The 56,133-nt window shown below is 61.6% G+C and carries 57 protein-coding genes and 1 other RNA gene (2 of these 58 cut by a window edge); 31 read left to right on the top strand and 27 right to left on the bottom strand.

Annotated elements, in window-relative coordinates; all coding sequences use genetic code 11:
* The 7 genes from JTJ32_RS03805 to rarD form a co-directional block, all read left to right on the top strand.
* Nucleotides 1-561, top strand: partial view of a fatty acid desaturase family protein gene (locus tag JTJ32_RS03805; RefSeq protein WP_210040952.1) — the 3' portion only. It extends 555 nt beyond the left edge of the window; the window shows 561 of its 1,116 coding nt (coding positions 556-1,116); its start codon lies beyond the left edge, outside the window; its stop codon occupies nt 559-561.
* Complete coding sequence (gene mtnP / locus JTJ32_RS03800; RefSeq protein WP_210040950.1) at nt 558-1,466, top strand: S-methyl-5'-thioadenosine phosphorylase; 909 nt, start codon at nt 558-560, stop codon at nt 1,464-1,466. The genes JTJ32_RS03805 and mtnP overlap by 4 nt, the downstream gene beginning before the upstream one ends.
* The gene (nudK, locus tag JTJ32_RS03795) at nt 1,463-2,059 is read left to right on the top strand and encodes a GDP-mannose pyrophosphatase NudK (protein WP_099228360.1); all 597 of its coding nucleotides are present in this window, start codon (nt 1,463-1,465) and stop codon (nt 2,057-2,059) included. Before mtnP ends, nudK begins: the two co-directional genes overlap by 4 nt.
* Entirely contained in the window at nt 2,056-2,982 is a 927-nt protein-coding gene (locus JTJ32_RS03790) for an ABC transporter substrate-binding protein (RefSeq protein WP_328823952.1), read from the top strand. Before nudK ends, JTJ32_RS03790 begins: the two co-directional genes overlap by 4 nt.
* Nucleotides 2,983-3,059: 77 nt before the next feature.
* Nucleotides 3,060-4,208 (top strand): MFS transporter, encoded by a 1,149-nt coding sequence (locus JTJ32_RS03785; protein ID WP_210040948.1) that lies wholly within the window; start codon nt 3,060-3,062, stop codon nt 4,206-4,208.
* A gap of 6 nt (nt 4,209-4,214) precedes the next feature.
* Nucleotides 4,215-4,871 (top strand): HAD family hydrolase, encoded by a 657-nt coding sequence (locus tag JTJ32_RS03780; RefSeq protein WP_210040946.1) that lies wholly within the window; start codon nt 4,215-4,217, stop codon nt 4,869-4,871.
* Between the two features lie 103 nt (nt 4,872-4,974).
* Nucleotides 4,975-5,859: an EamA family transporter RarD gene (gene rarD / locus JTJ32_RS03775; RefSeq protein ID WP_210040944.1), complete on the top strand. Its 885-nt coding sequence runs from the start codon at nt 4,975-4,977 to the stop codon at nt 5,857-5,859.
* A gap of 3 nt (nt 5,860-5,862) precedes the next feature.
* On the opposite strand, the gene zapE is transcribed toward rarD, so the two are convergent.
* The 5 genes from zapE to JTJ32_RS03750 form a co-directional block, all read right to left on the bottom strand.
* On the bottom strand, nt 5,863-6,978 hold the full coding sequence (gene zapE / locus JTJ32_RS03770; RefSeq protein ID WP_210040942.1) for a cell division protein ZapE: 1,116 nt from the start codon (nt 6,976-6,978) through the stop codon (nt 5,863-5,865).
* A 47-nt stretch (nt 6,979-7,025) separates the two neighbouring features.
* On the bottom strand, nt 7,026-8,471 hold the full coding sequence (locus JTJ32_RS03765; protein ID WP_210040940.1) for a SulP family inorganic anion transporter: 1,446 nt from the start codon (nt 8,469-8,471) through the stop codon (nt 7,026-7,028).
* A 124-nt stretch (nt 8,472-8,595) separates the two neighbouring features.
* On the bottom strand, nt 8,596-8,919 hold the full coding sequence (locus JTJ32_RS03760; RefSeq protein WP_210040938.1) for an AtuA-related protein: 324 nt from the start codon (nt 8,917-8,919) through the stop codon (nt 8,596-8,598).
* Nucleotides 8,916-10,277 (bottom strand): acyclic terpene utilization AtuA family protein, encoded by a 1,362-nt coding sequence (locus tag JTJ32_RS03755; RefSeq protein WP_210040936.1) that lies wholly within the window; start codon nt 10,275-10,277, stop codon nt 8,916-8,918. Before JTJ32_RS03755 ends, JTJ32_RS03760 begins: the two co-directional genes overlap by 4 nt.
* The gene (locus JTJ32_RS03750; protein WP_184319761.1) at nt 10,278-11,570 is read right to left on the bottom strand and encodes a CitMHS family transporter; all 1,293 of its coding nucleotides are present in this window, start codon (nt 11,568-11,570) and stop codon (nt 10,278-10,280) included.
* Between the two features lie 153 nt (nt 11,571-11,723).
* Between JTJ32_RS03750 and JTJ32_RS03745 the strand changes: the two genes are divergently transcribed.
* Complete coding sequence (locus JTJ32_RS03745) at nt 11,724-12,617, top strand: LysR family transcriptional regulator (protein ID WP_099228528.1); 894 nt, start codon at nt 11,724-11,726, stop codon at nt 12,615-12,617.
* A gap of 93 nt (nt 12,618-12,710) precedes the next feature.
* Nucleotides 12,711-13,889: a class C beta-lactamase gene (ampC, locus tag JTJ32_RS03740; protein WP_210040934.1), complete on the top strand. Its 1,179-nt coding sequence runs from the start codon at nt 12,711-12,713 to the stop codon at nt 13,887-13,889.
* Here the strand turns inward: ampC and JTJ32_RS03735 are convergent.
* Nucleotides 13,886-14,551, bottom strand: a complete 666-nt coding sequence (locus JTJ32_RS03735) for a DNA-3-methyladenine glycosylase family protein (protein ID WP_210040932.1) — start codon at nt 14,549-14,551, stop codon at nt 13,886-13,888. The genes ampC and JTJ32_RS03735 overlap by 4 nt on opposite strands.
* Before the next feature lie 270 nt (nt 14,552-14,821).
* On the opposite strand from JTJ32_RS03735, the gene efeU reads away from it, so the two are divergent.
* Genes efeU through efeO (JTJ32_RS03715) form a run of 4 tightly spaced genes read left to right on the top strand, consistent with a single transcriptional unit; the run spans nt 14,822 to nt 19,098 of the window.
* Nucleotides 14,822-15,676: an iron uptake transporter permease EfeU gene (gene efeU / locus JTJ32_RS03730; protein ID WP_210040930.1), complete on the top strand. Its 855-nt coding sequence runs from the start codon at nt 14,822-14,824 to the stop codon at nt 15,674-15,676.
* A gap of 8 nt (nt 15,677-15,684) precedes the next feature.
* Entirely contained in the window at nt 15,685-16,893 is a 1,209-nt protein-coding gene (efeO, locus tag JTJ32_RS03725) for an iron uptake system protein EfeO (RefSeq protein WP_210040928.1), read from the top strand.
* 40 nt (nt 16,894-16,933) lie between these two features.
* Complete coding sequence (efeB, locus tag JTJ32_RS03720) at nt 16,934-18,244, top strand: iron uptake transporter deferrochelatase/peroxidase subunit (RefSeq protein WP_184319745.1); 1,311 nt, start codon at nt 16,934-16,936, stop codon at nt 18,242-18,244.
* A gap of 29 nt (nt 18,245-18,273) precedes the next feature.
* Nucleotides 18,274-19,098: an iron uptake system protein EfeO gene (gene efeO, locus JTJ32_RS03715; protein ID WP_099228345.1), complete on the top strand. Its 825-nt coding sequence runs from the start codon at nt 18,274-18,276 to the stop codon at nt 19,096-19,098.
* Nucleotides 19,099-19,402: 304 nt separating this feature from the next.
* Here the strand turns inward: efeO (JTJ32_RS03715) and JTJ32_RS03710 are convergent, their stop codons facing one another.
* From JTJ32_RS03710 to JTJ32_RS03700, 3 genes are all read right to left on the bottom strand, one after another.
* Nucleotides 19,403-20,173 carry a molybdopterin-dependent oxidoreductase gene (locus JTJ32_RS03710; RefSeq protein ID WP_029241422.1) on the bottom strand — a complete coding sequence of 257 codons (771 nt, stop codon included), beginning with the start codon at nt 20,171-20,173 and terminating at the stop codon, nt 19,403-19,405.
* On the bottom strand, nt 20,170-20,790 hold the full coding sequence (locus tag JTJ32_RS03705) for a cytochrome b/b6 domain-containing protein (RefSeq protein WP_210040926.1): 621 nt from the start codon (nt 20,788-20,790) through the stop codon (nt 20,170-20,172). The genes JTJ32_RS03710 and JTJ32_RS03705 overlap by 4 nt, the downstream gene beginning before the upstream one ends.
* An 86-nt stretch (nt 20,791-20,876) precedes the next feature.
* A complete protein-coding gene (locus JTJ32_RS03700; RefSeq protein ID WP_088235590.1) occupies nt 20,877-21,482 on the bottom strand; it encodes a hypothetical protein in 606 nt (201 codons plus the stop codon).
* 167 nt (nt 21,483-21,649) lie between these two features.
* Here JTJ32_RS03700 and JTJ32_RS03695 point away from each other — a divergent pair, with 167 nt between their 5' ends.
* Together JTJ32_RS03695 and JTJ32_RS03690 are read left to right on the top strand one after the other, a co-directional pair.
* Nucleotides 21,650-22,345 carry a heavy metal response regulator transcription factor gene (locus JTJ32_RS03695; RefSeq protein ID WP_004883845.1) on the top strand — a complete coding sequence of 232 codons (696 nt, stop codon included), beginning with the start codon at nt 21,650-21,652 and terminating at the stop codon, nt 22,343-22,345.
* On the top strand, nt 22,318-23,712 hold the full coding sequence (locus JTJ32_RS03690; protein ID WP_210040924.1) for a heavy metal sensor histidine kinase: 1,395 nt from the start codon (nt 22,318-22,320) through the stop codon (nt 23,710-23,712). The genes JTJ32_RS03695 and JTJ32_RS03690 overlap by 28 nt, the downstream gene beginning before the upstream one ends.
* Before the next feature lie 18 nt (nt 23,713-23,730).
* Here JTJ32_RS03690 and JTJ32_RS03685 read toward each other — a convergent pair whose 3' ends face one another.
* Complete coding sequence (locus JTJ32_RS03685; RefSeq protein WP_099228527.1) at nt 23,731-24,396, bottom strand: polysaccharide lyase family 7 protein; 666 nt, start codon at nt 24,394-24,396, stop codon at nt 23,731-23,733.
* Nucleotides 24,397-24,939: 543 nt separating this feature from the next.
* Here JTJ32_RS03685 and JTJ32_RS03680 point away from each other — a divergent pair.
* From JTJ32_RS03680 to JTJ32_RS03650, 7 genes are all read left to right on the top strand, one after another.
* A complete protein-coding gene (locus tag JTJ32_RS03680; protein ID WP_099228341.1) occupies nt 24,940-25,392 on the top strand; it encodes a MarR family winged helix-turn-helix transcriptional regulator in 453 nt (150 codons plus the stop codon).
* Entirely contained in the window at nt 25,389-27,476 is a 2,088-nt protein-coding gene (locus JTJ32_RS03675; protein ID WP_210040922.1) for an FUSC family protein, read from the top strand. Before JTJ32_RS03680 ends, JTJ32_RS03675 begins: the two co-directional genes overlap by 4 nt.
* Nucleotides 27,473-27,682 (top strand): DUF1656 domain-containing protein, encoded by a 210-nt coding sequence (locus tag JTJ32_RS03670; protein ID WP_099228339.1) that lies wholly within the window; start codon nt 27,473-27,475, stop codon nt 27,680-27,682. Before JTJ32_RS03675 ends, JTJ32_RS03670 begins: the two co-directional genes overlap by 4 nt.
* Entirely contained in the window at nt 27,679-28,563 is an 885-nt protein-coding gene (locus JTJ32_RS03665; RefSeq protein ID WP_184319734.1) for an efflux RND transporter periplasmic adaptor subunit, read from the top strand. Before JTJ32_RS03670 ends, JTJ32_RS03665 begins: the two co-directional genes overlap by 4 nt.
* Entirely contained in the window at nt 28,560-29,993 is a 1,434-nt protein-coding gene (locus JTJ32_RS03660) for an efflux transporter outer membrane subunit (RefSeq protein WP_210040920.1), read from the top strand. The genes JTJ32_RS03665 and JTJ32_RS03660 overlap by 4 nt, the downstream gene beginning before the upstream one ends.
* Nucleotides 29,994-30,112: 119 nt before the next feature.
* The gene (locus tag JTJ32_RS03655; RefSeq protein WP_210040918.1) at nt 30,113-30,946 is read left to right on the top strand and encodes an ion transporter; all 834 of its coding nucleotides are present in this window, start codon (nt 30,113-30,115) and stop codon (nt 30,944-30,946) included.
* Between the two features lie 100 nt (nt 30,947-31,046).
* Nucleotides 31,047-32,045 carry a sulfate ABC transporter substrate-binding protein gene (locus JTJ32_RS03650; protein WP_099228335.1) on the top strand — a complete coding sequence of 333 codons (999 nt, stop codon included), beginning with the start codon at nt 31,047-31,049 and terminating at the stop codon, nt 32,043-32,045.
* 58 nt (nt 32,046-32,103) lie between these two features.
* Here the strand turns inward: JTJ32_RS03650 and JTJ32_RS03645 are convergent, their stop codons facing one another.
* The 10 genes from JTJ32_RS03645 to ccmA are packed head-to-tail and all read right to left on the bottom strand — an operon-like array spanning nt 32,104 to nt 39,506.
* Nucleotides 32,104-32,511 carry a hypothetical protein gene (locus tag JTJ32_RS03645; RefSeq protein ID WP_099228334.1) on the bottom strand — a complete coding sequence of 136 codons (408 nt, stop codon included), beginning with the start codon at nt 32,509-32,511 and terminating at the stop codon, nt 32,104-32,106.
* A gap of 25 nt (nt 32,512-32,536) precedes the next feature.
* Complete coding sequence (ccmI, locus tag JTJ32_RS03640; protein ID WP_210040916.1) at nt 32,537-33,730, bottom strand: c-type cytochrome biogenesis protein CcmI; 1,194 nt, start codon at nt 33,728-33,730, stop codon at nt 32,537-32,539.
* Nucleotides 33,727-34,203, bottom strand: coding sequence for a cytochrome c-type biogenesis protein (locus JTJ32_RS03635; protein ID WP_236059156.1), 477 nt, complete (start codon nt 34,201-34,203; stop codon nt 33,727-33,729). Before JTJ32_RS03635 ends, ccmI begins: the two co-directional genes overlap by 4 nt.
* The gene (locus JTJ32_RS03630) at nt 34,200-34,736 is read right to left on the bottom strand and encodes a DsbE family thiol:disulfide interchange protein (RefSeq protein ID WP_210040914.1); all 537 of its coding nucleotides are present in this window, start codon (nt 34,734-34,736) and stop codon (nt 34,200-34,202) included. The genes JTJ32_RS03635 and JTJ32_RS03630 overlap by 4 nt, the downstream gene beginning before the upstream one ends.
* On the bottom strand, nt 34,733-36,706 hold the full coding sequence (locus tag JTJ32_RS03625) for a heme lyase CcmF/NrfE family subunit (RefSeq protein ID WP_210040912.1): 1,974 nt from the start codon (nt 36,704-36,706) through the stop codon (nt 34,733-34,735). The genes JTJ32_RS03630 and JTJ32_RS03625 overlap by 4 nt, the downstream gene beginning before the upstream one ends.
* A gap of 3 nt (nt 36,707-36,709) precedes the next feature.
* Nucleotides 36,710-37,177 carry a cytochrome c maturation protein CcmE gene (ccmE, locus tag JTJ32_RS03620; protein ID WP_210040910.1) on the bottom strand — a complete coding sequence of 156 codons (468 nt, stop codon included), beginning with the start codon at nt 37,175-37,177 and terminating at the stop codon, nt 36,710-36,712.
* The gene (gene ccmD, locus JTJ32_RS03615) at nt 37,174-37,350 is read right to left on the bottom strand and encodes a heme exporter protein CcmD (protein ID WP_210040908.1); all 177 of its coding nucleotides are present in this window, start codon (nt 37,348-37,350) and stop codon (nt 37,174-37,176) included. The genes ccmE and ccmD overlap by 4 nt, the downstream gene beginning before the upstream one ends.
* Nucleotides 37,347-38,141, bottom strand: a complete 795-nt coding sequence (locus JTJ32_RS03610; protein WP_210040906.1) for a heme ABC transporter permease — start codon at nt 38,139-38,141, stop codon at nt 37,347-37,349. The genes ccmD and JTJ32_RS03610 overlap by 4 nt, the downstream gene beginning before the upstream one ends.
* Nucleotides 38,142-38,196: 55 nt before the next feature.
* Nucleotides 38,197-38,868 (bottom strand): heme exporter protein CcmB, encoded by a 672-nt coding sequence (gene ccmB, locus JTJ32_RS03605; RefSeq protein ID WP_184319714.1) that lies wholly within the window; start codon nt 38,866-38,868, stop codon nt 38,197-38,199.
* Nucleotides 38,865-39,506: a cytochrome c biogenesis heme-transporting ATPase CcmA gene (ccmA, locus tag JTJ32_RS03600; protein ID WP_210040904.1), complete on the bottom strand. Its 642-nt coding sequence runs from the start codon at nt 39,504-39,506 to the stop codon at nt 38,865-38,867. The genes ccmB and ccmA overlap by 4 nt, the downstream gene beginning before the upstream one ends.
* Nucleotides 39,507-39,695: 189 nt before the next feature.
* Here ccmA and fliK point away from each other — a divergent pair, with 189 nt between their 5' ends.
* From fliK to JTJ32_RS03585, 3 genes are all read left to right on the top strand, one after another.
* A complete protein-coding gene (gene fliK, locus JTJ32_RS03595) occupies nt 39,696-41,315 on the top strand; it encodes a flagellar hook-length control protein FliK (RefSeq protein WP_210040903.1) in 1,620 nt (539 codons plus the stop codon).
* On the top strand, nt 41,315-41,638 hold the full coding sequence (locus JTJ32_RS03590; RefSeq protein WP_210040901.1) for an EscU/YscU/HrcU family type III secretion system export apparatus switch protein: 324 nt from the start codon (nt 41,315-41,317) through the stop codon (nt 41,636-41,638). The genes fliK and JTJ32_RS03590 overlap by 1 nt, the downstream gene beginning before the upstream one ends.
* Nucleotides 41,639-41,711: 73 nt before the next feature.
* A complete protein-coding gene (locus tag JTJ32_RS03585; RefSeq protein WP_236059155.1) occupies nt 41,712-42,671 on the top strand; it encodes a metal-dependent hydrolase in 960 nt (319 codons plus the stop codon).
* 21 nt (nt 42,672-42,692) lie between these two features.
* On the opposite strand, the gene recR is transcribed toward JTJ32_RS03585, so the two are convergent.
* Together recR and JTJ32_RS03575 are read right to left on the bottom strand one after the other, a co-directional pair.
* Nucleotides 42,693-43,295 carry a recombination mediator RecR gene (recR, locus tag JTJ32_RS03580; RefSeq protein WP_210040899.1) on the bottom strand — a complete coding sequence of 201 codons (603 nt, stop codon included), beginning with the start codon at nt 43,293-43,295 and terminating at the stop codon, nt 42,693-42,695.
* 197 nt (nt 43,296-43,492) lie between these two features.
* A complete protein-coding gene (locus tag JTJ32_RS03575) occupies nt 43,493-44,377 on the bottom strand; it encodes a LysR family transcriptional regulator (protein WP_210040897.1) in 885 nt (294 codons plus the stop codon).
* A 110-nt stretch (nt 44,378-44,487) separates the two neighbouring features.
* Between JTJ32_RS03575 and JTJ32_RS03570 the strand changes: the two genes are divergently transcribed.
* From JTJ32_RS03570 to JTJ32_RS03560, 3 genes are all read left to right on the top strand, one after another.
* A complete protein-coding gene (locus tag JTJ32_RS03570) occupies nt 44,488-45,624 on the top strand; it encodes a DSD1 family PLP-dependent enzyme (protein WP_210041122.1) in 1,137 nt (378 codons plus the stop codon).
* Nucleotides 45,614-46,006, top strand: coding sequence for a RidA family protein (locus JTJ32_RS03565; RefSeq protein ID WP_210040895.1), 393 nt, complete (start codon nt 45,614-45,616; stop codon nt 46,004-46,006). The genes JTJ32_RS03570 and JTJ32_RS03565 overlap by 11 nt, the downstream gene beginning before the upstream one ends.
* Nucleotides 46,007-46,267: 261 nt before the next feature.
* Nucleotides 46,268-47,734 (top strand): aldehyde dehydrogenase family protein, encoded by a 1,467-nt coding sequence (locus tag JTJ32_RS03560; RefSeq protein ID WP_184319695.1) that lies wholly within the window; start codon nt 46,268-46,270, stop codon nt 47,732-47,734.
* 240 nt (nt 47,735-47,974) lie between these two features.
* On the opposite strand, the gene JTJ32_RS03555 is transcribed toward JTJ32_RS03560, so the two are convergent.
* Complete coding sequence (locus JTJ32_RS03555) at nt 47,975-48,301, bottom strand: YbaB/EbfC family nucleoid-associated protein (RefSeq protein WP_004886053.1); 327 nt, start codon at nt 48,299-48,301, stop codon at nt 47,975-47,977.
* Nucleotides 48,302-48,362: 61 nt separating this feature from the next.
* Nucleotides 48,363-50,555 (bottom strand): DNA polymerase III subunit gamma/tau, encoded by a 2,193-nt coding sequence (gene dnaX / locus JTJ32_RS03550; protein WP_210040893.1) that lies wholly within the window; start codon nt 50,553-50,555, stop codon nt 48,363-48,365.
* Between the two features lie 222 nt (nt 50,556-50,777).
* Here dnaX and acpA point away from each other — a divergent pair, with 222 nt between their 5' ends.
* Nucleotides 50,778-52,466: an acid phosphatase gene (gene acpA, locus JTJ32_RS03545; protein WP_210040891.1), complete on the top strand. Its 1,689-nt coding sequence runs from the start codon at nt 50,778-50,780 to the stop codon at nt 52,464-52,466.
* 8 nt (nt 52,467-52,474) lie between these two features.
* On the opposite strand, the gene JTJ32_RS03540 is transcribed toward acpA, so the two are convergent.
* Complete coding sequence (locus tag JTJ32_RS03540) at nt 52,475-53,599, bottom strand: mechanosensitive ion channel family protein (protein WP_210040889.1); 1,125 nt, start codon at nt 53,597-53,599, stop codon at nt 52,475-52,477.
* A 461-nt stretch (nt 53,600-54,060) separates the two neighbouring features.
* Between JTJ32_RS03540 and JTJ32_RS03535 the strand changes: the two genes are divergently transcribed.
* A complete protein-coding gene (locus JTJ32_RS03535) occupies nt 54,061-54,891 on the top strand; it encodes a lipopolysaccharide kinase InaA family protein (protein WP_210040887.1) in 831 nt (276 codons plus the stop codon).
* Nucleotides 54,892-55,049: 158 nt separating this feature from the next.
* Here JTJ32_RS03535 and ffs read toward each other — a convergent pair.
* Nucleotides 55,050-55,146, bottom strand: an RNA gene (gene ffs, locus JTJ32_RS03530) — signal recognition particle sRNA small type.
* Nucleotides 55,147-55,350: 204 nt separating this feature from the next.
* Here ffs and JTJ32_RS03525 point away from each other — a divergent pair.
* On the top strand, nt 55,351-55,839 hold the full coding sequence (locus tag JTJ32_RS03525) for a GNAT family N-acetyltransferase (RefSeq protein WP_210040885.1): 489 nt from the start codon (nt 55,351-55,353) through the stop codon (nt 55,837-55,839).
* Nucleotides 55,840-55,881: 42 nt separating this feature from the next.
* Here JTJ32_RS03525 and JTJ32_RS03520 read toward each other — a convergent pair whose 3' ends face one another.
* On the bottom strand, nt 55,882-56,133 hold the end of the coding sequence (locus JTJ32_RS03520; protein ID WP_210040883.1) for a zinc-binding metallopeptidase family protein. Its footprint extends 915 nt past the window's final position; only the last 252 of its 1,167 coding nucleotides appear in the window; the start codon falls outside the window, past its right edge — the gene reads right to left on this strand; it ends in the stop codon at nt 55,882-55,884.

Raw genomic sequence — 56,133 nt, 5'->3', positions numbered from 1 at the left:
CCGCGTGGCGCCTGGGTCAACCTGACGACCATGGCCCGCAGCAGCCTGTTGAATCACTCGCACCTGACCACCGTGGTACGCGTGGTGTGCCTGCTGACCGTCGCAGCGCTGCTTTACTGGGCAGGTGGCTGGAAAGGCGTGCTGTTTGGCTGGCTGGTTCCGCTGCTGACCTCCTACCCGGTGTTCGCCTGGGTGTCGCTGCTCACGGAACATCGCTGGTTCGTCGAAGGGACCTCTCGCGACCGGCGCGATCTGGAGTACCTCGCAGGTCGTCCGACTGATTATTTCGGCCTGACCGGCTGGCTGATCCGCGTCTTCATTGCCCCCACGTCCGATGCCTATCATCTGGCGCACTCGCTGTACCCGGGCGTTCGCTGGAACTACCTGCCTGCGATAGACCGTCACCTGAAAATCCATGAGCCACGCTACAGCAACAACGCCAGTGAAGGCCTGTTGCTGCGACGCGGCAGCGCACCGACGGCGCTTTCCGAACTGTACGAGCGTCTGGTCGCCAGCACCGGACAACCTGAAACCACCCTGAAGACGAGAGGCAGCGTGTGACCAACTCATCGGCATCCCGGCAGATTCAACGGATCGGCATCATTGGCGGCAGTGGACTTCAACAATTGCCCGGCCTGAAGGACATCCGGCAGGTCGAATGCGAAACGGCATTCGGCAAACCCTCTTCTCCCGTCACACTGGGCACACTCAACGACGTGCCGGTGGCCTTCGTACAGCGCCATGGCATCGGACACACCATCCCGCCGTCGTTCATCAATGTACGGGCCAATATTGCCGCGCTGCGCAGCGTCGGATGCACCCAGCTGTTATCGGTCAGCGCGGTGGGCAGCCTGACCCACGATGCGCCGCCGGGCAGTTTCGTGCTGATCGATCAGTTCATCGACCGTACGATCCAGCGCGACAAGACTTTCTTCGGTCCGGGTCTGGTCGGCCATGTACCGTTTGGTGATCCCGTCTGCTCCCGCATGCGTGCCGTGCTGGCGGCCAGCGCGCAGACCGCCGATGTGCAGGCGCTCAATGGCGGTATCTATGTGGTCATGGAAGGGCCGCAGTTTTCGACCCGGGCCGAATCCAGTCTGTACCGCCAATGGGGCGGCACGGTGATCGGCATGACCGCCATGCCGGAGGCCAAGCTCGCACGCGAAGCCGAGCTTTGCTACGCGATGATCGCCATCCCCACCGACTTCGACTGCTGGCACGACGCCCACGAAGACGTGAACGCGACCTTGGTGGCCGAGCGAATGGCCGACACTTTCACGCTGACACGGCGACTGGTCACCGAAGCCGTTACACGCCTGGGCGAGCACCACAGCACCTGTGAATACGGCTGCGACCATGCGCTGGACACCGCCGTGATGACCGCCCCGCAGCATCGTGATCCGGAAATGATCGCGCGCCTGCTCACCGTGGCTCCGAACGCCACTCACCTGGGAGCCAAGCCATGACCGGACCTGTCGCCACTAAAGATCGAGTGCGCATCAGGCAGGTCGATGTGCTGTCGGACAACTGGTACGTGCTGCGCAAAACCACCTACGACTTTCTCGGCCGCGACGGTACGTGGAGCACCCTGAGCCGAGAGACGTATGACCGGGGCAATGGCGCGACCATCCTGCTGTACAGCAAACTGAAACAGACCATCGTGCTGACCCGGCAATTCAGGTTTCCTGCGTTCGTCAACGAACACGACGGCATGCTCATCGAAACCTGCGCCGGCCTGCTGGACCGCGATGATCCGCACACCTGCATCCGCAAGGAAACCGAGGAAGAGACCGGCTATCGCATTCAGGAAGTGCGCAAAGTGTTCGAAGCCTTCATGAGCCCCGGATCAGTCACCGAGCGGCTGTATTTCTTCGTCGGCGAATACTTTGACGAAGACAGGCTGAGCGCAGGAGGTGGCCTTGAAGGCGAAGGCGAAGAGATCGAGGTGCTGGAACTGTCTCTGGATGAGGCGCTGGGCATGATCGACACCGGGGAAATATGCGACGGCAAAACTATCATGCTGCTGCAATATGCCAAACTGCATCGACTGCTGGAGTGACCCTGCGCATGGATGAACTGATCGCCATCAGCTCGATGGAACATGCCGAGCTTGCAGAATTCATCGCGGGCATGGAGGCGCATGCCGGGATACCCATTCGTCTGTCGCGCTGGTCCACGTCCGAACTGATCGAGCGGGTGATCGACGGCACGGCGGGCGACTGGGACCTGCTGCTGGGCACCGCCGCCACGGCGCTTCTCGATCCTGCACTGACCTCGAGGCTGAGTGTCCTTGATGCACTCGATGTGTCGAGCCTGCCCCCGGACGCGGTCGATGCCGGCCGACGCTGGTTCAGCCCGTCAGGCTTCGTGCCCGCCTTCTGTTACGACCCGCATGTCCTCGCCGCCAATGGCCTTGAGCCGCCGCGCTGCTGGGAAGCGCTGAGCACACCGGCCTGGTCGAGACGCATCGCCCTGCCCGACCCGGCACGCTCCGGCGCAGGCTATCTGCACCTGGGCGCCCTGCTGGAACATTATGGCGAACAGGCCTGGGAGCGGCTGGCGGACATCGCCCGCCTGCAACCTGCCATCAGCGGTTCCTCGACGTCCCCCATAGAGGCGGTGCTTGAAGGTCGGTCGTGGGTGGGCGTTACGGTGTCCACCGCAGCCACACGGGCCGCGCTTTTGCATCCATCGCTGCACTGGTGCGTACCGGAAGATGCGCTACGTTATGAGTTCGAGGTATTCGGCTGCCGAAACGGTTCGCAGCATGCCGTCAAGGCCCGCCAGGCGCTCGGCTGGATGCTGTCGCCCGACGCCGCCGCCATCAGCCGGCGCTATGGCAAGGTCGTGGTCGCTGACTCATCGAGGGACACGCCGACAGCCCCTGGTCCCGAGCCGCTGGATGCCATCGCAGCCAGTCGCGCCAAGGCCGAACGCTGCGCACGCTGGCACGCACTCTTCGACACCGGGGCAACCCCATGAGCGGGATGGCGCAGCCTGATTCGACTCAACCTCTCGCATCACCCCGGACTGAGGGGCGGCCATGGTCGATCTACCTCATGTTCGGCCTGTTCGGGGCGCAGCAAGGCATGCTCGGCCCCTTGATGCCCTTTCTGCGCTCCGAATTCTCCCTCGACCTGCGCTGGACCGGCCTGCACTTCGCCGCTTACGCGCTGGGACTGGTGTTGATCGGAGTACCGTATCGCTGGCTTGAGCGCAAACCTCCGGTCATCGGCACGGGGCGCATTGCGATAGGCTCGATCATCGTGGCCAGCGGGTTCTTTGCCATGGCAGCAGGCCTGCCGATGACATTACCGGGCAGTGTCGTACTGGGTTTTTCCGGAGGGCTGGTCATGGCGGTCGGACAGGCCATGCTGGGCAGGCGCTACGTTGAACAGGCCGCCGCGAAGCTGGTGGAGGCCCATATCGTGGCCGGGCTGTGTGTGCTGGGGGGCGCACTGCTGGTGGGCGCAGCGACTGCCGTCGGGCTGTCGTGGCGCGCGGCTCCGTTGCTGATCAGCGCGTGGGCGCTGCTGATGTTCTGCGTGCCTTCAGATCTTCATCGAACAGAGGCTCGCACCACGCCTGCAACGGCGTCAACCGGCGCGCCCGCGGATGCGTTGCCTGCGCCGCGCCTGACACGCCTGAGTCTGTGGGCACTGGTGATTCTCGGCATCTCGGCCGAGTGGGGCGTGGGCTTCTGGGGGGCTGAGTACATGAAGACTCACGTTCAGACCAGCGCCTCGGTAGCCGCGACCCTGATGAGCCTTTATTTCGCCGGCACCGTCTGTGGACGTCTGGCCAGCAGTTTCGCACTGCGTCGCCTATCGCCCCTGTCGCTGCTGACCACCGTGATTTTCAGCGCTATCGCTACACTGCTGGTGCTGTCGTTGATTCAGGGCCTGGCCGGAACGGCTGTCTTCACTTTCGTGCTGGGTGCATGCCTTGGGAACTTCTTCCCGCTGATTCTGGGCTCTGCGATGCGCGTCGCGCCCCACGCAAGCTCTGCGTTGAGCACCCAGGCATCCCAGGCGGTAGGCGTTGCATTACTGCTGGCGCCGTTTCTGCTCGGGGTGTTGTCCGAGCGAATCGGGGTCGAAGCCGCCTTCAGCCTGTTGATCATCTACCCGCTTCTCATGTTGCCGTGGGTGCCGGCGCTTCGTGGCGCCTGGGCTTTCGGCCGAACCACTGCCCCTGCAAAGGAGTAACACTCAATGGCCCTTCACGCGCTGTTGTTCGACCTGGACGGAACCCTCATCGATACCGATGAGCTGCACCTGAATGCCTACAACCAGCTGCTGGCACGCTGGGATCGGTCGATGGATATCAGCTATTACAAAGCCAATGTCATGGGGTTCCCGGACGACATGATTTTCGGCGGCCTGTTTCCCGATATGCCCGCCTCGCACTACGCAGCGCTGGCGGCCGAGAAGGAAGCCATGTTTCGCGACCAGCTTGGCGAAACCATCCCGGTCTCCGGCGTGCTTCGCGTTCTTGACCATGCCGGGCAACTCGGGCTGAAAACCGCCGTGGTCACCAATGCGCCACGGGAGAATGCCATGGCCATGCTGACCGGGCTGGGCATTGTCGATCGTTTCGAAACCATTGTGATCGGCGGCGAACTGGCTCGCGGCAAACCGCATCCCATGCCCTACCTAACGGCCCTGAAATTACTGGGTGTGAGAGCGGATGAAGCGATTGCCTTTGAAGATTCGCTGGCGGGCGTGCAATCGGCACACGCCGCAGGCATTCATACCTTCGGCATGCTCTGCGGGTTGCAGGAGCAACAGCTTCGCGAGGCTGGCGCCCGCAGCGTGATCAAGGACTTCGAAGCCGACGCCCTGTGGCGGTTTCTGAAGTCGGCCGCGTGATAGTCCGTCCGCACTGAAGCTTTTTATCCGCTCGCGCACTAAACTGGCAGCCGCTTGCCCCAAACCGGGGCAGACACTCTTATTGATAACCCGAGAGGCCGCTGTGTACAAAGGTGTCGTGCTGTCGGTTCTGGCTTCAGTGCTGTTCGGGGTCATGTATTTCTATACCTCACTGATGAAGCCGCTGGATGGCCAGGAAATCTTCGGCTGGCGGATGCTGCTGACCGTGCCCTGCGCCACGCTGTTCATGCTGTTCAGTGGCGACTGGAAGCTGGTGCGTGCACTCGCAGCCAGACTGCGCCGACAACCGGCACTGTTTTTCGGGCTGCTGCTGTCGTCGGTGCTGCTGGGCGCGCAACTGCTGATCTTCATGTGGGCACCGCTGCATGGTCGCAGCCTGGAAGTCTCGCTGGGCTATTTCCTGCTGCCGCTGAGCATGATTCTCACCGGCCGCGTCGTGTACGGCGAACACCTCTCCTACCTGCAAAAGATCGCGGCAGCCTTCGCGGCGATCGGCGTTGCCCACGAGCTGTGGCGACTGGGCAGTTTCTCGTGGGAAACATTGCTGGTGGCCGGGGGCTATCCGCTGTACTTCGTGCTGCGGCGCCGGCTCAAGACCGATAACCTGGGCGGGCTATGGTTCGACATGCTGTTCATGCTCCCCATCGGCCTGTGGTTCATCGCCAACGGGCATCCGCTGGCGATTCAGCAAACGCCCATTCTCTATCTGTTGATTCCCGTGCTGGGCATCATCAGTGCCTCGGCGCTGGTCAGCTACATCATCGCCAGTCGTCTGCTGCCATTCAGCCTGTTCGGGCTGCTCAGTTATGTCGAGCCGGTGCTGCTGGTGGGCGTCGCACTGCTGCTGGGCGAAAGCATCAGCCGTGACGAAATGCTGACTTACATACCGATCTGGATAGCGGTGGGCGTGCTGATTCTGGAGGGTGCCAAACACATGCTGGCTCAGCGCCGTCGGGACGCAGCCTGAGCCTCAGTGCCCGGTGAAACGCTCCAGTTGCATCTCCTGGAGACGGCTCAGCGTGCGGCGGAACGCGAAAGACAAGTAGCCCTCGGTGTACAACGCCTCCATCGCCACCTGCGCTTCGACATACAGCGGAATGCGTCGGTCGTAACACTCGTCGACCAGCGCGATGAAGCGCCGCACGCCGTCGTCGTGAGGGGACAGCTGCGGCAACTCACGGTCCCCCGCCGCCACCTGCTCCACGCCATCCTCGGTGCCACGGGCGATTTTCGATTCGCGCTGCGCCGCACTCAGGGACGGCACTTCACTGATCAGGATCACCGAAAAACGATCGCACAGGGCAATGAAATCCATCGCCGCCAGCGGTTGCTCGCACAGGTCCCGATAACGGCACCACACGGCCGTGTCGGAATGCTGAACCACATTAATGCTGCGATAGCCAAGCATGACCTGGGAATCGTGGATCGGCTGCCCGGCGCTGAGCGCGTCGAAAATTCCCTGCAGGCCGCTGGGACGTCCGGCTTCGGCCACCCAGTAACGCTGGTGCAACTGGCCGGGATGCAGGCGATGGTCCTCGCCGCCATCGACCGCGACGACGTTCATGTACTTCTGGATGGCGACAATCGCGGGCATGAAGCGCTCACGGTTGTGACCGTGGCTGTACAGCTGCTCCGGCGGCTGGTTGGAAGTGCAGACCAGCACTACACCTTCCTCAAACATGACCTGCAACAGCCCGCCGAGAATCACGGCATCGCCGATGTCGGTAACGAACAGCTCATCGAAGCACATCACCCGCACTTCACGCGCCAGTTCCCTGGCCACCACGGTCAGTGGATGCGGTGTACCCATCAGCTCGAACATGCGCTTGTGCACCCAGCGCATGAAGTGATGAAAATGCTGACGCCGGGCCGGAACACTCAGGCTTTCGAAGAAACGGTCCATCAGCCAGGTCTTGCCGCGTCCCACCGGCCCCCAGAGATAAACACCCTGAGCCCGACCACGCTGTCCCGTCAGCGCCAGGTAGCAGGCCTGAAGCTGACGGGCCGCATGCAACTGCGCCTGATCAGGCTGAAAGCCACGCTGGACGGCACGTTCGTAAGCATCCAGAGGAGACACGGCATCCATCAATCACACACCTTCGGCAACAGGAAAGACACTCAGCATATACAGGTTCAGGCGTGCTGCACGCCCGCACGTTTGAGCAGCCGTTTGCAGCGCTCGGACAGATGCACCACACGCAGGTGCTTGCCTGCCTTGGCGTAACGCTCGCGCAAGGTCTTGAGCGCAGCAATGGCCGAATAGTCGACGAAGCTCAAGTGACGGCAGTCCAGCGTGACCTGCGCCGGGTCTTCGGCAGGGTTGAACTGGTCGAGAAACGGCGTGGTCGAGGCGAAGAACAGCGTGCCGTGCAGGTGGTAGATCTTGCTGCCGTCGGCTTCGACATGGCTATCGGCGTAAAGCTCACGGGCCTGCTGCCAGGCAAAGTTGATCGCTGCGATGACAATGCCGAACAGCACCGCCGTCGCCAGATCGGTGAACACCGTCACGACCGTCACGGCAATGATCGCCAGTACGTCGTTTACCGGAACCTTGCGCAGCACCCGCAGCGAAGCCCAGGCAAATGTCTGCTGGGCGACCACGAACATCACCCCGACCAGCGCCGCCAGTGGAATGCGCTCGATCAGCGGCGACAGGAACAGCACAAACATCAGAATCATCATGCCCGCGACAATCCCGGACACCCTGCCGCGCCCGCCGGAGCTGAGATTAATGACGGTCTGTCCGATCATCGCGCAGCCGCCCATGCCGCCAAATGCGCCAGACACCATGTTCGCCGCGCCCAGTGCCACGCATTCGCGGTCCGGGTAACCGCGGGTCTCGGTGATCTCGTCCGTCAGGTTGAGGGTCAGCAGGGTTTCCAGCAGGCCGACCAGCGCCATCAGTACGGCGTAAGGCGCGATGATGCGCAGGGTTTCCAGCGTCCACGGAATGTCCGGCAGGTTGAACATCGGCAGACCACCCGCGATGTGGGCCATGTCGCCCAGGGTCCGGGTTGGCAGGTCGAGGAAATACACGGCCAGGCCGACGCCGAGAATCGCGACCAGAGCAGGCGGCACGGCGCGGGTCACACGCGGCAGTACATAGACCACGGCCATGGTCAGCGCGACCAGCCCCAACATCACGTAGAGCGGCGTTCCGCTCAGCCAGGCCTCGCCGACCTTGAAGTGTTCCAGCTGGGCCATGGCAATGACAATCGCCAGGCCGTTGACGAAGCCGAGCATCACCGGATAAGGCACCAGCCGCACCAGTTTGCCGAGCCGCAGCACCCCGAACAGGATCATCAACAGACCGCCCAGCAACACGGTTGCCAACAGGTACTGCACGCCCTGCTGCACCACCAGCGCCACGATGACCACAGCCATCGACCCGGCAGCACCCGAGACCATCCCCGGTCGCCCGCCGAACAGCGCGGTCAGCGTGCAAATGATAAACGCGCCATACAGGCCCATCAGCGGGTTGAGGTGCGCCACCAGTGCAAAGGCGATGCATTCGGGCACCAGCGCAAAGGATGTGGTGAGCCCTGCCAGAACTTCGGCGCGTAGACGGATTGTTTTCATGACTGACCTGAACGGCGTCTGCGGACCAGCCCGCAGCGGTGCGAAAAAGGGGGCATGTTACGCAAACACGTCCTCATCGGCCACTGCTGCAAGGGTTCAGCCTGACGATTCAAGCTCACCTGCGTCAGACGATGTCGAGATCCAGCAGCGCTGCGCCCAGCGCCTTGCCATGCGCGTCCAGCGCCAGCGACCGGGTTACTCCGCCTCGCAGCACACCGGGGATCACGAAGTTCAGTGCGTGCACGTTGGGCAGCTCGTAGCGCCGAATCGGCCCGGCTTGCGGGTCGAGTAACTGCGAGAAATACGCTGTCACCCGATCAACGGTCAGTGCCTGACACAACCTTGCATAGTCTTCGCCACGGTAAGCGATCACCGAGATGTTCGATGTATCGCCCTTGTCGCCGGTCCGCGAATGGGCCAGCTCTCGAAGCTTTACGCCACCGCTCATACCGAATCCTCCAGATGAACCACCGGATTGACCGCCTCACGCGGCAGAAACAGCGAAGCGACCGCCAACACCTGACGCACCGCCTTGGTCGCCCCGCCACCGCCGTAAGGTCCGTTGGTGTAGAGCGTCTCGACTTCATTACCGACCCGAACGGCCTCGCTGCGCTCGACACAGCGTGCGGCAATGCGCAGGCGCACCTCCCAGGGCTCAGCGTTGGCGCGCGAACCCAGTTCGCTGCCATGCAAGGCATCGACGCCGATCAATTCGGCACGCAGGTCTTCGACCCTCACGCCCATCAGCTTCAAACGCTCCAGAACGACATCACGTGCCAGTTGCGCACGCGCCAGCGCACCAGGCCCACCGTAGGACATTTGCCCTTCGCCGATCCAGCCATCCAGATAGCCGACCGACACCTTGAGAGTCTCGGGCCGCTGACGTCCATCCGCACCGACAACCCGCACCCGGTTCTCGGCTTCTGTCCGGAAGCTGACCCCCGAAAAATCGGCACTCACGTCGGGTGTCAGGTAAGCCGCAGGGTCATGCACCTCATAGATCAGCTGTTCGGTGCAGGTGGCGGTATCGATCCGCCCGCCCGAGCCTGCCACCTTGGTGATGAGCGCCTGACCTGATGCATCGACTTCAGCCAGTGGAAAGCCCAGTCGGGCCAGGTCCGGCACGTCCTTGAAACCCGGATCGGCAAAGTACCCCCCGCTGATCTGGCCCGCACATTCGAGCAAGTGACCGACCAGCGTGCCACGTCCCAGCAAACGCCAGTCATCGACGGGCCAACCGAACTCGAACACCTGTGGCGCCAGAAACAGTGATGGATCGGCTACACGACCCGTGATCACCACGTCGGCATCGGCCTGGAGCGCCTGCACGATGCCTTCGCACCCCAGATAAGCGTTGGCCGAAATCAGCCGGTCACCCAGCGAGGCCAGCGTCATGCCGTTGTCCATCAGCCTGGAAGCGTCGGCCTGCAATGCAGCGAGCACGTCATCGCCGGTCAATGCCGCAACCTTGAGCCCGGACAGTCCCAGCCCGACCGCGATGCGCTTCACTTCCCGCGCCGCCGCCAGCGGGTTGGCCGCCCCCATGTTGGTGATCACCCGCAATCTGCGCGAACCGTCCGCCCTGCGCCCCACGAACGGCAGCACCCGGCGCATGCGCTCGCTCAATAACGGATCGTAGCCAGCGTCGGGGTCGCTCAACCGGGCCTGCTGCGCCAGCGCGATGGTGCGCTCGGCCAGGCATTCAAAAATCAGGTAATCCAGCTCGCCGTGTTCGGCCAGTTCGACGGCAGGCTCTATGCGGTCGCCGGAATAACCGGCACCGGAGCCGATGCGCAGGGTTTTCATTCAGAACACTCCCAGGAGCATGGCAGTCAGGGTCATCAGGACCGAGGCTGCGAACAGGAAAGGGATGGTGAAGCGCTGGTGGTCGGCCAGCTCGATCTTGCACAGCCCCACCAGGAGGAAGGTCGCGGGCGTCAGCGGACTGACCGGAAAACCGGTGGTGTGCACACCCAGCAGTGAGGCCTGAGCCACTTGCAACGGCTCGACGCCCAAGGCCTTGCCGACCTCGGCGATCACCGGCATCACGCCGAAATAGAATGAATCCGGGTCGAACAGCAGGCTCAGAGGCATCGAAATGAACCCCACCACCATCGGGATCAATTTGCCGTGCCCGGCTGGAATCTGGTGCACCGCCACTTCGGCCATTGCCTTCAGCATACCGGTGCCTTGCATGATGCCGGTGAACACCCCGGCCGCCAGCAGGATGCTGGCCATGGTCAGCGCGGTTTTGGCGTGGGCATCGATGCGGGTGCGCTGAGCATCGACGTCAGGGTAATTGAGGCACAGCGCAACCACCGTGCCGAGCATGAACATCACCACCGGATCGACGACACCGGAGATCATCACGCCCATCACCGCAATGGTCAGCAGCAGGTTCACCCAAAACAGACGCGGCCGACGCAGCAGCTCTTCCTGTTCGGTCAGCACCCGCTTGGGCACCACATCCACCTGCGCTCCGGCGCCAAGGCCCAGACGCCGCTCTTCACGACGGCCCAGAAACCAGGCGCAGGCGAACACAAAGGCGAGACCGACAATCTGCACCGGAATCAGCGGCTGAAACAGGTCCGCCACCGGCACGTGCAAGGCGGCAGATGAGCGCAGCACCGGCCCGGTCCAGGGCAGAAAGTTGACCCCCGCCGCCATGGCCGTGACGCAGGCCAGAATGCGCTTGTCCATGCCCAGCCGCGTGTACAGCGGCAGCATGGCCGGAATGGTCACCAGAAAGGTCACCGCCCCCGAACCGTCCAGGTGCACCAGCAACGCCAGCAGTGCCGTACCCATGACAATTCGGGTGGGGCGCGTACCGACTGCCTTTAGAATCCGATCAATGATCGGGTCGAGCATGCCTGCATCCGTCATCACTCCGAAGAACAGGATGGCGAACACGAACATGCCCACCACCGGGGCAACGTTCTTGATGCCTGTGATGATGAAGGCGCTGGTCTGCAGACCGAAGCCGCCGATCAGGGCCGCGATGATGGGCAATGCAATGAGGGCGACGAGAGGCGAGAGACGCTTGCTCATGACAGCCGTGAGCAGGCAGAGAATGGTAATGACACCGAGGATGGCGAGCATGGAGGCTTTCCCTTTCATCCCTGACCAACGTGTGGCGGGATGTACTGTTGTTGTTTTCAACGAGTATCGAAACGGGGTTATGCTTTGTAAATTGAAATGTTCGGCACCTCTCATTCCAAAAAACAGAACATTGATCACGAGCCTTGCCAGCGCATGAAGAATTCGATCCAGCACATCCGGGCGTTCCTGGCCGTCGCTCACAGCGGGAGTTTTACCAAGGCTGCGGTGGAACTGAACCTCTCGCCGTCTGCGCTGACCGTCCAGATCCAGCAACTGGAAGAGTGGCTGGGCGTCGCGCTGCTGGAACGCAGCCCGCGCCACGTCAGCCTGACGGCGGCAGGACAGAACAATCTGCAGCCCATGGAAAAGCTGCTGCTGGATCTGGACAACATCGTCAGTGGTTCGCGGGACCTTGCGGCGTTGCGCCGCGGTGTGGTGACCCTCGCCGCCCTGCCCTCGATGTGCTCCAGCACGCTGCCGATCATCCTGCGCGAATTCCGCACCCGGTTTCCCGGCATCGAAGTACGCCTGCGCGATGTAGTGGCGCAACGCATCGACGCGCTGGTGCGTGAAGGCGAGGTGGATTTCGGACTCGGCGTTCGCGCCCGGATGAGCCACGGACTGGAGTTCGAAGGCCTGATGCAGGACCGGCTGCGGCTGTTCGTGCCCGGCACTCATCCGCTGGCCACACGAACGTCAGTCAGCCTGGCCGATCTGGCGGGTCAGCCGATTATTCTGACCGGACGCGACAGCAGCGTGCGCGAGCGGGTCGAGCAACTCTTCGCCGACGAAGGACTTGCTCTGGTGCCCGGACTCGAGGCCAACTACATGTCGACCGTTCTGGCGCTGGTGCGTCAGGGGCTGGGTATGACGCTGCTGCCGGAGTCGGCCGACGAGGGCCGCTCCGACACCGTTCAGGTGCCCGTCGATCACCACGGCGTCAGCCGTGAAATCGGCCTGATCACCCGCACCGGCCAGACCCTGAGCCCTGCGGCGAATCGGTTCGTGGAGATGATGAGAGAGGTGTTGAGTCGCGATGCCTGTTGAATCACGTCTCGGCAAACACAACATTGCGGGAGGAATATCCCCAGTACTGCGCAGACAACAGACTTACCCCCCCTAAAAACAAGGAATGCTTTCATGCAATGGAATCAAAAGCGGTCATTGCAGGCCCTGCTGCTGACCAGCCTCACGCTGACCTCGTCGCTCGCGCTTGCCGAGGCGCAGAACCCGAAACTGGACGACTTCGTGCGGGAAGCAGCCAGCAAGGTCATGCAGAAAAACGGCATCGCAGGCCTGTCGATTGCCATCACCCACAACGGCACACAACAGTTCTACACCTACGGCAAGGCGTCGAAAGACAGTGCTCAAACCGTCACCCCGGACACGCTGTTCGAACTGGGCTCGATCAGCAAGACCTTCACCGCCACCCTTGCCACCTGGGCGCAGGCAAACGGGCAGTTGTCGTTGACCGAGCGCATCGACACCTACGTGCCGCAATTGCGTGACACACGCCTGGGCAAGGTGCCGGTTTTCCATCTGGGTACGCATACTGCGGGCGGCTTCCCGCTGCAGTTTCCCGACAAGGTCCAGACCACCGAACAGATGATGGCGTACTTCAAGGCCTGGCAACCCGAGTACTTGCCCGGTACCCATCGCACCTACGCCAACCCCAGCGTCGGTTTGCTGGGCCTGGTCGCGGCGCGCAGCCTGCAATTGCCCTTCAAGAACGCCATGCAGCAAGGGCTGTTTCCGGCACTGGGCCTGAAGAACACCTACCTCACCGTGCCCGACGAACAACAGTCACTCTATGCACAGGGCTATAACAAACTCGACGAACCTGTCAGGGTCAACCTCGGCGTGCTGGCATCCGAGGCTTACGGCGTGAAATCCAACAGCCGGGACATGCTCCGTTTTGTCGAGGCCAACCTGGGGCTGGGTCAGCACGACGCGCGCCTGCAACGCGCCCTCAAGGACACCCGAACCGGTTATTTCAACGTGGGCGCGATGACCCAGGGCCTGATTTGGGAGCAATACCCGATGCCGGTGAAGCTCGACACCCTGCTCGAAGGTAACGCGAGCACGATGGTGCTCAATACTCAAAAAGTCGAGCCGATCACCCGGCCCCGTGCGGCGCAACCCAATACCTGGGTCAACAAGACCGGTTCCACCAATGGCTTTGGCGGCTACGTTGCCTTCATCCCCGAGCAGCAACTGGGCATCGTGATTCTGGCCAACAGAAACTACCCGAACGAGGAACGGGTGAAACTGGCGTACCGGATTCTGAATCAGGTGCAGTGCTTCGACTGCAAACCCTAAGCTTCAGAAGTCTGCTCGCCAGTCGCAAAGTCGACCGGTACACGCCACAGATACCACGCCGCAACGGTTCGAAATGGCGCGAACCGTTCGGCGAGAGCGGTCATGGCCTTCGGTGTGGGTTTGCCTTCCAGGCCGTACAGCCGCCGATAACCCTCGCACACCCCGAAGTCACTCGCGGGCATCACGTCCAGCTTGCCCAGGCCGTAGATGAGCATCATCTCGACCGTCCAGCGACCTACGCCTGGCAACCGAGTGAGACGGGCGATGAGTTCGTCGTCGCTCAGGGTCAGAGCTTCGTCCACGTCCGGCACCAGACCGCTGGCTCTGGCAGCGGCAATCGCCTTGATCGCCCGGCACTTGGACGCCGAGAACCCGCAGCCTCGCAACGCCTCATCGGCCAGGTCGGCCAACGCCTGCGGGTCGGGAAAGCGTGAATCCGGAAACAGGGCACGCAGGCGCATCACCATCGCGTCGCCCGCCCTGGCGTGCAATTGTTGATACGCAACGCCTTTGACCAACGCCTGGAACGGGTCCTGCGCAGCGGTCACCGGGTGCAGACACGGCCCGACGTGCTCAATCAATGACCGCCAGCGCCCATCGACTGCCTTGAGCACTTCAATGGCCTGCCCATGAGCAATGGGCGTTTGCGGTTCTGCTGACATTCCGATCATCCATAAAAAGCGCAATTCGAGACGCCCCCACTGTGCCGCAGCGCCCAGGGACTCTGCAAACGCGGGGTGATTTTCGAGTTCCCTCGCAACGCTGCAAAAACCTGAACCTGGCCTGAACGACATCGTGAAAACGACTTTCAGACAAAAAACAACTTTCTCCATTCAAGAATGAGTATCATTATGTTACGCATTGTGTCCGGCCCGTCTCGCCTGCCGAGACCTGTCAAAACACGTGCGCCTTCAGTCTCAACCCGGTGAACTATGCTCGTTCCGTTTTTGATCATGCTGCGCGAAGGCATCGAAGCCGCGCTCATTGTTGGCATCATCGCCAGTTACCTGAAACAGACCGGCCGTGGCGAGTGGATGCCCGCCGTCTGGATCGGTGTATTCCTGGCAATCGCACTGTCGCTGTTCGTCGGCGGTGGCCTGGAGTTGATGAGCGCCGAGTTTCCGCAGAAGCAGCAGGAATTGTTCGAAGGCATCGTCGGCCTGATTGCCGTGGGCATTCTGAGTTCGATGGTGTTCTGGATGCGCAAGGTGGCGCGTTCGATCAAGCACGCGCTGCATGAATCGCTGGACGCCGCCCTCACCGGCTCGAAAAACCAGACCTACGCGCTGATCGCCATGGTGTTCTTTGCCGTGGCCCGGGAAGGTCTGGAAACCGTCTTTTTCCTGCTCGCCGTGTTTCAGCAGAGCGAAGGCACCCAGGCTCCCCTGGGGGCCCTGCTCGGCATGCTGCTGGCAGTCGGCTTTGGTGTGGCGATCTACAGCGGCAGCATGCGCCTGAACCTGAGCCTGTTTTTCCGCTGGACCGGCCTGTTCATTCTGATCGTGGCGGCCGGGATCCTGGCCAACTCGGTGCAGGCCCTGCATGAAGCAGGTGTCTGGAACCACTTGCAGGACGTGGTTTTCGACATCAGCGCCTGGCTGCCGATGGACGGTCCGACCGGCTCGGTGCTGGCCGGCATGTTCGGTTATCAGGATGCACCGACGGTCAGCACCCTGAGTGTCTACCTCATTTACCTGATCGGGGCGCTGGTGCTGTTTTTCCTGCCGCACGCCCCGTCAGTCCGCACACCGTTGCAGCAACATCCATCTTCCGTGACGAACGAATAAGGGCACCCATGTCGAACCGTCCCTCAGGGCCTTCAGAGAAAGCCCGGCCTCCCCGCGTCCTGCGATTGGCAGTCGCCGGCTCCGTGATCCTGATGATCGCCGCAGGCGGGCTGTTCTACTACGCCTCGCAAGTGGCCGTCAAGAAGCGCGCCGCCAATGCCGGCACTGAAACCGTGGTCAACATTCACGCTCACAACTGCGAGCCGAATGCCCTCACCGTAGCGGCAGGCCAGAACGCGTTTCGCATCGTCAATCGTTCCGAACGGGCGGTCGAATGGGAAATCCTGGATGGCGTACTGGTGGTCGAGGAGCGGGAAAACATTGCGCCCGGCCTGAGCCAGGTCATCAATGCCAACCTGGCGCCCGGCGATTACGCGATCACCTGCGGCCTGCTGAGCAACCCGCGCGGCACGCTGCATGTAACGCCTACCGCCGAGTCCGACGCGAAAGCCAAGGCGCGCCCGTCGATGACAGCCTTCATCGGCCCGCTGTCCGAATACCGCGTTTACCTGAGTCTGCAGAGTTCAGCGCTGATCAAGGCCGTCACCGCCCTGCAACAGGCCATCGATGCCGGTGATCTGAGCGCAGCGCAAGCCGCCTACCTGCCCGCACGCGCCGCCTATCAGCGCATCGCGCCCGCCGCGCAGCGTCTGGCCGAGCTGGACAACGCCATCAACGCCCGTGCCGATTACTACGAAAAGCGCGAGCAGGACCCGGGTTTCAGCGGCTTCCACCGCATCGAATACGCCCTGTTCGAGCAGCACAGTGTCGATGGCCTGAGCCCGGTGGCGCAGCGTCTGCAGACTGACGTCACCCAACTGAAGCAACAATTGCTGGCCCAGTCGCTGGCTCCGGAGCAACTCGCCGCGATTGTCACGCGCAACATGCGCAGCCTGGCCGATGTGCGCAGCAACGGTGAAGAAGAACGCTACAGCCACAGCGACCTGAATGGCTTCGCCGCCAATCTGGAAGGGACGCGCAAGGTGGTCGATCTGCTGCGCCCATTGCTGAGCAAAAGCGCAGGGGATCAGTTGCAGACCATCGATGCGGCCATGGCTGATCTGGACACCACGCTGGACGCCTTGAAAACCGATGACGGTTACCTCCTTTATGACCAGGTCGATGCAGGACAACGCAAGCAGATCGCGACCAAAGCTGCGGCACTGGCCGACGCGCTGAACACCATCGACCCGGCGCTCGGCCTGTCCGGGCTCTGAACCGAACCGATTCCGTCCATCAGGAGCACAGCACAGTCTCATGAAAACTCCCGACGCCAACAATGCCCCTGCCTCGATTCAGCGCCGTCGTGTCCTGATGGGCCTCGGCGCTGCCGGGGCCGCACTGGCCGGCAGCAGCCTGAGCGGCAACGTACTGGCCGCTGCACCCGCGCAAGTCACCGAAGCGCCGAACAGCGACAAGACCGAGGACCGCAACGCGTTCCATGGCCTTCACCAGACCGGCATCGTCAACCCGCGCCCCGCTGCGGGCATGTTCGTGGCCTTCGACGTGCTGGCCGCGGATCGTGACGACCTCGAGCGCCTGTTCCGCACTCTGAACGAGCGCATTGCGTTCCTGATGACTGGCGGCCCGGTGCCGGACGTCGATCCGAAACTGCCGCCGCTGGATTCCGGCATCCTGGGACCGGTCGTCACGCCCGATAACCTGACCATCACCGTGTCAGTGGGCGAATCGCTGTTCGATGAGCGCTTTGGCCTGACCGAAGTCAAGCCCATCCGCCTGAGCCGCATGGTCGGTTTTCCCAACGATGCGCTGGAACCTTCCAGTTGCCATGGCGACCTGAGCATCCAGTTCTGCGCCAACACCGCCGACAGCAACATCCACGCCCTGCGCGACATCGTCAAGAACCTGCCTGACCTGTTGCTGGTGCGCTGGAAACAGGAAGGCACCGTGCCGCCTCAGGCACCGAAGAAACCCGGTCAGCCGCCCGAGAGCGCCCGTAACTTTCTGGGTTTCCGGGATGGTTCGGCCAACCCGGATTCCAACAACCAGAAGACCATGAACGAGCTGGTCTGGGTGCAACCGGGCAGTGACGAACCGGCCTGGGCCGCCCACGGCAGTTATCAGGCCGTGCGCATCATCCGCAATTTCGTCGAGCGCTGGGACCGGACACCCTTGCAGGAACAGGAATCGATCTTCGGCCGCACCAAAAGCACCGGCGCCCCCATGGACGGCAAGGTTGAAACCGATGTGCCCAACTATGCCGCCGACCCGGAAGGCAAGAAGACCCGCCTAGATTCACACATTCGCCTGGCCAACCCGCGTACTGCAGAGACCCAGCGCAACCTGATTCTGCGCCGCCCGTTCAACTACTCCAACGGCGTGAACAAGAATGGTCAGCTGGACATGGGCCTGCTGTTCATCTGCTATCAGGCGGATCTGGAAAAAGGCTTCATCACCGTGCAGAACCGCCTCAATGGCGAGCCGCTGGAGGAATACCTCAAGCCAGTCGGTGGCGGCTACTTCTTCACCCTGCCGGGCGTGACCGGCGACCAAGACTTCATCGGACGCTCATTACTGGCGGCCGTATCGAAAACCCACACTGTATGACCTTCAACCTCCTCACCCGGAAGAGCACCATGAAAAAGACGCCTCTGGCTTTGCTGCTGACCCTTGGCCTGCTCCAGACTCCGCTGGCCGCCTTCGCTGCCACGGCGCCGCTGGATCTGGTCGGCCCGGTTTCGGACTACAAGATCTACGTCACCGAGAACATCGGCGAACTGGTCAGCCACACGCAGAAATTCACCGATGCGGTCAAGAAAGGCGACCTGGCAACCGCCAGGAAGCTGTACGCGCCGACCCGTGTGTTCTATGAATCCGTAGAGCCGATTGCCGAGTTGTTCAGTGATCTGGACGCCGCCATCGACTCACGCGTCGACGACCACGAGCAAGGCGTGACGGCTGAAGACTTCACCGGTTTCCATCGCCTGGAATACGCGCTGTTCTCGCAGAACACCACCAAGGACCAGGGCCCTGTCGCCGACAAGTTGATGAGCGACGTCAAGGACCTGGAAAAGCGCGTGGCCGACCTGACCTTCCCGCCTGAAAAAGTGGTCGGTGGCGCAGCCGCGCTGCTGGAGGAAGTGGCAGCGACGAAGATTTCCGGCGAAGAAGACCGTTACAGCCACACCGACCTGTACGACTTCCAGGGCAACATCGACGGCGCGAAGAAGATCGTCGACCTGTTCCGCCCGCAGATCGAGCAGCAGGACAAGGCGTTCGCGGGCAAGGTCGACAAGAATTTCGCCACCGTGGAAAAGATCCTGGCCAAATACAAGACCAAGGACGGTGGCTTTGAAACCTACGACAAGGTCAAGGAAAACGACCGCAAGGCCTTGGTCGGCCCGGTCAACACCCTGGCCGAAGACCTCTCGACCCTGCGCGGGAAACTGGGGCTGAACTGACATTCAGCGGCGGGCGTAGCTTCCCGAGCGGCGGTACCGCGCCGCGCTCAGCGCTCTACGCAAATCCTGCTGCAACCATCAGCCTGTGAGAGGCGGCTTGCCGGCGAGGCTTTTTCTGAAGACATCAGCGACTGAACGGACCCCATCGCCGGCAAGCCGCCTCCCACGGGTATGCATTCAGTCAGACGCTTTCGTTATGACCTTTGCGCGTCTCCCGGGCCTATGGACAGGGAGAGCGGTCCGCATCGGTAAGCATCCTGCTCGACACGAACGCAACCGTTGCTCACCCCCACAGCCCTCACCTTCAAATCCCGCTGAACCAGTTGTACCCCTGATCCTCCCAATACCCGCCCGGATTCTCATTGCTGACGAATATCTCGACGATGTGCTTGGGGTTCTTGAAGCCCAGCTTGGTCGGAACACGCACGCGCAGCGGGTAGCCGTAATCGGGTGACAGCGCGACGTCACCGAAGTCCAGTGCCAGCAACGTCTGCGGATGCAGCGCGGTGGGCATGTCCAGGCTCGAGTAATAACGGTCGGCACACTTGAAGCCGACAAACCGCGCCGTGGTATCGGCGCCAATGTATTCCAGAAAGGTCTTCAGCGGCACGCCGCCCCACTGCCCTATCGCGCTCCAACCTTCAATGCAGATCAACCGGGTGATGTCAGTGCGCTGCGGCAATTTACGCAAGGCTTCGATCGTCCAGGGCTGCTTGTCGCGCACCAGCCCGGACACCGCCAGGCGGTAATCGGCCAGATCAAGCTCGGGCACGTTGTATTCGGGGTAGAACGCATTGAACGGGAACGGGTTGGTCAGCTGTGCCTTGCTGTAGGTCGGTGCCAGTTTCTGGCCATTGAACAGCCAGGCCTGAACCCGGTCGTTCCAGCGCGACATGGCCCACAGCGCCTTGTCGACCTGATCGCCATCCTGCAGGTTGCAGCCGGTCAGCATCGACATGGCACCCACGGTCAGACCGGCACGCAAAAAGGAACGGCGCTGGATGTCGATCAATTGCGTCTGTTGCGCAGGCTCCAGCCGAATGCGCTGGGTGATACGTTTGCGTGGCTCATTCATGGCTTGGCAGCCCCCTCTTCGTTCGGCTGGCGGCCGCCGGTGATCATCGGCAACAGGGTTCGCGGCACCAGCAACACCAGCGCCAAATGGACGACCACAAACGCGCCGATGGCCGTCATGGCGCCGAAGTGCACCCAGCGGGCAAAGTCATAGCCGCCCAGCAGGTTGGCCAGCTCCTGAAACTGCACCGGCTTCCAAAGCGCCAGACCCGACACCACCACCAGCACACCCATGGCGAGCACCAACCAATACATCAGACGTTGCACGGCGTTGTACTGGCCTTTGATGTGAGCCAGTTTGAAACGCAAGGCGTCCACCACGTCGCGCTTCACGTCGCCGGGCCGTACCGGCAGCAGGTCACGCTTGAAGTGCCGACTGAACAGGCCGTACAGCACGTAGATCAGGCCGTTGACGACCAGCAGCCACATCACCGCGAAATGCCAGGCAATGGAACCGCCCAGCCAGCCGCCGAGAGTCAGGGACTTGGGAAAGGTGAACGGCATCAAGGGTGCCGCGTTGTAGATGGCCCAGCCGCTCATGAACATGCAGACCATGCCCACGGCGTTGATCCAGTGCGTGAGACGCACCGGCCAGGGATGGATCGGGCGGGTTTTCATAGTGTTGTTCCTCGACATGAGGCGATGCAGAACGACAAGGCAGACAGGCGACCCAAGTCGCCTGCCGTTGCCATCGTCAGCAGTGATTACATCGGAGGCGTGAAGCCGTCCTTGCCGACCGCGACACCGCGTGCCGACTTGCCGTCATCGGCCGGGAACAGCACGACCTTCGCACCGGCTTTCAGCTCGCTGCGCTGGCCCGGTTCAACGTAGGCGATCGGCACGTCTTCCGGCACCACTAACTGCTTCTCGCCGCCCTTGTACTGAACGGTCAGTGTGCGGCCGTTGGCCTTGGACAGCGTGCCGACGGTGCCATTGGTCATGGTGCCGGTGCTGCCGTCGGCGTTTTCCCAACCATAGTGACCTTCGCCGCTGCCCTTCAGGCTGGCTTCGAACACCGTGACTTCAAGCGCTTTCAGCGTTCCGTCGGCCTGTGGGATGGCGGCCGAGCCGACAAAGCTGTCAGCCTTGATGGTTTCCAGATCGGCCTTGGACACCAGGCGGATACCGGTTTTGTCGGTCAGCTGAATGCTCTGGTGCTGACCGGCGCGAGTGGTGAAATTCAGCGTATCGGCCTGGAGGCTGTCGACGGTGCCGCGCATCGGCTTGACCACCGGCATGTCGGCGGCCTGAGTCATGACAGCGGCGCTGAGCAGGAGCAGGCCAAACGTTGTGGACAGTGCAGTCTTCATCGGTAATTCCTTGGCAGAGGGGTCTGGACGCATCTTTACACCGCTACCGGCACCGCAGAATGACCGGGCAATGACATTTTTGTCATTCGCCGGACACCTTCCCGGCAACTGGTTAGACTTCGGCATCGGCGCGCTGAGGGCGCCTGCAGAGCGTAGCGGACATCACGATGCATATCCTTCTGATCGAAGACGACACCAAGACCGGGGAGTACCTGAAGAAGGGCCTGGGCGAATCCGGCTATAAAGTCGACTGGACTCAGCACGGTGCCGACGGCCTGCACCTGGCGCTGGAAAACCGCTACGACCTGATTGTGCTCGACGTGATGCTGCCCGGCATCGACGGCTGGCAAATCATCGAAGTACTGCGCGCCCGCCAGGACGTACCGGTGCTGTTTCTGACCGCCCGCGATCAATTGCAGGACCGCATTCGCGGGCTGGAACTGGGGGCCGACGACTACCTGGTCAAGCCGTTCTCGTTCACCGAACTGCTGCTGCGCATCCGCACCATCCTGCGCCGTGGCGTGGTGCGCGAAGCCGATCATTTTCATCTGGCCGACCTTGAACTGGACCTGCTGCGTCGCCGGGTCACGCGTCAGCAACAGGTGATCGTGCTGACCAACAAGGAGTTCGCCCTGCTGCATCTGTTCCTGCGTCGCGAAGGCGATGTGCTGTCGCGCACCCAGATTGCCTCGGAGGTCTGGGACATGAATTTCGACAGCGACACCAACGTCGTGGATGTCGCCATCAAGCGCCTGCGCAGCAAGATTGACCTGCCCTACCCGGTCAAGCTCATCCACACCGTGCGCGGCATCGGTTATGTGTGCGAGGTGCGGCCATGCAGCGCAGACGCCAACCTTCCCTGACCCTGCGCTCGACCCTGGCGTTTGCGCTGGTGGCGATGCTCACGGTCGGCGGTGCCGGACTTTACCTGTATCGATCAATCGAACAGACCGTGATGCAGCGCTCCGACCATGCCGTGCTGGCGCGTCTGGATCACTTTCGCAAACTGCTGCGCTACGACCTGACCATGGACAACCTCAAGGGCAGCCCGCAACTGTTCGAGAACATGCTCGACAGCGAGGAAGACATCTTCATCATTGGCGAACCGGGCAAGCCGCCGGTGATCTCGGTCAACCCGCAACGTGCGCCATTGCCGGAGCTGCCGACCGTGGCCCAGGATCAGCCGTTGCGTGCCGAAGACTTGCGAAGCGGCATGAGCCTGCAAGGCGTGCCCTTGCGTGCGGCGGCTGTTCAAGTGATGTCCAATGGCGTTGAGGTGCGCTTGCAGGCCGCGCACCTGATGGTCAAGGAAATGGCCATGCTCGCGACGTTCCGCGAGCGTATCTATGCGGCCGTGGCGCTGGCCTTTCTGGTCACCGCCCTGCTCGGCTATGTGCTGCTTCGGCGCGGTCTGCGGCCACTGCGCAGAATGGCCGCGCATGCCGCTGCCATCACCCCCGCCAGCCTGCACAGCCGACTGGACAGCCAGGACACTCCCGTCGAACTGCAACAACTGAGCGATGCGTTCAATGCCATGCTCGACCGCCTGGATGACGGCTATCGTCGCCTGACCCAGTTTTCCGCCGATCTGGCCCACGAGATCCGCACGCCGGTGGGATCGCTGATGGGCCATTGCCAGGTCGCATTGCGCCAGAACCGCAGTGCCGACGAGTATCAGGCGTTGCTGGCCTCCAACCTGGAAGAGCTGGAACGGATCTCACGGCTGGTGGAAAGCATCCTGTTTCTGGCCCGGGCCGACGAAGCCCAGTCTGCGCTGGAGCGCAAACCGCTGGACCTGAACGTTGAGCTGCACCGAGTGGCGGGCTATTTCGAAGGGCTGGCCGAAGAACGCAACATGATCCTGACGCCCAGTGGTCAGGGCACCGTGCAGGCCGACCCCATTCTGCTGCGCCGCGCGTTGAGCAATCTGGTCGCCAATGCCATCCGCTATGCAGACGAGAACAGCGAGGTCCTGATGCGCGTTGCTGCGCTCGAAGGACACTGGAAAATCGACGTGGAAAATCAGGGGCCGGACCTGCCGCACGCCAGCCTGACGCGCCTGTTCGACCGTTTCTATCGCGGTGATGCCTCACGCCATCAACGCTCGGACTCCAACGGTCTGGGGCTGGCCATCGTGGCCGCGATCATGCACCTGCACGGCGGTCGGGCCGAGGTTGCGCAACCCGCCGCCGGGCGTATCTGTTTCAGCCTGATATTTCCGGCGACGTGACGGGACCTGCCAGCCGGATCATTTCTTCTCGTGGGCAATGGCCAGCTTGTAGAACGTCGCCGAACCGCCCTCAGTGGTGTAACCGGTGTTGTCCTGGGTGTAGACCCCGGCCTTGAAGTAGAACAGCTTGGTGCTCCACGCCGAATCGAGCTTGGCCACCCAGACAGCATCGAAGGCGTTGACGGTCAGATCTCCCGACGGCGACAGGTTGATCGCGTAGTTGAACCGGTGATTGAGCGGCACGCCCTGGGCAATCGTGATGACTTCGATTTCCGAGTCCGGGGTACGGCGAAACTTGGCGACGATGTTGCCGGTCTGCAATTTCTCCTTGTACTGATACTCCACTTTCAGCAGCGGCTCGGTGCTCTGGTAGCAATGGATCTGGCCGATCACGATCTTGCCGCTGGACGGCACCTGGTCGACTTCCAGCGTGGCACGCAGAAAATTGTCGGCGCTGGAGTAGTTCCAGTTGAACGCCCTGCCATCAGACGTCGTTTCGCGCAGCTCGGAACGGGGGTACTTGGCGTTCTCTGTTGTAGAACCCGTCACAGGCGCCCAGAAGAACAGTGTATCGCCGGAGCGAAAATAACCATCCTGATAACCCTTCATCAGTTTCGGGGTTTCGATGATGGTCGCGGGCGTCCCGACGGGGACGGACAGATTCCAGGTGGCAAGATCGATCATGGCGTTGCTCGCAAGGTGCGCGTCGCGCATCAGCAGAAGGGCTCTGGAACGGGCGCTCTGGCCCGTTCGGTTCAACCAGACTATCGGCTGAATCGTTTATTTTTTAAACAACATCGACAAAGCATTGGCGCCAATAAAACGTCAAATTATGGCTGAAGCCACTATTTTGATGTCAATTTTGAGAAGAGAGCCATTTGCCATCTTTGAGCTGAACGCATCGGTCTGAGCGGACCTTGTCATTTCGACAAGGCGTCATTTTTTTGAAGGAGGACCTCGAAAATCGATTGTCGGCCAAGCTACTTACCGACGAACGGTAGGTATTATTTTTATAAAAGAGGAACTTTTCCCGGGTTTGGCTTACTACGCACGACCGTTTATCGCTGTATTGCGACCGACATCACATCCCAGAGGCCTTGAGAATCTGCAAGGCACCGCTGAGCGATTCGAGGTTGACTGAAACAAGTTGTTACGGGATATTAGTTAGCAAGCTACTAATATCCTCGCTAACAATATCGCTCCTAACTAAATTTCAGGTTGTTTTCCATGTCTGTCGATGCGCTTCACAGGGCGATCAGCAGCGGTCTGGTTGCGGCATCACGCCACTGGCGACGCAACTGCCAGACCACGCTGATCACCTACGGTATTTCCGAAGCCTGCGCGGGGCCCTTGCTGGCCATTGCGCGGTTGGGAGATGGCGTGCATCAGGTCAAAGTGGCGCATGCCGCAGGAATGGAAAGCCCGACCCTGGTCCGCCTGCTGGATCAGTTGTGCAAGGCCGGTATCGTCCGCCGCACCGAAGACCCCAACGACCGTCGTGCCAAAGCCCTGAGCCTGACCGACAAGGGCCGCGAGTTGGCCGGCTCGATTGAAACCGAGCTGACGCGCTTGCGTGCCGACGTTCTGAAGAACCTCGACCCTGAAGACCTTGACGCGGCACTACGGGTGTTCCAGGCGTTTTCCGAAGCCGGACACGCTGATAACGGGGCGCAGGCATGAAGGGCTTCTTCTCCAGTGTGCCGCCGGCACGCGACTGGTTCTATGGCGTACGCACCTTCGGCGCCTCGATGCTGGCCCTCTATATTGCGTTGCTGATGGAAATGCCGCGCCCCTACTGGGCCATGGCCACCGTCTACATCGTGTCCAGCCCGTTCGTGGGCCCGACCAGCTCCAAGGCGCTGTATCGCGCTGCCGGTACGCTGGCAGGCGCTGCGGCGTCGGTGCTGCTGGTGCCGATGTTCGTCCAGACGCCGTTCCTGCTGGCAGTGGTGGTCGGGTTATGGACCGGCACGCTGCTGTTTCTGTCCCTGCACCTGCGCACGGCCAACAGCTACGCGCTGATGCTGGCGGGTTACACCCTGCCGTTGATCTCGCTACCCGTGGTGGACAACCCGCAGGCGGTGTTCGAGATCGCGGTGTCGCGGACCGAAGAGATCTTTCTGGGCATCATCTGCGCCGCCGTGGTCGGTGCGATGTTCTGGCCAAGACGCCTGGCCCCGGTGTTTCAGGCGACCACGGAAAAGTGGTTCAGCGATGCTGCGAGCTACAGCGAACACTTCCTCAGCCGCACCTGCCAGCCTGAAGAGATCGGCACACTGCGCAACTCGATGGTTGGCAGCTTCAACTCGCTGGAAATGATGATTGGCCAATTGAGCCACGAAGGTGCCCGTAGACAGACCGTGCGCAATGCCCACGAACTGCGCGGCCGCATGATTCATCTGCTGCCGGTCATCGACGCCCTCGACGACGCGCTGTGGGCGCTGGAACGGCGCACGCCGGAGCTGCTCGCCAGCCTGTCGCCCCTGCTACTGCAAACCCGCGACTGGCTGGCCGACACCGCCAACGGTCCACAACTGGAACAATGGCAGCAATTGCATCGATCCATGGAGCATCTGCAGCCGAACTCCGCCCAACTGGACGACCGCGATCAGCTGCTGCTGTCCAACGTGCTATTCCGGCTGGGCGAATGGATCGACCTGTGGCAGGACTGCCGCTCCTTGCAATATGCGATCAAGACCGACGATCAATCGCAATGGCGCGCGGTGTACCGCCACTGGCGTCTGGGTCGGCTGACACCTTTTCTCGACCGTGGCCTGATGCTGTATTCCGTGGCCTCGACCGTGCTGGCGATCATCGTCGCTTCAGTGCTGTGGATTCTGCTGGGGTGGAAGGATGGCGCAAGTGCCGTGGCACTGGCCGCCGTGTCGTGCAGCTTCTTCGCCGCCATGGACGACCCTGCGCCGCAGATCTATCGGTTCTTTTTCTGGACCATGCTGTCGGTGGTATTCGCCAGCCTGTACCTGTTCGTGGTGCTGCCCAACCTGCATGACTTTCCGATGCTGGTGCTGGCGTTTTCGGTGCCCTTCATCTGCGTAGGTACGCTGACCGTACAGCCGCGCTTCTTTCTGGGGACGCTGCTGACCATCGTCAACACCTCGTCTTTCATCAGCATCCAGAGCGCCTACGATGCGGACTTTCTGAATTTCCTCAACTCCAATCTGGCCGGGCCCGCAGGTCTGCTGTTTGCCTTTATCTGGACCCTGGTGTTCCGTCCGTTCGGTGTGGACCTGGCAGTCAAGCGCCTGACCCGCTTCAGCTGGCGCGACATCGCCAGCCTCAGCGAAGACTCGACCCTGGCCGAACACCGGCGCATGGGCGTGCAGATGCTTGATCGTCTGATGCAGCAACTGCCGCGCCTGACGCTGACCGCGCAGGACACCGGCATCGCGCTGCGTGAACTGCGCGTCGCGTTGAATATGCTCGACCTGCTCGCCTACACCCGCCGCGCGACGCCACAGGCTCAGGTGTTATTGCGCCAGGTGATCGACGAAGTCAGCGGCTATTTCCGGCACTGCACCAGGGCTGGCGAGCGTCTGCCTGCACCACGGGGCCTGCTGATACTCATGGACCGCGCACGTCGCTCGCTGACCGATCAGGACATGAGCAACGACCCGGCCCGCGTCCACCTGCTACACGCGCTCAGCGGCCTGCGTCTGGCTCTGCTGCCGGGTGTGGAGATCGTTACCGTGGCCGACGAGCTGACCGAACAACTGCCGCACAACATCGATGGAGCGCCTTTATGATCGGCGATCTGGACGTCAGCGGGATCTTTATTCCCACCTTTCTGGCCATGATGGGCATCGCCTATCTCATATTTCTCGGCGTGCATGCTGTGCTGTCGCGCGCCCACTTCTACCGCCTGGTCTGGCACCGGGCTTTGTTCAACGTAGGTCTATACGCTTTGTTGCTCGGCGCCGTGGATACTCTCAGTCGATACCTGATGACATGAAAAAACCGATACTGACTCTGGGCCGCGTGGTCCTGACCCTGCTGGTGGTGACGCTGGCCGCCGTCGTCGTCTGGCGCATGGTGATGTACTACATGTATGCACCCTGGACCCGCGACGGGCACATTCGCGCTGACATCGTACAGATCGCTCCGGACGTGTCCGGGCTGATCCAGAAGGTCGAGGTCACCGACAACCAGCCGGTGCAAAAAGGCCAAGTGTTGTTCACCATCGATCAGGATCGCTTCCGACTGGCCTTGCGCCAGGCCCAGGCCACCGTCGCCGAACGCCAGGAAACCTGGGAACAGGCGCGCCGCGAGAACAAGCGTAACCGTGGGCTCGGCAATCTCGTGGCACGCGAGCAACTGGAAGAAAGCCAGTCCCGCGAAGCGCGTGCATTATCGGCGCTGGGCGAGGCCCGTGTGGCGGTGGACGCCGCGCAACTGAACCTGGACCGCTCGGTGATCAGGAGCCCGGTGGCCGGCTATCTCAACGACCGTGCTCCACGCGAGCATGAGTTCGTCAGTGCCGGACGCCCGGTGTTGTCGGTGGTGGATACCGCCTCGTTCCACATTGACGGCTACTTCGAAGAAACCAAACTCGATGGCATTCATGTCGGCCAGGGCGTGGACATTCGGGTCATTGGAGACAACGCGCGGCTGACCGGTCACGTGGTCAGCATCGTCGCCGGCATCGAAGACCGCGACCGTACCAGCGGCTCGAACCTGCTGCCCAACGTCAACCCGGCCTTCAGTTGGGTGCGGCTGGCCCAGCGCATTCCGGTGCGTATTGCCTTTGACGATGTGCCGAAGGATTTCCGCATGATCGCCGGGCGCACTGCGACGGTGTCGATCATCGAAGACACCGGGGAGGCCACACGATGAAACGGGCTCCTCGCCTGATGGTGTTGGGTTTCAGCGCCCTGTTGTCGGCCTGCCAGATAGTCGGGCCAGACTATGAATTGCCCAAGGATGGCGCGATCAATCGCCCGGATTTGCAGGGCGAACTGGCGGGCCAGTCGGTGAACACCGTGTCGGCGCCGGTGCCCGCGCATTGGTGGCGGCTGTATCGGGACCCGAAACTGGATGAGTTGGTACGCCAGGCTATGGCGTCGAACACTGACCTGCGCATCGCCGCCGCCAACCTGCAACGGTCACGCTATCAGGGTGCCGAAGCCGATGCCGCAGGTGGTTTCACCCACAGTGCCAAAGTCGGCGCGCAGCGCTTGCAGGAGTCGGGTGAAGCCTTTCTGCTGCCCGATAAGGTGCCCGTGGCCAATGTCGGCGATATCGGCCTGACCACCTCCTATCAGTTCGATCTGTTCGGCACCCTGCAGCGTGGCATCGAAGCCGCGCAGGCCAACATCGACGCGAGTCAGGCGGCGGCAGATACGGCCCGGATCACCGTGGTTGCCGACGTGGTACGCGCCTACACGCAGGTGTGCGCCGCCAATGAAGAGCACGACATCGCCCGCGAATCGCTGGACCTGCAACAGCAGAGCGTCAAGCTGAACCAACGCCTGCGCGATGCGGGGCGTGGCGATGAAACCCAGGTCACCCGCTCCCAGACCCAGTTCAAATCTCTGCGCGCCGAACTGCCGCGTTACGAAGCGCAGCGTCAGGCTGCACTGTTCCGGCTGTCGATGCTGCTGGCCCGGCCTGTCGAGCAATTGCCTGCAGGCATCAGCACCTGCAATGAACTGCCGCACATCGCGCAGGTGATGCCGGTAGGCGATGGCGCCGCACTGCTCAAGCGCCGCCCGGACATTCGTCAGGCCGAGCGACATCTGGCGATGTCCACGGCGCAGATCGGCGTTGCGACCGGCGAGCTGTACCCGGACATCAGCATCGGCGCGAATATCGGCACCGTTGGCATGATCGAGAACCTGGGCAAACCGGCGGCCAATCGCTGGGGCTTCGGACCGCTGCTGAGCTGGACCATCCCGTCCAACGGCTCACGCGCCCGCATTCATCAGGCCGAAGCCTCGGCACAGGCGTCACTGGCCCGTTTCGACGGTGTGGTGCTCAACGCCATCCGCGAAACCCAGACAGGTCTGGCCCAATACACCGCCCTGCTCGACCGCCGCGACGCCCTGAAAGATGCTGAACAGTCGGCAAAAGAGGCTGCGGACCAGACCCACCGCTTCTACCAGGCCGGCCGGGCCTCATTCCTTGCCGACCTGCAGGCCACCCGCACCTACACCGACGTCCGCGCTCAACTGGCCGAAGCCAACACCGAGGTCGCCATGGGCCAGATCAACCTGTTCCTGGCGCTGGGTGGCGGTTGGGAGAAGGATGAGGTAGCGGGCCAATAACCGCCCTGCGTTCGTTTGAGTCTGTGGTGCGGAGCATGGGCACGATGAGTTGACATCACAACTTGCACTCCAGCCCCCATTGCTCCTAGGCTCAGCCGATCTCTGACTCGGAATGCACCATGGACACCTATCTCAGCCGCCGCGAGCGGCTGCATATCGTTATTTTCGAGGCCGACACGCCCGCCGGGCGGCGCTTCGACAAGGTCTTGCTGGTCCTCATCCTGCTCAGTCTGCTGGTCACGATCATCGACAGCATCGAGCGCATTCATCGCGACTACTCACAGGTGTTCGCGTGGGTGGAATGGGGCTTCACGCTGATTTTCGCCATCGAGTACGCCCTGCGTCTGTATTGCTCGCCCCGACCGCTCAAATACGCCTTCAGCTTTTACGGGCTGGTCGACCTGCTGGCCATCGTGCCGGGTGTGCTGGCAATCTACTACAGCGATGCACAGTACCTGCTGATCGTGCGGATCATCCGTATGCTGCGGATCTTCCGGGTATTGAAACTCGGCACGTACCTGCGTCAGGCCAACTACCTGCTTTCAGCATTACGGGGAAGCAAGCAGAAAATCATCGTGTTTCTGGTCGCCGTGTCGACGCTGGTCACGGTGTTCGGCACCTTGATGTATGTGATCGAAGGCCCGGAACATGGCTTCACCAGCATTCCCAAGGGCATCTATTGGGCTATCGTCACCCTGACGACAGTGGGCTTCGGCGATATCGTCCCCAAGACGCCAGTCGGTCAGATGCTCTCTTCGCTGGTGATGATCACCGGTTACTCGATCATCGCGGTGCCCACCGGTATATTCACTGCCGAGCTGGCCAATGCCATGCGCGGCGAACAGTTGAAGCATGACTGCCCGGTGTGCGCGAAGACATTCCATGAGCATGGTGCCGCGTTCTGCTCACGGTGTGGCAATCAGCTTTTTCCCAGAGAAGTCAATCAGGCATAAGCACAGACGTTTTTGGTATTTAGGCACCGGGATGCGCGACTGATAGTGTCGCGGCATTGAGCCATCAGACAACAATGACCCTCCTTTCAAGGACTTTGCAGTGAACAGACTTTTCGCCGCTTCGCTACTGGCCGCAGGCCTGGCCCTTTCCAGCGCCGCCCAGGCAGCACCGACGCTGCTCAACGTTTCCTATGACGTGATGCGCGACTTCTACAAGGACTACAACAGTGCCTTCCAGAAGCACTGGAAAGCGGAGAAAAACGAAGACGTGACCGTGCAGATGTCCTTCGGCGGGTCGAGCAAGCAGGCGCGTTCGGTCATCGACGGCCTGCCGGCTGACGTGATCACCATGAACATGGCCACCGACATCAATGCTCTGGCCGACAACGGTGAGCTGGTGCCAAAGGACTGGGTCAGCCGTCTGCCGAACAACAGCGCACCCTTCACGTCCGCCACCGTGTTCATCGTGCGCAAGGGCAACCCGAAAGCGCTGAAAGACTGGCCGGACCTGATCAAGGACGGCGTGGAAGTCATCGTGCCCAACCCCAAGACCTCGGGTAACGGTCGTTATACCTACCTGTCGGCATGGGGCTACACCCTGAAGAACGGCGGCGATGAACAAGCGGCGAAGGAGTTTGTCGGCAAGCTGTTCAAGCATGTGCCGGTACTCGACACCGGGGGTCGTGGCGCGACGACCACCTTCATGACCAACCAGATCGGCGATGTGCTGGTGACCTTTGAAAACGAGGCCGAGATGATCGCCCGCGAGTTCGGCCGTGATCAGTTCGAAGTGGTCTACCCGTCCGTGTCGGCAGAAGCCGAACCGCCGGTGAGCGTGGTGGACAAGGTCGTGGACCGCAAGAAATCCCGCGTTCTGGCCGAGGAATACCTGAAGTACCTGTGGTCGCCGGAAGGTCAGGAAATCGCCGCCAACAACTACCTGCGTCCGCGTGACCCGGCGATTCTGGCCAAGTACAAGGACCGCTTCCCGAAAGTGGACTTCCTGTCGGTGGAGAAAACCTTCGGTGACTGGCGCACCGTGCAAAAGACCCACTTCATCGACGGTGGCGTGTTCGACCAGGTGTATTCAGGCAAATAAGCCGCCCCGCGCAATGCAAAACGGCGACCTTCAAGGTCGCCGTTTTCATGTGCGGCATTCAGTTGCTGAACTGACGCCCCAGCCCTGCCGGCACGCCGCTGGCGTCGGTCGGCTGCCACGGGCCGTTCGGGCTGGTCGACCAGCTCCAGCCGTTATTCCACTGGTAGTAAGTACGCTGGCGATAGAACGTGTTGCTCTGGTCGTCCATCACGTACACGCCCATGCGCGCATCCCAATGGCTGTTGCCGCCCGGCGGTGGCGCGAAGCTGGCCGATGTTTTCGGGCCTGTGGAAGGTGCCTTGACGGGGGGTTTGTTCGGTGTCGGCGTCGGACGCGGAGCGCCGGGCTGCTGACCACCGGGTAATGACTGAATCGGCTCCTGGCTCGTCGGGGCCGGTGGCTGAACCGCACAGGCGCTCAAGCCCAGGGCAAGACCCAACAAGGTGATACGTGCAGTGCGATACATAAGCGCTCTCTTCTTCTCTGGCTGTCTATTTATCAGGGCTGTCGATGATCAGCGCCTGCTGCGCCCCGCTGTCGCTGGCCAGTGGCTGGCTGCGACCGACCCACTCACCGCGGGTCGGTTGCCCTGCGCGGGACACGCGAGCTACCAGTTGGACTTGCGGGAAGTTCGACAGTTTCAGCTGCGGCATCATTGCGTCGGCATCGCTGAGTTCGACCTCGGCGGGCAGCTCGCCAACCGTGATGCGTTTGACCGCCAAAGGCGCCGGCGGGCCATCGATAGCGCGGACGAAAATGAACACACTGTCACGTGGCTGAACCTTGTCTTTCAAGGCGGGCGCCAGATCGACCCGCACTTTTATCGAGGCAGGCCTGTTGACAGCCAGCGCCGGTTTCGCTCCTGCGTTCAGGTTGTCTCTGGCACGGGCGATTCCACCTTCCAATGCAGAACGCGATGGATCCTGCGCAGGCAGTGCGTTCAGCAGCCGGGTCCAGTAATCGACCGCCGCCTGATAGCGCTCGGTTTCAAATGCCGCGATGCCCAGCAACCCCAGGCTGGTGACTTCTTCAGGATCCGCCTTGAGCGCTTCGTCGGTCAGGGCCTGCACCTGGGGCGTGAAATGCTTGTCGCTGGCGAAATACAGCGCCTGCGCCCATTGCCCCAGCAGTTCGGGAGGCCGGCCGGCCAGCGCTGCGGCGCGTTCGAACAGGCGTGCCGCATCGCCCGGACGGTTCTGAGCCATATAGCTGCGGGCCAGAAAATACAGGCTTTCGGAAGAATCGGGCTGAGCCTGCACGGCGCGTTCCAGACGCCGGGTCATGTCGGCCAGCGACGTGGGCGGCTGAGAGAATTCGCGGCTCAGTTCGACCCTGTCACTGGCCCCAAGCTGCAGATAGGCCCCCATGCCCAGCACCGGGACCAACACCGCCGCCAGCAACAGCCAGGGCTTGCCAAGCCGCGCGGTTCGAGCCTTTTCAGCACCCTCGGTGTCGGCCAGCAGCTCCCGCGCGGCTTCGTCACGCGCATTCTGCACCAGCGCGGCTGTAAGAACGCCCTCTTCCTGCTGGCCTTGCAACTCGCTGAGCCGTTCCTGATACAGCGCAACGTTCAGCGCCGTACGGTCCTCTTCACGCTGTGCACGCTGCCCGCGCAGCACCGGGATCAGCAGGAAACCCAGCGCCACCAGCAGCAACAGCCCGGTTGCCATCCAGAAATCGATCATTTTCGGTGTTCATCCAGCAAATGGGCGAGGCGTTGCCGCTCCTCATCGGACAGCGTATCGACTTGCCCGGCAGTCAGGTTGCGACGTCGTCTGACGATCACCGCCATCACCACCAGCCCTCCGAACAGCAAGCCTGCCGGACCGAACCACAACAGCCAGGTTCTGGCGGTCAGCGCCGGTTTATAGCGCACGAAATCGCCGTAGCGATCGACCATGAAGTCGATAATCTGCTGATTGCTCCGGCCGTCGCCCAGCATGCGGTAGATCTCCTTGCGCAAGTCGGCGGCAATCGGCGCATTGGAATCGGCGATATCCTGATTCTGGCACTTGGGGCACCGCAGCTCGCGGGTCAGCTCGGCATAGCGGGCGCGCTCGGCATCGTCGCGAAAGGTGTAAGCGTCGATGGCTGACTGAGCGATGCCGCTGAGCGCCAGCCCGATCACCAACAACACAGCGCTTGACAAGCGGCTCATGGTCTCGCCTCGTCCACCAGCGCCTGATACAGCCCGGCAAGTTGCTCACGCCAGACGGTATCGTCGATGACACCGACGTACTTGTGACGAATAACCCCCCTGGCATCGATCAGAAAGGTTTCCGGCGCGCCGTACACGCCCAGGTTCAAGCCCAGCGAGCCTTCGTCATCACGAATGTTGAGGCGATAGGGATCATGAAAATCCTTGAGCCATTTCAGCGCGTCGGCGTTGGTGTCCTTGTAGTTGACGCCGTAGATCAGCACGCCCTGCTGCGCCAGCCGGTTGAGCACCGGGTGTTCTACGCGACAGGCGATGCACCAGGTTGCCCAGACATTGACCAGCGCGGGCTTGCCCAACAGATCGGCGCGGGTCAGGGTGCGTTCGCTCTGCACTTCACGCAGGGAAAACTCGGGGAATGGCTTGTCGATCAGCGCCGAAGGCAACTCGGCAGGGTCCAGGTACAAGCCGCGAAACAGAACGGCTGCCACGCCGAGAAAGACCACCAGTGGCAACACCATGATCCAGCGCTTCATGCGGTGGCCTCCGACAGGCCCAGTGCGTCACGCACCCGGCCTTTGACCTTGACGCGATAACGTCGGTCGGTGGCCGCCAGCACGCCGCCCAACCCGGTCAGCAGGCCGCCGAACCAGATCCAGCGAACAAAGGGCTTCACATGCACCCGCACCGCCCAGGCGCCATCGGTCAGCGGCTCGCCCAGCGCGACATAAAGATCGCGGCTGAAACCGGCATCGATGCCCGCCTCAGTCATCACCGATTGCTGCACGGTGTACAGGCGTTTCTCCGGGTGCAATGCCGTGACCTGTTCGCCATCACGCAGAACCCGGATCGTGCCGCGGTCCGAGGTAAAATTCGGCCCTTCGTAGTGCCTGGCGCCTTCGAACACGAACACGTAGCCGCCCAGTTCGACGGACTGGCCGGGTGCCAGACGCAGGTCGCGTTCGACGCTGTTCTGGCTCGAGAGCACCACGCCCAGCGCGCACACGGCAATGCCAAGGTGCGCCAGTTGCATGCCCCAGTAACTGCGGTGCAAGCTGCGTGCGCCCTTGATCAGGCCCTTGTGCCGCGTTTTATCGAGCAGATCGCGCGCGCCCGCCAGCAGCACCCAGGCCGCCAGCATGAAGGTGGCCAGAACCGCCCACTGGAAATCACCCAGCGCCAGCCCGGCGATCACCGCCAGTACCGCGCTGCCGATCAATACCGGGGCCAGCATGCCAAGCAGCCATCTGACCGGCGTGTCTTTCCAGCGCACCAGTACGCCCACCGCCATCACGACCATCAACAGGCCCATCAACGGCACGAACAGCGCGTTGAAATACGGCGGACCCACCGACATCTTCGCGCCGCTCATGGCATCGACCACCAACGGATACAGCGTGCCGAGCAGAATCATCGAGGCCGCGACCACCAGCACCAGATTATTGCCCAGCAGCAGCGTCTCCCGCGACCACAGACCAAAACCGACCTGGCTTTTCACCACGGGCGCACGGATGGCGAACAAGGTCAGCGAGCCGCCCACCACCATCAACAGGAAGATCAGGATGAATACCCCTCGGGCCGGGTCGGAGGCGAACGCATGCACCGAGGTCAGCACCCCGGACCGCACCAGAAAGGTTCCCAGCAGACTCAGAGAAAACGCAGCGATGGCCAGCAACACGGTCCAGCTCTTGAACACGCCGCGCTTTTCGGTAACCGCCAGTGAATGAATCAAGGCTGTGCCCACCAGCCAGGGCATGAACGAGGCGTTTTCCACAGGGTCCCAGAACCACCAGCCGCCCCAGCCCAATTCGTAATAGGCCCACCACGAACCCAGGGTGATGCCGACGCCGAGAAAGGCCCAGGCCACCAGCGTCCAGGGTCGAGACCAGCGTGCCCAGGCGGCGTCCAGTCGCCCGCCGAGCAAGGCCGCGATGGCAAAGGCGAAGGCCACGGAAAAACCGACATAGCCCATGTACAGCATCGGCGGATGCACGATCAAGCCGATGTCCTGCAACAACGGATTCAGATCGCGGCCGTTGGCTGGCATCTGCGGCAAAAGCCGCGCAAACGGATTGGAGGTCAGGATCAGGAACGACAGAAAGCCGAGGCTGATCATGCCCATCACTGCCAGCACCCGCGCCAGCATCACCTGCGGCAATTGTCGGGAGAACACCGATACGGCAAAGGTCCAGCCGCCCAGAATCAGTGCCCAGAGCAGCAGCGAGCCTTCGTGCGCGCCCCACACGGCACTGAACTTGTAGAACCAGGGCAGCGCCGTGTTGGAGTTCTGCGCAACGTAAGCGACTGAGAAGTCGTCGATCATGAAGGCGTGGGTCAGGCAACCGAAGGCAAAGATCAGAAAGCTGAACTGGCCCCACGCCGCGGGACGCGCCAGGCTCATCCACAGCGGGTCGCCGCGCCATGCGCCGACCAGAGGAATGACGGCCTGCACGAGGGCAAAGCCCAGCGCGAGAATCATGGCCAGATGGCCGAGTTCGGGAATCATCGATCAACCCTGTTTCGATAGGGTGGAAGGCGCAGCAGGTGCGGCCTGGCCGCTGTCGCGCAACGCCTTGGTCACTTCCGGCGGCATGTACTTCTCGTCGTGCTTGGCCAGCACTTCGTCGGCCACCACCTCGCCTTGTGCGTTCAACCGGCCCAGCGCGACGATGCCCTGCCCTTCGCGGAACAGGTCCGGCAAGATGCCACGGTAGGTGATGGTCACCGACTTGTTGAAATCGGTCACCACAAAGCGCACGTCCAGCGAGTCGGCCGAACGTTGCAACGAACCCTTTTCGACCATGCCCCCCGCCCGGATGCGTGTGTCGACAGGCGCTTCGCCATTGGCAATCTGGCTCGGTGTGTAGAACAGATTGATGTTTTCCTGCAGCGCACCGAGGGCCAGCGTCAGGGCCAGACCGATGCCTGACATGATGGCCAGAATCATCAACAGGCGCTTTCTGCGCAGCGGTTTCACGTGCGTTTCTCCCGACGCACACGACGCGCCTCGTGTTGCAGATGACGGCGACGCGCCGCCACCGGCAGCGCCACATTAACCAGCAGCACCAGCAGACAGAAGCCATACGCCGACCAGACGAACAGGCCATGGCGGCCCATGGCCAGAAAATCGCCGAACGAATCAAAACTCACGATGCGCGCTCCGATTCACCGAGGCTGCGCAGGATCTCGGCCTGCACCCACTGGGTACGCGATTCGCGCCGCAACACCTCAAGGCGCATGCGCATCAGCAGCACGGCACCAAAGAAGCAATAAAACCCCAGTGTGGTGAACAACAAGGGCAGCCACATTTGCGCAGGCATGGCCGGTTTTTCCGTGAGGCTGAACGTCGCGCCCTGATGCAGCGTGTTCCACCATTCGACTGAATATTTGATGATCGGGATGTTCACCACCCCGACAATCGCCAGTACCGCACAGGCCTTGGCCGCGCTGTCACGATTGTTGATGGCATTGCCCAGCGCGATCAGGCCAAAGTATAGAAACAGCAGAATCAGCATCGAGGTCAGCCGCGCATCCCACACCCACCAGGCGCCCCAGGTTGGCTTGCCCCAGATCGCACCGGTCGCCAGCGCCAGCGCGGTCATCCATGCGCCAACGGGCGCGGCCGATTGCAGGGCAACGTCCGCCAGTTTGATCTTCCACACCAGCCCGATCACGCCACAGATCGCCAGCATCACGTAGCAGGACTGCGCCAGCATCGCGGCGGGCACGTGGATATAAATGATGCGAAAGCTGTTGCCCTGCTGATAATCCGGCGGCGCGAACGCCAGCCCCCAGACCACACCGATGCCAATCAGCAACCACGCCGCGATGCTCAACCACGGCAGCAGGCGTGTGCTGAGGCCGTAGAAGACTTTCGGCGAGCCAAGCCGGTGCAACCAGGCCCAACCGATGCTGCTCTTTTTAAGGGAATCGCTTTTCATCACGGTGCATCCAGGGTCTTACCGGGCGCCTGACAGGCAGGCCCCGGAACCTCAATTATTCGCCGACACTGATCTTCAGGCCAGCGGCTATCGCAAAAGGTGTCAGGGTAACCGCAAGTGCGGTCAGGCTGCCCAGCCACAGCAGATGACCGGTTGTAGGCATGCCTTGCAAGGCAGCCTGCAACGCGCCGCTGCCCAGAATCAGCACCGGGATGTACAGCGGCAGAATCAGCAGCGCCAGCAACAGTCCGCCACGTTTGAGCCCGACGGTGAGCGCGGCACCCACGGCACCCAGCAGGCTCAACACCGGAGTGCCCAGCAGCAGCGACAGCATCAGCACCGGCACGCAGCGTCCCGGCAAACCCAGCATCAAGGCCAGTAGAGGCGCGACCAGCACCAGCGCCAGCCCGGAAAAGATCCAGTGTGCCAGCACCTTGACCAGAACCAGAAGGGCCAGAGGGTGCGGCGAAAGGACCCACTGCTCCAGCGATCCGTCCTCGAAATCACTGCGAAACAGCCCGTCCAGCGAGAGCAGGACGGCCAACAGCGCCGCCACCCAGACCAGTCCCGGTGACAAGGTTTGCAACAATTGCGTCTCCGGCCCGACAGCCAGCGGAAATAACGCAATCACGATGGCGAAGAACACCAGCGGATTGGCCAGCGCTGCCGGACGCCGCGCCAGGAGTCGTGCCTCGCGCTGCAGCAACAGGATGAACACCCTGCTCATACCGGCCCGCTTCCCGGATTCAGTTGTCGATAACCGGCAGGCTTGAGGTCCAGGACATGATGAGTGGTCAGCACCACCGCGCCACCCCGCTCGCAGTGTTCAGCCAGACAGGCTTCCAACTGGTTGATGCCCTGCTGGTCCAGCGCAGTGAACGGTTCGTCGAGTATCCAGATCGGCGGACCCGGCAGGTAAAGGCGAGCCAGCGCAACACGACGTTGCTGTCCGGCCGACAAGGTATGGCAAGGCACGTCTTCGAAACCGCTCAACCCGACGGTTTTCAACGCCTGATCGAAATCGGCAGGCTCGCCGCCCCCCTGCAGCGCATACAGCCAGGACAGATTTTCCAGTGGCGTCAACAACTCCTTGAGCCCCGGCGCATGGCCGATCCACAACAGGAGACCGGCCAGCTCCGGGCGCTGACGATCAAGCGCAACGCCGTTGAGCATGACCTGCCCTTCTGTCGGCTGCATCAGCCCGCACAGCAACCGTAACAGGCTGGTCTTGCCGCTGCCATTGGGGCCGCAGACCTGCAGCATGTCGCCAGCCTGCAGCGTCAGATCAAGGTTCTCGAACAACAGCCGTCCGTCGCGCTCACAGGTCAGCGCAGTGGCATGCAGAAGAGGCGTCGCAGCAGTCATCGAGCGCTTCCAGTATCGCGTTGTCTCGAAATGCGCCGAAAACAGCACAAACGGAGGAAGTGACAGTTCAAGTAGAGCATCATGCGGCCGTTACATGAAGGGAACTTAATGACGGCCAGAACGCTTTGGGTCGGTAGTATACATACGAGTCCTGACACCCAAGGGGCAATTTCTCAGGTCGGATATTCAATGACAGGCGATATCACCAGCGTTCCCGCAGCGGTCCCGACGACTGCACAGCTACGCGCCAGCATCACCCAGGCGCAGGTCCTGACGTTGCTGCAGGCGTCGGCCCAGTTGATACCGGAAGGCCAGACCGCCGAAGCCGAAGTGCTGACCCTCAAGCAGGTCGACCAGAACTTCCAGTTACTGCTCAAACTGATACTCGCCAACGGCACCCAGACCAACCTGCCCGTCAGCAGCGCCGTGCCTTTCACGCCCGGCAGCCTGTTACAACTGACGCAGGCCTCGCCCAACGAGTTGACGCTGACCTTGCAGCAACTCAACAGCGCGCTGAAAAATTCGCTGACCAGCATCGATACACGGCAAATGCCTATAGGCACGCTTTTGCAGGGCAAGGTGTTGACGACTCAAGTGATCGCTCAAGCGGTCAGCCAGTTGGCCAACCTGCCTGCGCCCCCCGCAACCGCTGCGCCAGCCACCTATCGCTCTATCGTGATGCTGCTGAACACTGCACTGGCCGGCTCCAGCCTGACCATCGACAGCCCGCAGCCCTTGAAGGTCGGCAGTCTGCTCAGCGCTCAGGTGCAGGGCAATCAGGCCTTGAACTTTGTCGCCCTGCCCGGCCGTTTCGATCAACTGGCCGTGGCACAGCAACTGGCCACCCAGCAGAGCCGTCAGGGCTCACTGGAAAACCTGTTCAATGCGCTGCAAAACCTGCCGCGCAACAGTCCGGCGATCAGCGCGCCGTTGCAGGCCAGCATCAACCAGTTGCTGGACGACATCCCGGATATCGAACAGATGACCTCGCCCAGAACCGTCGCCCAGGCCCTCAACGCCAGCGGCCTGTTTCTGGAAGCGAAACTGCAGGCGGGCATGAACCCTATGCAGGTGCCGGACCTGAAGGCCAGCCTGACCCGCCTGATCGCGCAGATCCTGCCGGGTCTGCCGGACAACACCACCTATAACGCAGCCGCGGCGTCCAATACCCTGGCGCGGGTCATGCCCAACGCCATTCGCAACGCACTGGGCACTCTAGGGCTGGTGGCAGCGCGTACCCAGCCAAGCGTCTTTCCGCTGCCATCACGCTCGGTCAGCGGTGGCGAAAAGGAAGAGGACCTGGAAATCCTTCTCAAGCTCGCCGCAGCCGCCGTTTCACGCGTGCAAAGCCATCAACTTGGCGGGCTGGACCAGACCCGCACCAACGCAGACGGCACGCAGGTCACCACCTGGCAAATGGAAGTACCGATGCGCAACGCCCACGACATCGTGCCGTTGCAGGTCAAAGTGCAGCGCGAGGACACGCCGGACGAAGAAGCCACGCATGAAAAGGCTGATGGTGACGTTCAGGAAACACGGGAAAAGCTCTGGAAGGTCGATCTGGCGTTCGATCTCGAACCGCTGGGGCCGATGCAGGTACACGCCCAGCTGTTGCGCGGCACGTTATCAAGCCAGCTATGGGCGGAGCGGCCCGACAGCGCAGCGTTGATCGGCCAGGAACTGGGCCATCTGCGCGAGCGGCTGATCGCCTGCGGCCTGGCCGTCGGCGAACTGGCCTGCAACCACGGGACGCCACCCCAGGGTCCGCGAACGGCTCTGGAACAACGCTGGATTGACGAGAACGCCTGATGACCCGAACCGACGACACACCGCGCCAGGCGATCGCACTCAGCTACGACGGGCAAAGCGCTCCGACCCTGAGCGCCAAGGGCGACGACCAACTGGCCGAAGCCATTCTGGACATCGCCCGCGAATACGAAGTCCCCATCTACGAAAACGCTGAACTGGTCAAACTGCTCGCCCGCCTGGAACTGGGCGACAGCATCCCCGAGCCGCTGTACCGCACCATCGCTGAAATCATCGCGTTTGCCTGGCATTTGCGGGGCAAGTTTCCCAAAGGTCAGGACCCGGATGCACCGCCGGTGGAGCGGGATATTACGCCGCGTCGGTGAGGCAGGTCAGGTCATCGCGAAATAGTCTTGCGGCTCGTCTCTTGAGTGAAGGAAGGTCGGGCATGGATCTCAAATGGGTGTTTACTTAAGTCACGAGTATTTTTTGGAGAGCTTCGTGATGGATCACACTGCACGCAAGAACACTCATGCCAACCCGATTTCAGCAGAACTGCGATGTAAGCGCTCAGATACCGGGCTGATTTCATTGATCCCGGTACGCAGGGATTTGAAATTCGATTTGCCCCCTGATCGCGTCACGAACTGGCACGGCGGCTGCGTTCAGACCACCCATCTGTTCAACACCATTTCCATCATCACACCGCTGGCTGAGCGATATGTGATTGAGGGGCTGCATCAGTTCCGAAACAGCATTGACGACGCTGATCTGATCGAAAAAATCGACGGACTCGTGGCTCAAGAAGCCATTCATACCCGCGAACATCGGCGCTATAACGCACTGCTTGATCAGGCCGGGCTGCCCGTAGAGGAAGTCATGCGGTGGTGGCAAACGTTATTCGACGTGACTCGCAGAACATGGGTGGCCCCATGGTTCAGACTGGCTGCAATCATGATGCTTGAACATCACACCGCCGCTGCCTCCTCAAGGCTACTGAAAATGCCCTGGTTTCTGGAAGACAGCGTGGAAGGTTATCGGGAGCTGTTGACCTGGCATTCTCTGGAAGAAATCGAGCACAAGTCGGTCTCATTCGAAGCGTGGGAGCAGGTGGTGAAACCGGGGTGGCGACATTACGTCTACCGCACCTTCACAACTCTGGTCATAAGCCCGCCGTTCTGGATAGCGTTTTACGCCTCGTTGTTTCGAGTGCTGCAGATGGACAAGCGGTCTGCCAAACCGCTCATGGGTTACTGGCATCTGTTCATGCTGATGTTCGGCCCGAGGGGGCTGATCACTTCCAACGCATGGGTATGGATCCGGTATTTCCTTCCCGGTTATCACCCATGGAAGGAAGACAACAGCGAAGCACTGGCATGTGCTATGAAGGCGTTGATAAAACGCCGCACAGCACGTTGATGAAAAGACGCCTTTCGGCGCTTACATCGAAATCGGCTTGCGCCCCGCAAACGAGTGCGCCAGCGTGCCGCCATCGACCAGATCCAGCTCGCCCCCCAGCGGCACGCCGTGGGCAATGCGCGAGGCGATCAGACCTTTCTGGTTGAGCAGTTGGGCGATGTAATGGGCGGTGGCCTCGCCTTCCACAGTGGGGTTGGTGGCCAGAATGACTTCGGTGAACGTGCCCTGCCCGGCGATGCGCTCCATCAGTTGTGGAATGCCGATGGCCTCAGGGCCAAGACCATCGAGTGGCGACAGGTGGCCCTTGAGCACGAAATAGCGGCCGCGAAAACCAGTCTGCTCCACGGCGTAGACATCCGTCGGTCCTTCGACCACGCACAGCAACGTGTCGTCGCGGCGCACATCGGCGCATTGCGGGCAGAGTTCTTCTTCGGTCAGCGTGCGGCACAGACGGCAGTGGCCGACACCTTCCATCGCCTGACTCAAGGCCAGCGCCAGCCGCGAACCGCCGCTGCGATCACGCTCCAGCAACTGCAACGCCATACGCTGCGCGGTTTTCTGACCGACGCCCGGCAGTACACGGAAGGCATCGATCAACTGGCGAATCAGGGGGCTGAAGCTCATGAAGAAAAGTCCGACAAAAACACAAGACGCGGTTTATACCCGCGCGTTGCCGCCAGCGTCAATTCGGGGTTGAAGGGGTGCGACCAATAGCAGGTGTTCACGGTGCCTGACTGTGGGAGGCGGCTTGCCGGCGATCTGCCGGGAACCGGCAGCCAAATCTGCCTGTACGGTGCATCACGTGTAAACGGGGACCGCCCTCACTCCTTCAACGCCATCTCCAGAAACTCCATCAGCGCCTGCACCCGCGCACTGCGTTGTTTACGGACCGGTACCAGTAAATTGATGGGTGCGCGGGTCAGTTGCCAGTCGGCGAGCACGCGCACCAGTGCGCCGCTGGCGATGGCGTCGCTGACATCCCACTGAGAGCGCAGCACGATGCCCAGACCCTGCTCGGCCCAGCGGCGGGCGACAGAGCCGTCGTTGGTCAACAGCGCCGGCTCGATACGCAACGTCTTCTTCGCGGCGCCTTTGCTCATGTGCCAGAGGGTCACGTCTTCATCGTTTTCCCGGATACAGATGCAGCGATGACCTGCCAGTTCATCAGGCGAGGCGGGAATACCGTGCTGCTCCAGATAAGCAGGGCTGGCGCACAGCCAGCGGTTGTTGTGGGCCAGCGTGCGGGCGATCCAGAGGCTGTCGTTGAGGCTGCCGATATGAATCACAGCATCGCTGTCATGCCGGTCCGGCCAGGGTGTTTCACGCAGATCGAGGTGCAGGCGCAGTTGTGGATGCAGTCTGGCAAAGCGCGCCAGCAGCGGCGCGATGCGCTGGCGACCATAGCCGAAGGGCGCGGCCAGCCTGAGCGTGCCGACCAGACGTTCGTCGCGCTGTTTGAAGGACTCAGGAAGTGCTTCCAGTTGTTCCAGCAAATGCGCGCTTTCCCGGGCAAAGCGCTCGCCATCGGCAGTCAGGCTCAAGCGCCGGGCATCACGGTTGGCCAGCGTAATACCCAGTTGCGCCTCCAGCCTGCGTAGCCGCATCGACAATGCAGGTGGAGAGACATTCAGCACCCTGGCCGCCGCGCTGAGTGACTCGCAGCGCGACAGGGTCACGGCCAGACGCAAATCTTCGATGGCGATCATTCACTTCAGCTTAAGGATTGATGAAGCCTGATTGAACCACAGCTTCATCCTCGAACAGTAGAGTGACTGCGTCCCCCGCCACGCGAGCGAAACGCATGTCAGCCGAATTGATGCCTAACGTACCGCCATTCCTCGACACGCCTGTCGCACTGATCGACGTGTCGCGCATGCAGCACAATATCCAGCGCATGCAGCAACGCATGAATCACCTTGGCGTGCGCCTGCGTCCGCACGTCAAGACCAGCAAATCGCTGCCCGTCATTGAGGCGCAACTCGCTGCCGGCGCCTGCGGCGTGACGGTCTCGACACTCAAGGAGGCCGAACACTGTTTTGCCAACGGCATCGACGACGTGTTTTACGCCGTGGCGATGGCTCCCGGCAAACTGCATCAGGCGCTGGCCCTGCGCCGCAAGGGTTGCCGCCTGAGCATCCTGACTGACAGCATCGTTGCCGCGCACAGCATCGTTGCGTTCGGCCAGGAGCATGACGAGCGTTTCGAGGTGTGGATCGAGATTGACTGCGACGGCCATCGCTCCGGTCTGGCGGCTGATGACGAAACATTGGTGACCGTGGCGCAATTGCTGATCAAGGGTGGTATGCAATTGCGTGGCGTGATGACCCACGCCGGGTCCAGCTACGATCTGGATACGCCCGAAGCACTGCAGGCGATGGCCGAACAGGAACGCGCTCTGTGCGTCAGTGCTGCCCGGCGAATTCGTGATGCCGGACTGCCCTGCCCCGACGTCAGCATCGGCTCGACGCCCACGGCCCTGTCGGCGCAAAGCCTGGAAGGCGTGACCGAGGTCAGGGCCGGCGTTTACGTGTTCTTCGATCTGGTGATGCACAACATCGGTGTCTGCGCGGCCGATGAGCTTGCGCTGAGTGTGCTGACCACGGTTATCGGTCACCAACAGGACAAGGGCTGGATCATCGTCGATGCAGGCTGGATGGCCATGAGCCGTGATCGCGGCACACAGCGTCAGCGCAAGGATTTCGGCTACGGTCAGGTCTGCACTGAACGCGGTGACTGGATCGAAGGTGCGCGCGTCACTGGCGCCAATCAGGAGCACGGCATTATTACCCTGGCGGCCGAGGACAGTGGCGGCATCACCAAGCGTTTCCCGATTGGCAGCCGTCTGCGCGTCCTGCCCAACCACGCATGCGCCACGGGCGCGCAATTTCCTGATTATCACGCGCTGGATGCCGAAGGCAGCGTGCACACCTGGAGTCGCTTGCATGGCTGGTGATCTCGAGCTGATCCACACGCCTGATGCCGCAACGCCGGGCGGGCATTATTCCCAGGCCGTGCGGCATCAGGGTTTGCTGCATGTTTCAGGACAGTTGCCCGTGCGTGCTGATGGCAGCCATAGCCTTGACGAGCCGTTCGAGATCCAGGCGGCCATCGCGCTGGATAACCTGCTGGCGATTCTCGCCGCAGGCGGGTGCTGCACCGACGACCTGATCAAGGTCACGGTCTACGTCGCAGGCGTCAAACACTGGCCCGCTTTCGACCAAATCTACGCCCGGTATCTGGGCGAGCATCGCCCGGCCCGCGCCGTGGTTCCCGTCCCGGAGTTGCACCATGGTTACCTGATCGAGATCGAAGCGCTGGCACGCAGCGCGTCGTGACGATTCACCCACCACGATCAGGTAAACGCCACGTCCCAGGCAGCTCAAGCCGGTCACCCAGGCGATCGGCTGACAGCGGGCCTTGCACTGCTGAAACAGCTCCGTGCGCTTAGCGGCCCGCATACAGCAGATTATTCTTCGCAGCCTTGAAGATCGGCGCTTTTTATCCAGATCGCTTTGTTAGCTTATTGATATGAAACGGATTGGCCTTCGCAGCCATCCGCCGCAGCCGATCCTCTATTGCTCCAGGGAGCCCGCTGGATGACCACACATTCCCCGAACAGCCATCGCGTCGATCCGCATACAGCGCAGCAGTTTTACATTGATGGTCGCTGGTGCTCTCCCGCCGTTGCGGCGACGCTGCCGGTGATCAATCCGGCCACCGAAGAGGTGGTCGCGCACGTCGCCAGTGGCACAGCGGCAGACGTGGATCGCGCCGTTGCAGCGGCACGAGCGGCCTTTGCCGGCTGGTCCGGCACTCCGGCAGCAGTGCGGGCTCAGGTGATTGGCCGCATTCATGAGCTGATCATCGAGCGCAAGGAAGACCTGGCGCAGGCGCTGTCGCTGGAAATGGGTGCCTCCATCAGCTCGGCGCGGGCGATGCAGGTGCCGCTGGCGGCCGAGCACGTTCGGGTTGCGCGGGATCTGTTGGGCACTTATGCGTTTCAGAGCGTTGAAGGCAGCACTGCGATCCAGCGCGAACCCATCGGGGTCTGCGGTCTTATCACGCCGTGGAACTGGCCGCTGTATCAGATCACCGCCAAGGTTGCTCCGGCCATCGCCGCAGGTTGTACCGTGGTGCTCAAGCCCAGCGAACTGTCGCCCTTGAGCGCGTTGCTGTTCGCACAACTGGTACACGACGCAGGCCTGCCTGCCGGGGTCTTCAACCTGGTGAATGGCAGCGGCCCGGAAGTCGGCGGCGCGATGGCCGCGCACGCTGACATCGACATGATTTCCATCACCGGCTCCAATCGCGCAGGCGCCCTTGTCGCCCAGGCCGCCGCGCCGACCGTGAAACGTGTGACGCAGGAACTGGGGGGCAAGTCCCCCAACGTGTTATTACCCGACGCCGATTTCGCCAAAGCCGTGCCGCTGGGCGTCATGGCGGCGTTCCGCAACGTGGGCCAGTCGTGCAGTGCGCCAACGCGCATGATCGTGCCGAAGAATCGTCTGGCGGAAGTCGAAGCGCTGGCTATCGAAACCGCCAACGCGATCATTGTCGGTGACCCGCAGTCGGAAAGCACAGTGCTGGGCCCGATTGCCAACGAAGCGCAGTTTCATCGCGTGCAGGCGATGATCGAGGCGGGACTTGGCGAAGGCGCAACGCTGATCTGTGGCGGGCCGGGTCGTGTCGAGGGCTTCGAGAAAGGCTTCTATGCGCGCCCCACCGTGTTTTCCGAAGTGAATACGTCAATGCGCATCGCTCAGGAAGAAATCTTCGGCCCGGTGCTGTGCCTGATCGCCTACGAGACCGTGGATGAAGCCGTGACCATCGCCAACGATACGGTCTATGGTCTGGGGGCCCACGTGCAAAGCCAGGACCTGCAGCAGGCTCGTGCCGTCGCTTCGCGAATTCGCGCCGGTCAGGTGCTCCTCAACTACCCGGCCTGGAACCCGATGGCGCCGTTCGGCGGCTACAAGCGCTCCGGCAACGGGCGCGAGTATGGGGTGCAGGGGTTTGAAGAGTATCTGGAGACCAAGGCGATTGTCGGGTTCGGGGCGGACTAAGCCCGGCAGCGAACGTTCGAGAGCGGACGCAGCGCCTCCTGAGCGGCGTTGCCATGCTGGAGCGAAACGAACGGAAGTCGCTTTCACGCTGATCGTGCCCATGCCCTGCGTGGGCATGCAGCCCGGAACGCTCCGCATCCCATCTGCCCGGTCACACAGACGTTTCAGAGCCCGGCAAAAACCTGCGCCCAAAAAAATGCCAGGCACATGGCCTGGCATTGATACCCGCGACAGCGACCGTCAGAACGGCAGCTTCATGCCTGGCGGCAGTTGCATGCCGGCGGTCATGGAAGCGGTCTTTTCCTGGCTGGCCTGTTCGATCTTGCGCACGGCGTCGTTGACGGCCGCGGCGATCAGGTCTTCCAGCACCTCCTTGTCTTCCTGCATCAGGCTGTCATCGAGATTGATGCGCTTGACGTCATGACGACCGGTCATCACGACGCTCACCAGGCCTGCGCCCGATTGACCGGTGACTTCCGCGTTGGCCAGTTCTTCCTGCATCTTGGCCATTTTTTCCTGCATTTGCTGGGCCTGCTTCATCAGGCCAGCCATGCCACCTTTCATCATGGGATATCTCCTCGAATATGGATGGTTCGTTTGCGCAGCGCGCGAGGCGCCGTGCCGTCAGTTATTGAGCCTGCGCTGCCGGAGCGTCCACAGGCTTGATCGTGTCTTCTCGAATCATTGCGCCAAACTGTTGCAGCATCTGCTGGATGAACGGATCGGCATGAATCGAGGCCTCGGCCTGGCGCTGGCGCTCGGCACGCAAACGCGATGCGGCCTGGGCAGGCGTTTCCTGCTCGGGCTTGATCAGCTCGATAGACAGATTGATCGTACGCCCCATGAACTGGTTCAACGCATCGTTCAACCGACGTTGCTGGGTCGCGTTGAACAGTGCGCTGTGCGCCGGGTCCAGGTGCAGCAACCAGTCGTCGCCCTCCTTGCCCATCAGCGTACAGTTGGCAGCGATGCTGCCGGTCATGCCAGAGATGGGCAGGCCGGGAAACATCTCCAGCCATTCCAGCGCAAGGCCCGTGGCAGGCATCGCAGCGGGCGTCGGCTCGGGTTCGACCGGTTCGGCATCACCGACGCTCTCATGCGCCAGCTCATCCAGATAGGCGTAGGACGCAGGGTCGATGTCCACGTCCGGTTCAACATAATCATCGTCCGGTGGCGGCTCATCGTCGCGGTCCATGGGGGCTGACAGATACGCCGCGTCCGGAATCGCTTCGAGCATGGCGGGCGTGACAACCTGCCCGGCAACCGGCTGGGGTTCTTCGGCCAGCTGGTCCTGCGCCTGTTGCTCCTCGACCTGCGGCGCGTCCGGAACGGGACTTGCGGGCGCAGGCGTCGGCATGGGCGTCAGATCAGGCTGTTCGCCAAGGGTTTCCAGAACAGGCTCGGCAACCGGCACTTCGGCGGGTTGCGCGACGGGCTCAGGCGTCGCCTCGGCGACGGGCGTTTTCGGCTCGTTCCACGGCAGGTCGACTTCTTCGGCAGGCGCTGGCGGTGCAGGTTGAGCCTGCTCGGGCTCAGGCTTCACCGGCGCAACGTTAACCGGCGCCGGTTCGGGCGCAGGCACCGTCGCCTCAAAGGCGGGATCAGGCGCGGCCATGACAGGCGGTCGGGAAGCCACCGATGCAACAGGTGTTGCATCGGCCACTACATTCCGGGAATCAACCGTGGCCTGGCTGATCCCCACTGGCTTTAGCGGCTGCCTCGGTGCGTTCTCGCTATCGGCTGGCCGGAACGCCAGCATGCGCAACAGCACCATTTCGAAACCGCCACGCGGGTCGGGAGCCAGTGGCAGGTCACGTCGGCCTATAAGGCCCATCTGATAATAGAACTGCACATCTTCGGCCGGCAGCGCCTGGGCCAGAGCAAGGACGCGATCACGGTCGCCATGTCCATTATCGACACCTTCGGGCAGTGCCTGAGCAATCGCCACACGATGCAATACGTTGAGAATTTCCGAGAGCACACCGTTCCAGTCAGGCCCCTGCTCGGCCAGGTGCCGCACAGCCTCAAGCACACCACGCGCATCGCCTTCCAGCAACGCGGTGAGAACGTCGAACACCTGACCGTGGTCCAGCGTACCCAGCATGGCACGCACGTCGGCAGCCATGACCTTGCCTTCACCAAAGGCAATCGCCTGATCGGTCAGGCTCATGGCGTCGCGCATCGAACCGTCGGCGGCGCGGCCCAGCAACCACAGCGCGTCGTCTTCGAACGGCACATTCTCGACCCCCAGAACGTGGGTCAGATGCTCGACCACACGCTCCGGCGTCATGTTCTTCAGGGAAAACTGCAGGCAGCGCGACAGAATGGTCGCCGGCAGTTTTTGCGGATCGGTCGTCGCCAGGATGAATTTGACGTAGGGCGGCGGCTCTTCAAGCGTCTTGAGCAAGGCGTTGAACGAGTGGCTGGACAGCATGTGCACTTCGTCGATCAGGTACACCTTGAAGCGTCCGCGACTCGGCGCGTACTGCACGTTGTCCAGCAGTTCACGCGTGTCTTCGACCTTGGTGCGGCTCGCGGCGTCGATCTCGATCAGGTCAACGAAGCGGCCTTCATCGATTTCCCTACACACCGAACAGACGCCGCAGGGCGTCGAGGTAATGCCGGTTTCGCAGTTCAGGCACTTGGCAATGATGCGCGCGATGGTGGTCTTGCCGACACCGCGTGTACCGGTGAAAAGATAGGCGTGGTGCAGGCGCTGACTGTCGAGCGCGTTGATCAGGGCCTTCAACACATGTGTCTGGCCGACCATTTCGCGGAACGAGCGCGGACGCCATTTACGTGCAAGAACCTGATAACTCATTGAAAACCGTCGCAACTGGTAAGCGGAAGACCGCCAATGCTAGCCGAGCAGGGACAAAATTGCATCCGGTGTCCTGCTTATTGTGGCCTGACGGCTGAATTTGCCTGTTCGTGAACACGATTTCATCAAAGGAGGCTGTTCGCACTGTAGCAATAGCGTCATATTCCATCGCTACGCTCGCCTGAAATCTTTGGTAACACATAATCCAGACAGGTATTCGCGATGACCGACAGACCCGACGACGAGTCCACTCTCCAGCCTAGCCGTCGTCGCTTTCTGGGCGGCATGGCAGCGCTGGGCGCGGGCGTTACGCTCAGCAGTTACGTCACCGCCGGTGAAAAGCCACCGGCTGCAGCCGAGAAGCCGCTGACCGGCGCAGCACTGGACAAGGCGCTGCGCGATAACATCAAAACGGTCGTGGTGATCTATGCGGAAAACCGCAGTTTCAACAACCTGTTCGGCAACTTTCCAGGCGTTGAAAAACCGCTGTCTTCCCTTGAAGCCGCTGATTATGAACAGCGCGACCGCGATGGCAGCCTGCTGAGCAAGCTGCCGCCCGCCTGGGGTGGTGTTCTGCAGGTCGGTCCGCAGAGCGTCGATGGCGTTACCTACCCGGCCGGTGTGCAGTTTCAGGAAAACCTGCCCAACGCGCCCTTCGCGCTCAAGGGCCCGAACCAGGAAGACCTGCCGCTGAGTCTGGTCACACGCGACCTGTGGCATGTGTTCTATCAGAATCAGATGCAGATCAACGAAGGCAAAAACGACCGCTTCGTGGCCTGGGCCGATTCGGGTGGACTGACCATGGGCAACTACGCCCAGACTCAATACTCGCTGCGGCTGTGGGACGTGGCGAAAGAGTTCGTGCTCTGCGACAACTTCTTTCAGGGCGCTTTCGGTGGCTCGTTCCTCAACCACCAGTACCTTATTTCAGCCACGGCGCCGATCTATCCCGACGTCGCCAACTCGCCTGCCAAATCGCAGATCGCGACGCTGCAAAGCGACAACCCGGAAGACCCGCGCCTCAAACCGCTGGACAAGTCTCCTGCCAGTGCGATGGAAGGTCCCCCGCAGTTCGGTCCCAGCGCAATCACGCCGGACGGCTACGCGGTCAATACCCTCGCGCCGCCCTACTGGCCGACCTGGCTGCGCGATCCGCAGAACCCCGACTATTCCAAACCGGACCTGGCCAACGTGCTGGTGCCGCAGAATCATGAACACATCGGCGACAAGCTGTCCAGGAAAGACATTGACTGGGCATGGTACGCAGGCGCCTGGCAGGTCACGCTGGATGAATTCAAGGACTCCACCGGCATCCCGAAGATCCCCAACTTCCAATACCATCACCAGCCGTTCAATTACTTTGTAAAACAGGGTCCGCAAAACCCTGCCGAGCGTAAGCGGCGATTGCGTGATGGCGGCCTGGGCGACGAGTCGAGTACCAATCGTTTTCTGGCCGACGCCGAAGCAGGCAAGCTGCCCGCAGTCACCTTCTATAAACCTCAGGGCAACCTGAACATGCACGCAGGTTATGCCGACGTGGCCTCGGGTGACCGGCATATAGACCGCTTGGTCAAGGTGCTGCGCAACAGTCCGCAATGGGACAACATGGTGATCGTGATCACCATGGATGAGAACGGCGGCTGGTGGGACCACGTTGCGCCACCCAAGGGTGACCGCTTCGGCCCCGGCACACGCATTCCGGCGCTGGTCATCTCACCGTTTGCCCGCAAAGGCACGGTCGACCACACGATATACGACACCGCCTCGATTCTGCGCCTGATCACCCGCATTCACGGCCTGGAAAAGCTCGACGGCCTCAAACGCCGGGATGACGCAATGATCGCCCGCGGCCAACAGCCCATGGGCGATCTGACCAACGCCCTGCAGTTCAGCAACCACCACAAAGCGTGAATCGGCTGTCAGGCCTGAGCGTTGTCCATCTCCAGAGCGGTCCGCTTCGACGCTCTGGACTCGGGCAATGACGCCACATACACCGTGCGTGACGGGAAGGCAAAGCGCACATCCATGTCGGCAAACGCCTCCATGATTCCCAGATTGATCGTCTGCTGCACATCCATATAAACGTTGTAACTGGGGTCGAGCACGATGTAGACCGTCTCGAACTCCAGCGACGTCTCACCAAAGCTGCGGAAGTGCGAACGGTCGAAACGCGCGTTCTTCTGGCGGCGGATGATTTCTTCAACCTTCCTGGGCACTTCACGCACCTGATCCACGGAACAGTCGTAGGTCAGCCTGAAGTCGAAGACGATGCGCCGCTCCTGCAACCGCTTGTAGTTCTGAATGGTGCTGCCGATCATGTCGGCATTGGCCATGACAATCTGCTCGCCGCCCAGACTGCGGATGCGCGTGGTCTTAAGGCCAACGTGCTCGACGGTACCTGAAAGCGAACCCACGACAATGAAGTCGCCGATCTCGAACGGTTTATCCACCGCGATGGCCAGCGAGGCGAAGACATCCCCGAGAATGTTCTGCACCGCCAGCGCCACGGCAATACCGCCTACGCCGAGGCTGGCCACGAACGCCGTGATGTTGACCCCGACGTTGGACAGCATCGCCATCAGCACCGTGGCCCACAACAAGACCTTGGCACCCCAGAGACTCAAGGTCGCCAGCGCGCTGCCCTGAAAGGTGCTGGTGCTGCTGTGCCGTGCAAAATAACGATACAGCGCCAGCGCAATTGCCCGATTCGCCCATAGCCCGACCTGCAGCGCCGCAACCACGAACCACAGGCTGCTGACCCGTCCGAGCCAGCGCTCCGGCAGATCGAGCATGCCGACGCCGATCAGCAGCGATGCCAGCAATATCAGCGTATTGCTGGTGCCGGACAACACTTCAACGGCGATGTAACTCAGATGCGCATTGGGCGCAGAGGATCGCGTGCGGATCTTGCGCAACACAAACCCGATCGCACCCCGAACCAGCACGAAGCTCAGCGTCGACGCGACGATGGCCAGAATCCAGTTCGCCAGCGATATGCCCAGAAATTGCGAGTCTGTAAAAAAGACGATGATGTCATGTTCCATTCGGTCCCCCGGCTGCATTGCTGCGAGACGCCCGACCGAAAAGCCTTTGACACCCGCAGCGACCTGATATGCCCCTTGCCGTAACACGGTTTCAAGCGACGCGTAGAGGATTAGGCGGTGTTGATGATAAGGGGTTCAGTGTAATTTTCTGTACATTCATCCAACCGTTACATTGGCGGACAATTTGCAGACAAATAGGCAGATTTGAACTAAGGATCTGCTGAAACCTGCCGATACGCCTCGTTCATGGCGTCCTGCAAGGGGCACCGTAGAGCGCTCGCGGCACATAAGCGGGCACTTATCGCACTCATGCACTGAAAGAGTGAACATCACCATCAACTACCCGAATTGTCGAACAAAAAGACAATTCCTCAACTAAGCGAACGACCGTATTCACGGCGTTATATATATTCATGAGCTGAACCACTCAGCCATTCACACAGATCAGAATGGACTCAACCATGCTTTCGGTATCGACAGCACTTTCCAGCTTTTTGCACATGCATCAGGTGGACAACGCAACCTTTCACTTCAACCAGCCACCCTCAGCAGAACTGCTCGACTCCGTCAGCCGCTGGTTCGACCAGCCCAAGAGCAAATCCCGCAAACGCATCAGCGGACCGTTGCTGGTGGGCGACACCCGGCTGTTTGCCAAGTCCCAACTGCTCGAAAGCCTGAAATCACGCCTGCGTGTGACACTGGGGCGACAGACCGCCGACGGCCGCTATGACTGGGCCGTGGAAGAACTGCACAACACCCTGGCCGCCAGCCAGCGCGGAATACCCTCACCCTCCATTATCGGCTTCGGTTACATACGCCGCGGCTTGGGGCTGGTGCAGGAAACACTGCTGCTCACCGAGCTGCTGGACGGGTATTGCGACGGCCAGGACTGGCTCGAGCAAAACCCGGAACGCGTTCACTGGTTTGTGGAACATGCACTTGAGTTACTGCGGCGCAGCAATGCCAAGGGCATCTACCACATGGACTACTCCGCGCTGAACATCATGCTGGACGAGAACAGCGCCGAACCGATGAAAGTCATCGACATGGAAAACTGCTTCGTCGGCCCGACACCCTACGCTGCCGAAACGCTCGCCTTTCAAACGGGCTTTCTTTACAGGCGTGGCTTGTACAAGTTCATTACCGAAGCGGACTACGACAGGCTGGTTTATCGAATGACCCAGCGTGACAGCGTCGTAATGAGCCGCTTCGACGCGCTTTACGACGTGTGCAAACACGAGAACATAGGCCGCAAGGACCGCCGCCGGATATTTCTTGAGGGTGAGCTGTAGTCAGACAGATGCACTGAGCGTTGGCGTCGATTATCCAGGGAGCGGATATCGATGGCTGAGGCGAACGCATGAGCGGACGGAAGATTCAGATCGGGCGATTCAATAAGGTCAGGTGTGTTGCTGCGTCGAGGACCGACAGAGGCTCGTTAAGGTGGTGCCCCCACCAGCCACACCCCGGCACACAATGTTCCCGCTGTGGCTGCTTCCTTCCGGATCTGACCAGGTTCACGGGTAATCGTTGCGGGGGGACCGATGGGGTCACCATAACGACGCTCACCAGTTGGCGAGCCGCGCCATTGTACCGGTCTGGAGCGAGTTTACAACCACTGGTTTCGATAAAAATTTCGATCAGGCTCAAGCACTTGTGTGACGGGGCCGGGACGAGCTTCGAGCGCTGGAAGAGAGACAGAATGATCCTGTACTCTGCCACTCCGATCATAATCAGCCGCCAGGTTGCCCATGCAGACTCGATTGGTCAGCTACGAAGCACTCACGCCGACACAATGCCAACAGCTCGAACGCCTCCAGATCGCGCCGGAACAGATCCCGTTCTCTGGCGATATCCACGCTGCGCTCAATACCCTGCTGGTCAATCCCAGCGCCGACATCGCAGGCTTCGTGTTTTTGGTCGATGAAGTGCCCAAGGGCTTTTTCATGCTCAAGCGTGGGGATTGCCTGCCGCACTGGGCACTGGAAGAGGCCACTGCGACCTTGCATGCGCTGCAGATTGACCGGCGAGAACAGGGCAAAGGCCTGGGCAAGGTGTGCCTGAAGGCGTTGCCTGCGGCACTGGGCTTGAAATGGCCGGATATCCAGCAACTGATGCTGTCGGTGGATGCCGACAATGCGGCGGCTATTCGGTTGTATGTCGGACAGGGCTGGATCGATACCGGCGAAGCCTATCGCGGACGGATAGGCTTCGAGCGCCGACTGGTATTGAAGCTTTAACGCCAGCGCCCGGTTCTGCGAGAGGCGCGCTTTCCCTGCGGCTCACTGAGCCTGCAACACCTCATCCGCCTTGCCGCCGGCATCCTGGATCACCAGATGGATGAAGTGCAGTTTGGCAATGACCGCGGGCGGCAGTACAAACGGGTAGAAATCCGGCTGGCCCATGCTGCGTGACAGCTCGTTGAGCATCCCGGCCAGTTCGATCCAGGCGTTGACGAACGACAGGAATGCCGGGCCGCCGGGGTGTTGTGGATCGAACAGCGTTTCCAACGGGAACGGCTGATAGTCGAGTTC

This window comes from Pseudomonas alliivorans (assembly GCF_017826695.1).
Classification (GTDB): domain Bacteria; phylum Pseudomonadota; class Gammaproteobacteria; order Pseudomonadales; family Pseudomonadaceae; genus Aquipseudomonas; species Aquipseudomonas alliivorans.
Note: the sequence above shows the minus strand (reverse complement) of the source record. Positions and strands in the feature narration are given on the sequence as shown.

Coding starts and splice junctions, on each gene's coding strand:
- nudK (WP_099228360.1), top strand. CDS start 1,463: ATGACCGGACCTGTCGCCACTAAAGATCGAGTGCGCATCAGGCAGGTC.
- JTJ32_RS03785 (WP_210040948.1), top strand. CDS start 3,060: ATGTTCGGCCTGTTCGGGGCGCAGCAAGGCATGCTCGGCCCCTTGATG.
- JTJ32_RS03780 (WP_210040946.1), top strand. CDS start 4,215: ATGGCCCTTCACGCGCTGTTGTTCGACCTGGACGGAACCCTCATCGAT.
- zapE (WP_210040942.1), bottom strand. CDS start 6,978: ATGGATGCCGTGTCTCCTCTGGATGCTTACGAACGTGCCGTCCAGCGT.
- JTJ32_RS03765 (WP_210040940.1), bottom strand. CDS start 8,471: ATGAAAACAATCCGTCTACGCGCCGAAGTTCTGGCAGGGCTCACCACA.
- JTJ32_RS03760 (WP_210040938.1), bottom strand. CDS start 8,919: ATGAGCGGTGGCGTAAAGCTTCGAGAGCTGGCCCATTCGCGGACCGGC.
- JTJ32_RS03755 (WP_210040936.1), bottom strand. CDS start 10,277: ATGAAAACCCTGCGCATCGGCTCCGGTGCCGGTTATTCCGGCGACCGC.
- JTJ32_RS03750 (WP_184319761.1), bottom strand. CDS start 11,570: ATGCTCGCCATCCTCGGTGTCATTACCATTCTCTGCCTGCTCACGGCT.
- JTJ32_RS03745 (WP_099228528.1), top strand. CDS start 11,724: ATGAAGAATTCGATCCAGCACATCCGGGCGTTCCTGGCCGTCGCTCAC.
- ampC (WP_210040934.1), top strand. CDS start 12,711: ATGCAATGGAATCAAAAGCGGTCATTGCAGGCCCTGCTGCTGACCAGC.
- JTJ32_RS03735 (WP_210040932.1), bottom strand. CDS start 14,551: ATGTCAGCAGAACCGCAAACGCCCATTGCTCATGGGCAGGCCATTGAA.
- efeU (WP_210040930.1), top strand. CDS start 14,822: ATGCTCGTTCCGTTTTTGATCATGCTGCGCGAAGGCATCGAAGCCGCG.
- efeO (WP_210040928.1), top strand. CDS start 15,685: ATGTCGAACCGTCCCTCAGGGCCTTCAGAGAAAGCCCGGCCTCCCCGC.
- efeB (WP_184319745.1), top strand. CDS start 16,934: ATGAAAACTCCCGACGCCAACAATGCCCCTGCCTCGATTCAGCGCCGT.
- efeO (WP_099228345.1), top strand. CDS start 18,274: ATGAAAAAGACGCCTCTGGCTTTGCTGCTGACCCTTGGCCTGCTCCAG.
- JTJ32_RS03710 (WP_029241422.1), bottom strand. CDS start 20,173: ATGAATGAGCCACGCAAACGTATCACCCAGCGCATTCGGCTGGAGCCT.
- JTJ32_RS03705 (WP_210040926.1), bottom strand. CDS start 20,790: ATGAAAACCCGCCCGATCCATCCCTGGCCGGTGCGTCTCACGCACTGG.
- JTJ32_RS03700 (WP_088235590.1), bottom strand. CDS start 21,482: ATGAAGACTGCACTGTCCACAACGTTTGGCCTGCTCCTGCTCAGCGCC.
- JTJ32_RS03695 (WP_004883845.1), top strand. CDS start 21,650: ATGCATATCCTTCTGATCGAAGACGACACCAAGACCGGGGAGTACCTG.
- JTJ32_RS03690 (WP_210040924.1), top strand. CDS start 22,318: ATGCAGCGCAGACGCCAACCTTCCCTGACCCTGCGCTCGACCCTGGCG.
- JTJ32_RS03685 (WP_099228527.1), bottom strand. CDS start 24,396: ATGATCGATCTTGCCACCTGGAATCTGTCCGTCCCCGTCGGGACGCCC.
- JTJ32_RS03680 (WP_099228341.1), top strand. CDS start 24,940: ATGTCTGTCGATGCGCTTCACAGGGCGATCAGCAGCGGTCTGGTTGCG.
- JTJ32_RS03675 (WP_210040922.1), top strand. CDS start 25,389: ATGAAGGGCTTCTTCTCCAGTGTGCCGCCGGCACGCGACTGGTTCTAT.
- JTJ32_RS03670 (WP_099228339.1), top strand. CDS start 27,473: ATGATCGGCGATCTGGACGTCAGCGGGATCTTTATTCCCACCTTTCTG.
- JTJ32_RS03665 (WP_184319734.1), top strand. CDS start 27,679: ATGAAAAAACCGATACTGACTCTGGGCCGCGTGGTCCTGACCCTGCTG.
- JTJ32_RS03660 (WP_210040920.1), top strand. CDS start 28,560: ATGAAACGGGCTCCTCGCCTGATGGTGTTGGGTTTCAGCGCCCTGTTG.
- JTJ32_RS03655 (WP_210040918.1), top strand. CDS start 30,113: ATGGACACCTATCTCAGCCGCCGCGAGCGGCTGCATATCGTTATTTTC.
- JTJ32_RS03645 (WP_099228334.1), bottom strand. CDS start 32,511: ATGTATCGCACTGCACGTATCACCTTGTTGGGTCTTGCCCTGGGCTTG.
- ccmI (WP_210040916.1), bottom strand. CDS start 33,730: ATGATCGATTTCTGGATGGCAACCGGGCTGTTGCTGCTGGTGGCGCTG.
- JTJ32_RS03635 (WP_236059156.1), bottom strand. CDS start 34,203: ATGAGCCGCTTGTCAAGCGCTGTGTTGTTGGTGATCGGGCTGGCGCTC.
- JTJ32_RS03630 (WP_210040914.1), bottom strand. CDS start 34,736: ATGAAGCGCTGGATCATGGTGTTGCCACTGGTGGTCTTTCTCGGCGTG.
- JTJ32_RS03625 (WP_210040912.1), bottom strand. CDS start 36,706: ATGATTCCCGAACTCGGCCATCTGGCCATGATTCTCGCGCTGGGCTTT.
- JTJ32_RS03610 (WP_210040906.1), bottom strand. CDS start 38,141: ATGAAAAGCGATTCCCTTAAAAAGAGCAGCATCGGTTGGGCCTGGTTG.
- ccmB (WP_184319714.1), bottom strand. CDS start 38,868: ATGAGCAGGGTGTTCATCCTGTTGCTGCAGCGCGAGGCACGACTCCTG.
- ccmA (WP_210040904.1), bottom strand. CDS start 39,506: ATGACTGCTGCGACGCCTCTTCTGCATGCCACTGCGCTGACCTGTGAG.
- fliK (WP_210040903.1), top strand. CDS start 39,696: ATGACAGGCGATATCACCAGCGTTCCCGCAGCGGTCCCGACGACTGCA.
- JTJ32_RS03590 (WP_210040901.1), top strand. CDS start 41,315: ATGACCCGAACCGACGACACACCGCGCCAGGCGATCGCACTCAGCTAC.
- JTJ32_RS03585 (WP_236059155.1), top strand. CDS start 41,712: ATGGGTGTTTACTTAAGTCACGAGTATTTTTTGGAGAGCTTCGTGATG.
- recR (WP_210040899.1), bottom strand. CDS start 43,295: ATGAGCTTCAGCCCCCTGATTCGCCAGTTGATCGATGCCTTCCGTGTA.
- JTJ32_RS03575 (WP_210040897.1), bottom strand. CDS start 44,377: ATGATCGCCATCGAAGATTTGCGTCTGGCCGTGACCCTGTCGCGCTGC.
- JTJ32_RS03570 (WP_210041122.1), top strand. CDS start 44,488: ATGCCTAACGTACCGCCATTCCTCGACACGCCTGTCGCACTGATCGAC.
- JTJ32_RS03565 (WP_210040895.1), top strand. CDS start 45,614: ATGGCTGGTGATCTCGAGCTGATCCACACGCCTGATGCCGCAACGCCG.
- JTJ32_RS03560 (WP_184319695.1), top strand. CDS start 46,268: ATGACCACACATTCCCCGAACAGCCATCGCGTCGATCCGCATACAGCG.
- JTJ32_RS03555 (WP_004886053.1), bottom strand. CDS start 48,301: ATGATGAAAGGTGGCATGGCTGGCCTGATGAAGCAGGCCCAGCAAATG.
- dnaX (WP_210040893.1), bottom strand. CDS start 50,555: ATGAGTTATCAGGTTCTTGCACGTAAATGGCGTCCGCGCTCGTTCCGC.
- acpA (WP_210040891.1), top strand. CDS start 50,778: ATGACCGACAGACCCGACGACGAGTCCACTCTCCAGCCTAGCCGTCGT.
- JTJ32_RS03540 (WP_210040889.1), bottom strand. CDS start 53,599: ATGGAACATGACATCATCGTCTTTTTTACAGACTCGCAATTTCTGGGC.
- JTJ32_RS03535 (WP_210040887.1), top strand. CDS start 54,061: ATGCTTTCGGTATCGACAGCACTTTCCAGCTTTTTGCACATGCATCAG.
- JTJ32_RS03525 (WP_210040885.1), top strand. CDS start 55,351: ATGCAGACTCGATTGGTCAGCTACGAAGCACTCACGCCGACACAATGC.